This window comes from Pseudomonas sp. FP1762, assembly GCF_030687105.1.
In the GTDB taxonomy this organism is placed as follows: domain Bacteria; phylum Pseudomonadota; class Gammaproteobacteria; order Pseudomonadales; family Pseudomonadaceae; genus Aquipseudomonas; species Aquipseudomonas siliginis.
This window is the reverse complement of sequence record NZ_CP117458.1, coordinates 5,121,461-5,177,289: the sequence shown is the minus strand read 5'-3', so window position 1 is coordinate 5,177,289 and position 55,829 is coordinate 5,121,461. Positions and strand designations below refer to the sequence as shown.

At 61.1% G+C, this 55,829-nt stretch carries 55 protein-coding genes (1 of these 55 cut by a window edge); 28 read left to right on the top strand and 27 right to left on the bottom strand.

Annotation, left to right across the window (positions count from 1 at the left end):
* The 4 genes from PSH90_RS23115 to miaB form a co-directional block, all read right to left on the bottom strand.
* Positions 1-296, bottom strand: the 5' end (the start) of a protein-coding gene (locus tag PSH90_RS23115; RefSeq protein ID WP_024014438.1) for an HlyC/CorC family transporter. Its footprint begins 544 nt before the window's first position; only the first 296 of its 840 coding nucleotides appear in the window; its start codon is at positions 294-296; its stop codon lies beyond the left edge, outside the window.
* Between the two features lie 5 nt (positions 297-301).
* On the bottom strand, positions 302-796 hold the full coding sequence (ybeY, locus tag PSH90_RS23110) for an rRNA maturation RNase YbeY (RefSeq protein ID WP_016773042.1): 495 nt from the start codon (positions 794-796) through the stop codon (positions 302-304).
* Complete coding sequence (locus tag PSH90_RS23105) at positions 789-1,781, bottom strand: PhoH family protein (RefSeq protein ID WP_016773043.1); 993 nt, start codon at positions 1,779-1,781, stop codon at positions 789-791. Before PSH90_RS23105 ends, ybeY begins: the two co-directional genes overlap by 8 nt.
* Positions 1,782-2,064: 283 nt before the next feature.
* Positions 2,065-3,393, bottom strand: coding sequence for a tRNA (N6-isopentenyl adenosine(37)-C2)-methylthiotransferase MiaB (miaB, locus tag PSH90_RS23100; RefSeq protein WP_041477732.1), 1,329 nt, complete (start codon positions 3,391-3,393; stop codon positions 2,065-2,067).
* 132 nt (positions 3,394-3,525) lie between these two features.
* Here miaB and PSH90_RS23095 point away from each other — a divergent pair, with 132 nt between their 5' ends.
* Complete coding sequence (locus tag PSH90_RS23095; RefSeq protein ID WP_016773045.1) at positions 3,526-3,855, top strand: DUF1820 family protein; 330 nt, start codon at positions 3,526-3,528, stop codon at positions 3,853-3,855.
* A gap of 187 nt (positions 3,856-4,042) precedes the next feature.
* On the opposite strand, the gene PSH90_RS23090 is transcribed toward PSH90_RS23095, so the two are convergent.
* The 4 genes from PSH90_RS23090 to PSH90_RS23075 form a co-directional block, all read right to left on the bottom strand.
* Complete coding sequence (locus PSH90_RS23090) at positions 4,043-4,597, bottom strand: tetratricopeptide repeat protein (RefSeq protein WP_041477733.1); 555 nt, start codon at positions 4,595-4,597, stop codon at positions 4,043-4,045.
* Between the two features lie 224 nt (positions 4,598-4,821).
* Positions 4,822-6,105 (bottom strand): glutamate-1-semialdehyde 2,1-aminomutase, encoded by a 1,284-nt coding sequence (hemL, locus tag PSH90_RS23085; RefSeq protein ID WP_258603764.1) that lies wholly within the window; start codon positions 6,103-6,105, stop codon positions 4,822-4,824.
* Positions 6,106-6,120: 15 nt separating this feature from the next.
* Positions 6,121-6,744 (bottom strand): thiamine phosphate synthase, encoded by a 624-nt coding sequence (thiE, locus tag PSH90_RS23080; RefSeq protein WP_041477735.1) that lies wholly within the window; start codon positions 6,742-6,744, stop codon positions 6,121-6,123.
* A gap of 18 nt (positions 6,745-6,762) precedes the next feature.
* Positions 6,763-7,560, bottom strand: coding sequence for a hydroxymethylpyrimidine/phosphomethylpyrimidine kinase (locus PSH90_RS23075; RefSeq protein ID WP_256810293.1), 798 nt, complete (start codon positions 7,558-7,560; stop codon positions 6,763-6,765).
* 475 nt (positions 7,561-8,035) lie between these two features.
* Between PSH90_RS23075 and PSH90_RS23070 the strand changes: the two genes are divergently transcribed.
* The 4 genes from PSH90_RS23070 (at position 8,036) to PSH90_RS23050 (ending at position 14,522) form a co-directional block, all read left to right on the top strand.
* Complete coding sequence (locus PSH90_RS23070; RefSeq protein ID WP_305381590.1) at positions 8,036-10,387, top strand: hybrid sensor histidine kinase/response regulator; 2,352 nt, start codon at positions 8,036-8,038, stop codon at positions 10,385-10,387.
* A 95-nt stretch (positions 10,388-10,482) separates the two neighbouring features.
* Entirely contained in the window at positions 10,483-12,132 is a 1,650-nt protein-coding gene (locus PSH90_RS23065) for an acyl-CoA dehydrogenase family protein (protein ID WP_305381589.1), read from the top strand.
* A gap of 182 nt (positions 12,133-12,314) precedes the next feature.
* Entirely contained in the window at positions 12,315-13,814 is a 1,500-nt protein-coding gene (gene amn / locus PSH90_RS23055) for an AMP nucleosidase (RefSeq protein WP_016773051.1), read from the top strand.
* 72 nt (positions 13,815-13,886) lie between these two features.
* On the top strand, positions 13,887-14,522 hold the full coding sequence (locus tag PSH90_RS23050; protein ID WP_305381588.1) for a pseudouridine synthase: 636 nt from the start codon (positions 13,887-13,889) through the stop codon (positions 14,520-14,522).
* Here PSH90_RS23050 and PSH90_RS23045 read toward each other — a convergent pair.
* Together PSH90_RS23045 and PSH90_RS23040 are read right to left on the bottom strand one after the other, a co-directional pair.
* Positions 14,517-14,726 (bottom strand): DUF2788 domain-containing protein, encoded by a 210-nt coding sequence (locus tag PSH90_RS23045; protein ID WP_016773053.1) that lies wholly within the window; start codon positions 14,724-14,726, stop codon positions 14,517-14,519. The genes PSH90_RS23050 and PSH90_RS23045 overlap by 6 nt on opposite strands.
* A 170-nt stretch (positions 14,727-14,896) precedes the next feature.
* Positions 14,897-15,376, bottom strand: coding sequence for an Lrp/AsnC family transcriptional regulator (locus PSH90_RS23040; protein ID WP_007909658.1), 480 nt, complete (start codon positions 15,374-15,376; stop codon positions 14,897-14,899).
* A 450-nt stretch (positions 15,377-15,826) separates the two neighbouring features.
* Here PSH90_RS23040 and PSH90_RS23035 point away from each other — a divergent pair, with 450 nt between their 5' ends.
* Positions 15,827-16,765, top strand: coding sequence for a DUF6515 family protein (locus PSH90_RS23035; RefSeq protein ID WP_305381586.1), 939 nt, complete (start codon positions 15,827-15,829; stop codon positions 16,763-16,765).
* Here PSH90_RS23035 and PSH90_RS23030 read toward each other — a convergent pair.
* Both PSH90_RS23030 and PSH90_RS23025 read right to left on the bottom strand, forming a co-directional pair.
* Positions 16,759-17,655, bottom strand: a complete 897-nt coding sequence (locus PSH90_RS23030; protein ID WP_073475637.1) for a cation diffusion facilitator family transporter — start codon at positions 17,653-17,655, stop codon at positions 16,759-16,761. The two genes, PSH90_RS23035 and PSH90_RS23030, sit on opposite strands and share 7 nt — an antisense overlap.
* Before the next feature lie 13 nt (positions 17,656-17,668).
* On the bottom strand, positions 17,669-18,088 hold the full coding sequence (locus PSH90_RS23025; RefSeq protein ID WP_305381584.1) for a polyribonucleotide nucleotidyltransferase: 420 nt from the start codon (positions 18,086-18,088) through the stop codon (positions 17,669-17,671).
* 110 nt (positions 18,089-18,198) lie between these two features.
* Between PSH90_RS23025 and hrpB the strand changes: the two genes are divergently transcribed.
* From hrpB to PSH90_RS23010, 3 genes are all read left to right on the top strand, one after another.
* Positions 18,199-20,718, top strand: coding sequence for an ATP-dependent helicase HrpB (gene hrpB / locus PSH90_RS23020; RefSeq protein ID WP_305381582.1), 2,520 nt, complete (start codon positions 18,199-18,201; stop codon positions 20,716-20,718).
* A gap of 129 nt (positions 20,719-20,847) precedes the next feature.
* Entirely contained in the window at positions 20,848-21,420 is a 573-nt protein-coding gene (locus PSH90_RS23015) for a hypothetical protein (protein ID WP_256810310.1), read from the top strand.
* Positions 21,421-21,433: 13 nt separating this feature from the next.
* Complete coding sequence (locus PSH90_RS23010; RefSeq protein ID WP_052392144.1) at positions 21,434-21,859, top strand: hypothetical protein; 426 nt, start codon at positions 21,434-21,436, stop codon at positions 21,857-21,859.
* Between the two features lie 11 nt (positions 21,860-21,870).
* On the opposite strand, the gene PSH90_RS23005 is transcribed toward PSH90_RS23010, so the two are convergent.
* Both PSH90_RS23005 and PSH90_RS23000 read right to left on the bottom strand, forming a co-directional pair.
* Positions 21,871-22,950, bottom strand: a complete 1,080-nt coding sequence (locus PSH90_RS23005; protein WP_236168724.1) for an endonuclease/exonuclease/phosphatase family protein — start codon at positions 22,948-22,950, stop codon at positions 21,871-21,873.
* A 75-nt stretch (positions 22,951-23,025) separates the two neighbouring features.
* A complete protein-coding gene (locus PSH90_RS23000; RefSeq protein ID WP_016773061.1) occupies positions 23,026-23,700 on the bottom strand; it encodes a YciC family protein in 675 nt (224 codons plus the stop codon).
* Positions 23,701-23,877: 177 nt separating this feature from the next.
* On the opposite strand from PSH90_RS23000, the gene PSH90_RS22995 reads away from it, so the two are divergent.
* The 5 genes from PSH90_RS22995 to PSH90_RS22975 all read left to right on the top strand — a co-directional run bounded on the left by PSH90_RS22995 (position 23,878) and on the right by PSH90_RS22975 (position 28,698).
* Positions 23,878-24,639 (top strand): DUF2076 domain-containing protein, encoded by a 762-nt coding sequence (locus PSH90_RS22995; RefSeq protein WP_305381581.1) that lies wholly within the window; start codon positions 23,878-23,880, stop codon positions 24,637-24,639.
* A 285-nt stretch (positions 24,640-24,924) separates the two neighbouring features.
* Positions 24,925-25,404 carry an NYN domain-containing protein gene (locus tag PSH90_RS22990; protein WP_095181882.1) on the top strand — a complete coding sequence of 160 codons (480 nt, stop codon included), beginning with the start codon at positions 24,925-24,927 and terminating at the stop codon, positions 25,402-25,404.
* A gap of 35 nt (positions 25,405-25,439) precedes the next feature.
* Entirely contained in the window at positions 25,440-26,045 is a 606-nt protein-coding gene (locus tag PSH90_RS22985; RefSeq protein ID WP_095181881.1) for a PolC-type DNA polymerase III, read from the top strand.
* A gap of 324 nt (positions 26,046-26,369) precedes the next feature.
* Positions 26,370-27,305: a drug/metabolite exporter YedA gene (gene yedA, locus PSH90_RS22980; RefSeq protein ID WP_110602775.1), complete on the top strand. Its 936-nt coding sequence runs from the start codon at positions 26,370-26,372 to the stop codon at positions 27,303-27,305.
* Between the two features lie 52 nt (positions 27,306-27,357).
* Entirely contained in the window at positions 27,358-28,698 is a 1,341-nt protein-coding gene (locus PSH90_RS22975; RefSeq protein ID WP_024014423.1) for a DEAD/DEAH box helicase, read from the top strand.
* A gap of 34 nt (positions 28,699-28,732) precedes the next feature.
* Here PSH90_RS22975 and PSH90_RS22970 read toward each other — a convergent pair whose 3' ends face one another.
* Positions 28,733-30,013 carry a TIGR03862 family flavoprotein gene (locus PSH90_RS22970; protein ID WP_305381579.1) on the bottom strand — a complete coding sequence of 427 codons (1,281 nt, stop codon included), beginning with the start codon at positions 30,011-30,013 and terminating at the stop codon, positions 28,733-28,735.
* Between the two features lie 294 nt (positions 30,014-30,307).
* Positions 30,308-31,228 (bottom strand): histone deacetylase, encoded by a 921-nt coding sequence (locus PSH90_RS22965; RefSeq protein WP_073475620.1) that lies wholly within the window; start codon positions 31,226-31,228, stop codon positions 30,308-30,310.
* 82 nt (positions 31,229-31,310) lie between these two features.
* Between PSH90_RS22965 and PSH90_RS22960 the strand changes: the two genes are divergently transcribed.
* The 3 genes from PSH90_RS22960 to PSH90_RS22950 all read left to right on the top strand — a co-directional run bounded on the left by PSH90_RS22960 (position 31,311) and on the right by PSH90_RS22950 (position 33,451).
* On the top strand, positions 31,311-31,880 hold the full coding sequence (locus PSH90_RS22960) for a GNAT family N-acetyltransferase (RefSeq protein WP_024014420.1): 570 nt from the start codon (positions 31,311-31,313) through the stop codon (positions 31,878-31,880).
* A 111-nt stretch (positions 31,881-31,991) separates the two neighbouring features.
* Entirely contained in the window at positions 31,992-32,861 is an 870-nt protein-coding gene (tesB, locus tag PSH90_RS22955; protein WP_016773073.1) for an acyl-CoA thioesterase II, read from the top strand.
* Positions 32,858-33,451, top strand: a complete 594-nt coding sequence (locus tag PSH90_RS22950; protein WP_305381578.1) for an HAD family hydrolase — start codon at positions 32,858-32,860, stop codon at positions 33,449-33,451. Before tesB ends, PSH90_RS22950 begins: the two co-directional genes overlap by 4 nt.
* A 131-nt stretch (positions 33,452-33,582) precedes the next feature.
* Here the strand turns inward: PSH90_RS22950 and PSH90_RS22945 are convergent, their stop codons facing one another.
* Together PSH90_RS22945 and PSH90_RS22940 are read right to left on the bottom strand one after the other, a co-directional pair.
* On the bottom strand, positions 33,583-34,536 hold the full coding sequence (locus PSH90_RS22945; protein WP_305381576.1) for an alpha/beta fold hydrolase: 954 nt from the start codon (positions 34,534-34,536) through the stop codon (positions 33,583-33,585).
* A complete protein-coding gene (locus PSH90_RS22940) occupies positions 34,537-35,421 on the bottom strand; it encodes a neutral zinc metallopeptidase (RefSeq protein WP_305381574.1) in 885 nt (294 codons plus the stop codon).
* A gap of 391 nt (positions 35,422-35,812) precedes the next feature.
* On the opposite strand from PSH90_RS22940, the gene PSH90_RS22935 reads away from it, so the two are divergent.
* A complete protein-coding gene (locus PSH90_RS22935) occupies positions 35,813-36,691 on the top strand; it encodes a DMT family transporter (protein WP_282387121.1) in 879 nt (292 codons plus the stop codon).
* A 131-nt stretch (positions 36,692-36,822) separates the two neighbouring features.
* Here the strand turns inward: PSH90_RS22935 and PSH90_RS22930 are convergent, their stop codons facing one another.
* Entirely contained in the window at positions 36,823-38,160 is a 1,338-nt protein-coding gene (locus PSH90_RS22930) for an MFS transporter (RefSeq protein WP_024014417.1), read from the bottom strand.
* A gap of 361 nt (positions 38,161-38,521) precedes the next feature.
* Here PSH90_RS22930 and quiC point away from each other — a divergent pair, with 361 nt between their 5' ends.
* Together quiC and PSH90_RS22920 are read left to right on the top strand one after the other, a co-directional pair.
* Positions 38,522-40,423 (top strand): 3-dehydroshikimate dehydratase QuiC, encoded by a 1,902-nt coding sequence (quiC, locus tag PSH90_RS22925; protein WP_305381572.1) that lies wholly within the window; start codon positions 38,522-38,524, stop codon positions 40,421-40,423.
* 102 nt (positions 40,424-40,525) lie between these two features.
* Positions 40,526-41,203: a TetR/AcrR family transcriptional regulator gene (locus PSH90_RS22920; protein WP_305381571.1), complete on the top strand. Its 678-nt coding sequence runs from the start codon at positions 40,526-40,528 to the stop codon at positions 41,201-41,203.
* 118 nt (positions 41,204-41,321) lie between these two features.
* Here PSH90_RS22920 and PSH90_RS22915 read toward each other — a convergent pair whose 3' ends face one another.
* Both PSH90_RS22915 and aroQ read right to left on the bottom strand, forming a co-directional pair.
* Positions 41,322-42,176 carry a shikimate dehydrogenase gene (locus PSH90_RS22915; protein WP_305381570.1) on the bottom strand — a complete coding sequence of 285 codons (855 nt, stop codon included), beginning with the start codon at positions 42,174-42,176 and terminating at the stop codon, positions 41,322-41,324.
* A gap of 5 nt (positions 42,177-42,181) precedes the next feature.
* Positions 42,182-42,622: a type II 3-dehydroquinate dehydratase gene (aroQ, locus tag PSH90_RS22910; protein WP_076564187.1), complete on the bottom strand. Its 441-nt coding sequence runs from the start codon at positions 42,620-42,622 to the stop codon at positions 42,182-42,184.
* Positions 42,623-42,948: 326 nt separating this feature from the next.
* Here aroQ and PSH90_RS22905 point away from each other — a divergent pair, with 326 nt between their 5' ends.
* The gene (locus PSH90_RS22905; protein WP_236168713.1) at positions 42,949-43,377 is read left to right on the top strand and encodes a DUF4160 domain-containing protein; all 429 of its coding nucleotides are present in this window, start codon (positions 42,949-42,951) and stop codon (positions 43,375-43,377) included.
* Positions 43,374-43,820, top strand: coding sequence for a DUF2442 domain-containing protein (locus PSH90_RS22900; RefSeq protein ID WP_236168712.1), 447 nt, complete (start codon positions 43,374-43,376; stop codon positions 43,818-43,820). The genes PSH90_RS22905 and PSH90_RS22900 overlap by 4 nt, the downstream gene beginning before the upstream one ends.
* 54 nt (positions 43,821-43,874) lie before the next feature.
* On the opposite strand, the gene trmA is transcribed toward PSH90_RS22900, so the two are convergent.
* On the bottom strand, positions 43,875-44,954 hold the full coding sequence (gene trmA / locus PSH90_RS22895) for a tRNA (uridine(54)-C5)-methyltransferase TrmA (RefSeq protein ID WP_305381569.1): 1,080 nt from the start codon (positions 44,952-44,954) through the stop codon (positions 43,875-43,877).
* Complete coding sequence (locus PSH90_RS22890; RefSeq protein ID WP_016773083.1) at positions 44,951-46,246, bottom strand: NCS2 family permease; 1,296 nt, start codon at positions 46,244-46,246, stop codon at positions 44,951-44,953. Before PSH90_RS22890 ends, trmA begins: the two co-directional genes overlap by 4 nt.
* A gap of 220 nt (positions 46,247-46,466) precedes the next feature.
* Between PSH90_RS22890 and PSH90_RS22885 the strand changes: the two genes are divergently transcribed.
* A complete protein-coding gene (locus PSH90_RS22885; protein WP_305381568.1) occupies positions 46,467-46,913 on the top strand; it encodes a DUF4879 domain-containing protein in 447 nt (148 codons plus the stop codon).
* A gap of 67 nt (positions 46,914-46,980) precedes the next feature.
* A complete protein-coding gene (locus tag PSH90_RS22880) occupies positions 46,981-47,532 on the top strand; it encodes a DJ-1 family glyoxalase III (protein WP_041477765.1) in 552 nt (183 codons plus the stop codon).
* A gap of 5 nt (positions 47,533-47,537) precedes the next feature.
* On the opposite strand, the gene PSH90_RS22875 is transcribed toward PSH90_RS22880, so the two are convergent.
* Positions 47,538-48,773, bottom strand: coding sequence for an MFS transporter (locus PSH90_RS22875; protein ID WP_150638452.1), 1,236 nt, complete (start codon positions 48,771-48,773; stop codon positions 47,538-47,540).
* A gap of 469 nt (positions 48,774-49,242) precedes the next feature.
* Between PSH90_RS22875 and PSH90_RS22870 the strand changes: the two genes are divergently transcribed.
* The 3 genes from PSH90_RS22870 (at position 49,243) to PSH90_RS22860 (ending at position 51,952) form a co-directional block, all read left to right on the top strand.
* Positions 49,243-50,688 (top strand): cytochrome ubiquinol oxidase subunit I, encoded by a 1,446-nt coding sequence (locus PSH90_RS22870; RefSeq protein WP_024014409.1) that lies wholly within the window; start codon positions 49,243-49,245, stop codon positions 50,686-50,688.
* 3 nt (positions 50,689-50,691) lie between these two features.
* Complete coding sequence (cydB, locus tag PSH90_RS22865; RefSeq protein ID WP_016773089.1) at positions 50,692-51,699, top strand: cytochrome d ubiquinol oxidase subunit II; 1,008 nt, start codon at positions 50,692-50,694, stop codon at positions 51,697-51,699.
* Positions 51,700-51,784: 85 nt separating this feature from the next.
* The gene (locus PSH90_RS22860) at positions 51,785-51,952 is read left to right on the top strand and encodes a DUF2474 domain-containing protein (protein WP_016773090.1); all 168 of its coding nucleotides are present in this window, start codon (positions 51,785-51,787) and stop codon (positions 51,950-51,952) included.
* Positions 51,953-52,024: 72 nt separating this feature from the next.
* Here PSH90_RS22860 and PSH90_RS22855 read toward each other — a convergent pair whose 3' ends face one another.
* Entirely contained in the window at positions 52,025-53,149 is a 1,125-nt protein-coding gene (locus PSH90_RS22855) for a class I SAM-dependent methyltransferase (protein WP_236168709.1), read from the bottom strand.
* A 174-nt stretch (positions 53,150-53,323) separates the two neighbouring features.
* Positions 53,324-54,034: an autoinducer binding domain-containing protein gene (locus tag PSH90_RS22850; protein ID WP_041477771.1), complete on the bottom strand. Its 711-nt coding sequence runs from the start codon at positions 54,032-54,034 to the stop codon at positions 53,324-53,326.
* 313 nt (positions 54,035-54,347) lie between these two features.
* Here PSH90_RS22850 and PSH90_RS22845 point away from each other — a divergent pair, with 313 nt between their 5' ends.
* A complete protein-coding gene (locus PSH90_RS22845) occupies positions 54,348-55,124 on the top strand; it encodes a ferredoxin--NADP reductase (protein WP_252886827.1) in 777 nt (258 codons plus the stop codon).
* 45 nt (positions 55,125-55,169) lie between these two features.
* Here the strand turns inward: PSH90_RS22845 and mscL are convergent, their stop codons facing one another.
* A complete protein-coding gene (gene mscL, locus PSH90_RS22840; RefSeq protein WP_024014404.1) occupies positions 55,170-55,583 on the bottom strand; it encodes a large-conductance mechanosensitive channel protein MscL in 414 nt (137 codons plus the stop codon).
* Positions 55,584-55,829 lie beyond the last annotated feature (246 nt).

Here is a 55,829-nt window from a genome sequence, read left to right as displayed (position 1 = left end):
ACCGGATAGCGCGAGTGGGCCGAGTCGACTACGGCGGGGAGGAATTCGCGGGGTGTCTGGGTCGCCTTGATGCTGACCATCTGCGAGCGCGGCACCATGATGTCGCGCACTTGCAGGTCAGCCACCTGGATGGCGCCTTCGACGATGGCCAGCGCTTCGCTGTCCAGCAGTTTGTTCTGATGTGCATCACGCAGCAGCTCGAGGAGCTCCTGACGGTTCTTCGGCTCGTGGGCAAAAGCCTGGGTCAGTTTACCCAGCCATGACTTCTGCCCGTTGCTCGATCGATCTTCGCTCATAGCGATTACTCTGAATCCTTTGTTGTAACGATGGGGGAGTGTTCGGTTTCGTCGTCCGCGTACGGATCGGGATAGCCCAGTTCAGCAAGCAACTCGCGTTCCAGCGCTTCCATTTCTTCGGCTTCGTCGTCATCTATATGGTCGTAACCCAGCAGATGCAAGCAGCCGTGAATGACCAGATGTGCCCAGTGGGCCTTTAGTTCCTTGCCCTGCTCGGCGGCTTCGCGTTCGACCACGGCCACGCAGATCACCAGATCGCCGAGCAGCGGGATATCGAGAAACTCGTCAGGCACTTCCGCCGGGAACGACAACACGTTGGTCGCGTAGTCCTTGTGGCGCCAGGTGTGATTGAGCTCGCGGCCTTCTTCCTCGTCGACCAGACGAATGGTCATTTCCGAATCAGCGCTGCGCTGGCGCAGGGCCAGTTCGCACCACTGGCGGAACTCGGCTTCACTCGGCGCGCTGGCCTCGGTGGCGATTTGCAGATCCAGCTCAAGCATCGCGCGAGGCTTCCTTCGCGGCTTCGGCACGGGTTTCGAAGCGCTCGTAGGCCTCGACAATCCGCTGCACCAACGGGTGGCGCACGACGTCTTTGGGCTGGAAGTGGGTGAAGCTGATGCCCGGCACGTCTTTGAGCACTTCGATCACATGGTGCAAGCCGGACTTGGTGCCGCGCGGCAGGTCGACCTGGGTGATGTCGCCGGTGATCACGGCGGTGGAGCCGAAGCCGATCCGCGTGAGGAACATCTTCATCTGCTCGACGGTGGTGTTCTGGCTTTCGTCGAGAATGATGAAGCTGTTGTTCAGCGTACGACCGCGCATGTAGGCCAGCGGCGCGACTTCGATCACCTGTTTCTCGATCAGCTTGGCGACGTATTCGAAACCGAGCATTTCGTACAGCGCGTCGTAGAGCGGGCGCAGGTACGGGTCGATCTTCTGCGACAGGTCGCCGGGCAGGAAGCCGAGTTTTTCCCCTGCTTCTACCGCCGGACGCACCAGCAGGATGCGGCGGATCTGCTCGCGCTCCAGCGCATCTACCGCGCAGGCCACGGCCAGATAGGTCTTGCCGGTACCGGCCGGGCCGATGCCGAAGTTGATGTCGTTGCCGAGGATTTCCTTCACGTAGCGCTGCTGATTCAAGCCGCGCGGGCGAATCATGCCTTTCTTGGTGCGCAGGGCGACGGTCGCTTCGGCAGGGGCCGGGTTGTCGATATCTGCTGATTCCTGAATGAACAGGTGCACCAGGTCTGGCGACAGCTCGGTACCCTTGGTTTCCCGGTACAGGCGGCGCAGCAGGTTTTCCGCGGACGTGGTGAGTTTTGGATCGCCTATCAACTCGAACTGGTTTCCGCGATTGCGGATCTCGATGGCCAGGCGCTGTTCGATCAAGCGCAAATGCTCGTCGAATTGCCCGCACAGATTGGCGAAGCGGCGAGCCTCAAAAGGCTCGAGGAGAAAACGATGTGGTTCGATGGGTGCGTTCAAGGTCGTATTTAGCCGCCCTGGGGCAATTAGGATGAAATCAAGGATAACGCCAGTGGCCTGGGTGCGAAAGCTCTTAAATATCGACGCTGCTTTCGAACCCATTCTCTGTGGCTGGCGGGGTCATTTGTGGTGAGGGGATTTATCCCCGATGGGGCGCGAAGCGGCCCTGAAACCATTATCAGAGGTGTATCAGATCACCCGGATTGCAGGTTTTGGGTCGGCTGCGCCAACCATCGGGGATAAATCCCCTCACCACAGAAGCCCCATCCACAATGCGATGGTGTTATTGAACCAGCGAACCACGCAGCGAGTGCGGTTGCGCGGCGTCGATGTGCACATCGGCGAACTGGCCGATCAGGGTGGGATTGTCGCAGCGGAAGTTGACGATACGATTATTCTCGGTGCGGCCCTGGAGCTCGCCCGGGTCTTTCTTCGAATAATCGGTCACCAGAATGCGCTGGATCGAGCCGACCATTTGTCGGCTGATCTCGAAGCCCTGCTGATTCAGACGATGTTGCAGCGCGTTCAGACGTTCTTTCTTCAATTCTTCCGGCGTGTCATCGGCCAGATCGGCAGCGGGCGTGCCCGGGCGCTGGCTGTAGACGAACGAGTAGGAGAAATCGAAGCCGACATCGGCAATCAGCTTCATGGTCTGTTCGAAGTCTTTCTCGGTTTCACCGGGGAAGCCGACGATGAAGTCCGAACTGATGCAGATCCCCGGCACGGCAGCGCGCAGTTTGCGCAGTTTGGATTTGTACTCCAGCGCCGTGTGGTTGCGCTTCATTGCTGCGAGAATCCGGTCCGAGCCCGACTGCACTGGCAAGTGCAGGTGCTTGACCAGTTCCGGCACTTCGGCGTGGGCCTGGATCAGGCTGTCGGAGAACTCCAGCGGGTGCGACGTGGTGTAGCGGATGCGGTCGATGCCATCGACAGCGGCGACCACGCGGATCAGTTCGGCCAGGTCGGCCAGGCGACCGTCGTGGGTCTGGCCGCGATAGCCGTTGACGTTCTGCCCGAGCAAGGTCACTTCACGCACGCCGTGTTCGGCAAGGTGAATGATTTCCGCGATCACGTCGTCGAACGGCCGGCTGACTTCTTCACCACGGGTATACGGCACCACGCAGAAGGTGCAGTACTTGCTGCAACCTTCCATCACTGACACATAAGCGCTCGGGCCGTCGATACGCGGCTCGGGCAGGTGGTCGAATTTTTCGATTTCCGGAAACGAGACGTCGACCTGCGGCAGCTTGCTGCTGCGCGCGGCGTCGATCATTTCCGGCAGACGGTGCAGGGTCTGCGGGCCGAACACCACGTCAACGTAGGGAGCGCGATCGCGGATCGCCGCGCCTTCCTGACTGGCCACGCAACCGCCGACAGCGATGACCATATCCGGGTTGGCCAGCTTCAGTTCGCGCCAGCGGCCGAGCTGCGAGTACACCCGGTCCTGGGCGCGTTCGCGGATCGAGCAGGTGTTGAGCAGAATCACGTCGGCGTCTTCCGCGCGAGCCGTGACTTCCAGGGCCTGATGTTCGCCCAGCAGATCGACCATGCGCGAGCTGTCGTACTCGTTCATCTGGCAACCGTGGGTTTCGATGTAAAGCTTCTTGGCCATGGATTCGGGTCGTCACGTGATTCAAAGAACCGCGCATTATAGGGAACAAGCCGTCAGGTTCCTACCGCTGTGCGTCCGGTGGCTATGCTATAGTTCGCGCCCTCATTTTTACCCCGATGTTATCCGCCCGCCATGACCAAACGCGAAGCTCCAATCTACAAGGTGATTTTCCTCAACCAGGGCCAGGTGTTCGAAATGTACGCCAAGCAGATCTATCAAAGTGATCTGTGGGGTTTCCTGGAAGTTGAAGAATTCGTCTTTGGCGAGCGTACGCAAATGGTCGTCGATCCGAGCGAAGAAAAGCTCAAGGCGCAATTCGAAGGCGTGGTGCGCAGCTTTGTGCCGATGCATTCGATCGTGCGCATCGATGAAGTGGAACGTCTGGGCACGCCGAAAATCAGCGAGGCCCGGGGCGCGGTCGGCAATGTCATGCCGTTTCCGATGCCGATGCCTGAGAAGTAACAGCAGATTCTGGGAATGAGTTTGTGGTGAGGGGATTTAGCGAAACGTCGCACCGCCCCGTTGCGCTGCGAAGCAGTCGCAGCTCCATTCAGCAAGGTGTGTCAGACAGAATCGGGTTGCAGGTTTTGGGGCCGCTTCGCAGCCCAACGGGGATAAATCCCCTCGCCACAGGTAATCTCCACAGCCTTTAGGGCAGTGGTGAAAACGGCGTACGCCCATCGGCGTTCTGCAGTTCCATCAGGTATTTGCGGAAAATCTGCCCGAGCACCTGAGTGGCGGTTTCGAGATCTTCGCGGGACATCTTTTCCGAGACTTCGTCGGCCGTGTCCAGCGCCTCTTCGGCACCGTTGACCGCTGCCATCTTCAGCACGATGTAGGCCTGGATATTGTTGGCCTGCACACCTTCACCGTGGAAGAACATGCTGCCGAGCTTGTATTGCGCCTGGGCGTGGCCTTGCAGCGAGGCCTTTTCGAAATAGCTCAGGGCTTGATTGAGGTCGCGCGGCGCGTTCTTGCCGTCGTAGTAGAACTCACCCAACTCGTATTGCGCTTGCGCGTCCCCTTCGTCCGCCGCTTTCTGGCAGGCGGCCAGTGCCTGCGTGACGTCTTGCGGCTGAGTATTGAGGGTGCAACGACCCATCGCCGGGATCAACAACGAGTTGCCGCCTGCTTGTGCATGCGCGAGCAGGGGCTGAAGGAGCAACAGGCAGCCCAATGCAAGGGTGCGGCCGGTGCGGTTCATGGGAATCGACTTACCTCTGAAGGGCACGCGGACCCGTCGAGGGATCCAATAAGCGCGCATTATGAAATAAGCAGGGCCAACCTTACAAAGTCTTTACTCGTTTTTCTGCTGCGTGGGGAATATATCGCCCGATTCGGGCAGGATTTTCGCAGGCACGTCGGAAAAACCGAGCGGATGTAGGCGAAAGCTGACGCTGGCCATAGCCAACGTCAGCGGTACGGCGATTATTTCAATGCGGCGAAGGCGCGCTCGGCGGCGTCCAGTGTCAGTTGCAACTCGGCTTCGCCATGGGCGATCGAGGTGAAACCGGCTTCGAAAGCGCTCGGCGCCAGGTACACGCCACCTTCCAGCATCAGGTGGAAGAAGCGACCGAACATTGCTGCGTCGCTGGCCATCACGTCGTCGAAGGTGACGATGTCGTCGGCGCCGCTGAAGTACAGACCGAACATGCCGCCGGCCTGAGTGGTCACGAACGGGATGCCCGCAGCATCGGCACGCTGCTGCAGACCGTCGAGCATGCGCGCGGTGTAGTCGGTCAATTCGGCGTGGAAACCCGGGCGGCTGATCAGACGCAAGGTCGTCAGGCCGGCAGCCATCGCCAGCGGATTACCCGACAACGTACCTGCCTGATACACCGGACCGAGCGGGGCGATGCGCTGCATGATCTCGCGCTTGCCGCCGAAGCAGCCCACCGGCATGCCGCCGCCGATGATCTTGCCGAACGTGGTCAGGTCCGGCGTCACGCCGTAGTGCGCCTGGGCACCGCCGAGGGCGACGCGGAAACCGGTCATCACTTCGTCAAAAATCAACACCACGCCGTGCTTGTCGCACAGCGAACGCAGGCCTTCGAGGAAGCCCGGCGCTGGCGGCACGCAGTTCATGTTGCCGGCGACCGGCTCGACGATGATGCACGCCACCTCTTCGCCCACTTCGGCGAGCATCGCTTCAACCGCGTCGATGTCGTTGAACGGCAGGGTCAGGGTGTGTTTGGCGAACGCTGCAGGCACGCCGGCCGAGCTCGGTACGCCCTGGGTCAGAGCGCCGGAACCGGCCTTGACCAGCAGGCTGTCGGAGTGGCCGTGGTAGCAGCCTTCGAACTTGATGATGCTGTCGCGACCGGTGTAACCACGGGCCAGTCGGATCGCGCTCATGGTCGCTTCGGTGCCGGAGCTGACCATGCGCACCATCTCCATCGACGGCACCAGCGAGCAGACCAGATCGGCCATCTCGGTTTCCATCGACGTCGGTGCGCCGTAGGACAGGCCGTGTTGCAGCTGATTGCGCACCGCGTCGAGCACGTCCGGATGGCTGTGGCCAAGGATCATCGGCCCCCACGAACCCACGTAATCGACATAACGCTTGTCATCTTCGTCGGTGACGTAAGCGCCTTCGGCGTGTTTGAAGAACAGCGGGGTGCCGCCAACGCTCTTGAACGCGCGCACCGGCGAGTTAACGCCGCCAGGGATGTGTTTCTGAGCATTGGCAAACAGGGTTTCGGAACGAGACATGATCGGGCTCTCAAATCAGATTTTCAGAAGTTCGTTGAAGGCGCGGGCGCGGCGGGTCACTTCGGCGCTGCTCTCGGCGCCGAACAAACCGTGGATCACGGCGAGCAGATCGACACCGTGCTCGACCAGTGGCGCGGCGTTATCGAGGGTGATGCCGCCGATCGCGCAGACCGGCAAGTGCAGCGTGCGCTTGGCTTCGTCGAGCAAGTCGAGGCTGCAGCTTGGTGCACCGGGTTTGGTGGTGGAATTGAAGAAGCGGCCGAAGGCGACATAACTCGCACCTTCTTTAGCGGCTTGTTCGGCCAGAGCGATTTGCCCGTGGCAGGTCGAACCGATGATCGCTTTCGAACCGAGCAGGGCGCGGGTCGGCGACAGCGGGCCGTCGGTCTGGCCCAAGTGCACGCCAACGTTGAGGCGCGCGGCCAACTCGGCGTCGTCGTTGATGATCAACTGCGTTTTATAGCGCTCGCACAAGTTGCGCAGCGTTTCGGCCTCGCGCAGACGGCGGGCCTCGTCGCTGCTCTTGTCGCGGTATTGCAGCAGGGTGACGCCGCCGTCGAGCGCCGCCTCCACGTAAGACAGAAACTTGCCGGCCAGCAACTGGCTGTCGGTAATGGCATACAGGCCACGTAGTTTCATCGGGCAGACCTCACGACGTTACGAGCAGAAATCCAGCGGCAGGCGACGCGGCACGAACTGGCCTTTGCCCAGTTGTTCGGCATCGCGCAAAGTGCGCCAGGTGTAATCCAGCGCACTGCGCACGGCACTGGCCAGGTGTTCGCCCTGAGCCAGGCGACCGGCGAGGGCGCTGGCCAGCGTACAACCGGAGCCGTGATAGCTGCCCGGCAGGCGCTGGCAGATAAAGGTTTCGCGCAGGCCGTCGCGGCTGTACACGCGGTTGTGGATTTCAGTTTCGTCGCCATGGCCGCCGGTGATCAGCAGGTTTTTGACAAATGGCAGGAGTTTTTCTGCGCACTCGTCGGCCGTGCCTTCGGGCAGTTCGGCGAGGATGCGCGCTTCAGGAAGATTGGGGGTAGCAATGATCGACAGCGGCAGCAGACGCTCGCGCATCGCATAGCCGACCTCGTCCTTGCCCAGGCGTCCGCCGCCGCCGGCACGCAGCACCGGGTCGCAGACCACCGGCAGATGCGGGTGCGCCGAGAGCAGTTCGACGACCGTGTCGACCATCTCCAGCGAACCGAGCATGCCCAGTTTCACTGCGGCGACTTCGGAGTCGTTGAGCACGGCGTTGGCCTGGGCCAGTACCCATTCACGGTCGAGGACGCGGAAGTCACTGACGTTGACGGTGTCTTGCACGGTCAGGGCGGTGACGGCCGGAGCCGCATGGCAACCCTGCGCGAGCAAGGCTTCGATATCTGCCTGCAAGCCGGCGCCACCACTGGGGTCGTGGCCGGAGAGACAGAGGACAACGGGGCGGGAGCTGTAGATATTCATGGTGCGCGAGCTTACCACCAAAGCTGATTTTGGGGTTCAGTACTCACGGTGTTTGCGAGCAGATTGTCGGACAACCCCGCAGTCTTTATTTGGAGCACATTTGTGGCGAGGGGATTTATCCCCGTTGGGCTGCGAAGCGGCCCCAAACCCTGCAATCCGGTTCTTTCTGACACACCTCGCTGGATGGACTGGCGACTGCTTCGCAGCCGAACGGGGATAAATCCCCTCGCCACAATTGGTCATCTATCAAGGAGGCTGTCGTCGCGAGTTGACCAACCCAACAGCTCTATCTCGGTGCTTTGCCCTGGAACGCCCGTTCTAGAGCCGTTGTAGGAAAAATTTCCATGGTGCTCAATGGCCATCAACGGCTATGCTAGGCTGGATCCAAACAATCACAGGTAATACCGGTTTTACGTCTACTCAAAGGGAATGGGGGGCTTCCTGACACAACCGGACGAGCCACGCTGGGGCTTCAATGCGCTATTTGCTGATGTTGCTGTTCTGCTTGCCCCTCATGGCGAGCGCTGTCGAATTCGACGAATTCACCCAGAGCCTGCCACTGGGCCGATCGCTGCAAGTGTTCGAAGACCCGAGCGGTCAGGCGACGATTGCCGACGTCCGCGCGCAAGATGCCGCCGGCCAGTTCAAAGCTCACGACAAAGCCACGCTCAATGCCGGTTACTCGCGTTCGGCGTTCTGGCTGAAGATCGACCTGCATTACCGCCCGATCAACCCGGCCGCCCAGCGCACCTGGCTGCTGGAACTGGCGTATCCGCCGCTTGATCACCTCGATCTGTACTTGCCTGGCGCCAACGGCGAATACCGACTGGTGCGCCAGACCGGCGATGCCTTGCCCTTCGCCAGTCGCGAGATCCGCCAGAACAACTACCTGTTCGACCTTCCCTTCAAACCGGATCAACAGCAGACGCTGTACCTGCGACTGGCCAGCGAAGGCTCGATCCAGGCGCCGGTGACGTTGTGGTCGAGCAGCGCATACCTCGAAGACCAACCGGTGCGCCTGTATGTACTCGGCATCATTTATGGCGTGCTGCTGGGGATGCTGGTCTACAACCTGTTCATCTACTTGAGCGTGCGCGACACCAGTTACCTCTATTACATCTTCTATATCGGCTCGTTCGGCCTCTATCAATTGTCGGTCAATGGCGCGGCGGTCGAGTATTTCTGGCCGGACAACCCATGGTGGGCCAACGCCGCGACACCGTTCTTCATCGGTTGCGCCGGTCTGTTCGGCAGCCAGTTCGCCCGCAGTTTCCTGCAGACCAAGACCCACAGCCCCTGGCTGGATCGCTTGCTGATCGGCCTGATTGCCTTCAGTGCGCTGGTGATCGGCCTGTCGCTGATGACCAGTTACGCCCTGGCCCTGCGCCTGGCGACCACACTGGCGCTGACCTTCACCGTGGTGATCTTTGCCGCCGGGATTCTTGCCTGGTGGCGCGGCCTGCGGGTGGCGCGTTACTTCATCATCGCCTGGTCGGCATTCCTGCTCGGCGGCATCGTCAATACGCTGATGGTGCTGGGCCTGCTGCCCAACGTGTTCCTGACCATGTACGCCAGCCAGATCGGCTCGGCCATCGAGGTGGCGCTGCTGTCGCTGGCGCTGGCCGACCGCATCAACGCGATGCGCGAACAACAGGCGCAGACCTTGTTCGACGCCGGGCAGAAACTCGAAGTGCTCAACCAGCAACTGGCTCACAGCAACAAGCTCAAGGATGAATTCCTCGCGACGTTGACCCACGAACTGCGCACGCCGATGAACGGCGTGATCGGTTCGCTGGAGCTGATGCAGACCGTCGACCTCAATCCCGAGCTTGAGCAATATCAACAAACCGCCGCCGGTTCTGCTCGCGACATGATGCGCATGGTCAATGGCATCCTCACGCTCACTGAATTGCAGGCCGGCAAACTCAAGGCGACGCCGGGCAGTTTCAGCCTGCGCGCAGTGGTCGAGGCGTTGCGCGTGCAGTTCGAAGGTAATGCAGCGAGCAAGTCGCTGGACTTCAAGGTCGAGGTGCTGCCGACCCTGCCGGATCGCTTGCTCGGCGACAGCGCGAAACTGGCGCAGTGCCTGGAATGCCTGCTGGACAATGCGATCAAGTTCACCCGCGTCGGCGGGCTGGCGTTGCGCGTTACCGGGCGGCCGTCGGCGGATGAGCGCATGGCGCTATCGTTCGCGGTGATCGACACCGGTATCGGTTTCACTGATCTGGGCGAGGCGACCCTGTATCAGCGTTTCTTCCAGCTCGACGGCTCGATGACTCGCGAATACGGCGGCCTGGGGGTGGGTCTGGCGATCTGTCGGCAACTGGTCGAATTGCTCGGCGGCAAACTCACCCATCGTTCCGAGCCGGGACGCGGCAGCCGCTTCCAGCTCGATGTCGAATTCGAACTGCCGGTGATCGAAGCGCCTGCGGATCAGCCGACCCGCGATTGCATTCGTGCGCCGCAGGACTGCACGGTGCTGCTGGTGGATGACAACAGCGTCAATCAACTGGTCATGCGGGGCATGTTGCTCAAGCTCGGTTTTCGCGTGCGCAGCGCTGACAACGGCGCCGCCGCGCTGGACTGCCTGCAACGGGAAAGCTTCGATGCAGTGCTGATCGATTGCCAGTTGCCCCGCCACGAAGGCGCATCGCTGTGCTGCCGGATCCATGCATTGCCGGGCTGTGCGCACTTGCCGGTATTCATGCTGGCGCTGGGTGCGGATCGCGAGCAATGCGCCCCGGGCGCGCCTATCGACTATCTGCACAAACCGGTCAAATTCGAGGATCTGCAGGCTGCATTACAGCGCCGCGTGCTCAGTTGCTGATGGGGTAAAAGCGCCGCAAAAACGGCGTCTATGACACTTTGTTCAAAAAAGCACCAGTGCTTAACTGGTGCCATTGCTGAACACGGAGCGCCGTCATGAACCTGCATCAGTTCGCCGAAACCCACGAAGTCACCAATCAGCCGCCGTCGCTGGACGGCACCAACCTGTACCGCATCGATCTGCCGTTACAGGAGTGGTCGCGGCGTTTTGGCGCCGGTTGGGCCGAGTCGCGCATCGATGCCTATGGCGCACTCGCGGGTGGGCCTTTGATGGAAGCGGGGTTTCTCGCCAACCAGAACAAACCGGTGTTTGCCAGCCATGATCGCTACGGCCATCGCATCGATCTGGTCGAGTTTCACCCGGCCTACCACGAGCTGATGCGCACCGCGATCGAACATGGCCTGACCTCGCTGCCTTGGGCACACCCACAGGACGGCGCACATGTCGCCCGCGCGTCGATGACCTACCTGCACAGCCAGGCCGAGGCCGGCAGTGGTTGCCCGCTGACTATGACCTTCGCCAGCGTGCCGGCCCTGCGCTTGCAGCCGGACCTGGTCGAACAGTGGCTGCCGAAAGTCCTCGCCACCGACTACGACCCGCGCAACGTCGGCATGGCGCACAAGGCTGGCGTGACCATCGGTATGGCGATGACCGAGAAGCAGGGCGGCACCGATGTCCGCGCCAACACCACCAAGGCTTATCCGGTCGGCGCCAGTGGTCCGGGTCAGGCTTATGAACTGGTCGGGCACAAGTGGTTCTGCTCGGCGCCGATGTGCGACGCCTTCCTGACATTGGCGCAAACCGACAAGGGCTTGAGTTGCTTCCTGCTGCCGCGCCATCGCCCGGACGACACGCGCAATCAGTTCTACATCCAGCGTCTGAAAAACAAACTCGGCAACCAGTCCAACGCCTCCAGCGAAGTGGAGTTTCGTGGGGCGCTGGCGTGGATGATCGGCGAAGAAGGGCGCGGCGTGCCGACCATTATCGAAATGGTGGCGATGACCCGCTTCGATTGCATGGTCGGCTCCAGCTCGCTGATGCGTCAGGCGCTGACCCAGGCCAGTCATCACTGCGCGCACCGCAAGGTCGGCGGCAAACTGCTCAGCGAGCAGCCGCTGATGCAAAACGTGCTGGCCGATCTGGCGCTGGAGAGCGAAGCCGCGCTGGCCCTGAGTCTGCGCATGGGCAAGGCGCTCGATCATCTGGATGATCGCCACGAAGCGCAATTCGCGCGGCTGGTGACGGCGGTGGGCAAATACTGGATATGCAAACGTGCGCCAGGAATGATCAACGAGGCCGCCGAATGCATGGGCGGTGCTGGATACGTCGAGGACAGCATCCTGCCGCGCCTGTACCGCGAAGCGCCGGTGAATTCGACGTGGGAAGGGTCGGGGAATGTGCAATGTCTCGACGTGCTGCGCGCATTGTCAAAAGAACCGGGCGTGCTCGATGTGCTGTTCAGCGAACTGGGCGACGGCCATGGCGACAAGCGTCTGGCCGCACATATCCAGCAGTTGCAGGCGCAATTCAAGGACACCAGTGAAATTCAGTATCGAGCGCGGCAACTGACTGAAGACATTGCGCTTGGGTTGCAGGCCAAGCTTCTGTTGGAGGCGGGGAATTCGGCGGTCAGTGATGCTTTCATTGCCAGCCGCCTGAGCGGTGGCGGTCGCGTCTACGGCGGGTTGCCGCGTGGGCTGGACGTCGAAGCCATCGTCGCACGCTCGACCCCTCAGCTTTTCTGACCCACGTCATATCCCCCCTGTGGGAGCGAGCCTGCTCGCGAAAGCGGTGTGTCAGTCGACATCTTTATTGGATGATCCACCGCATTCGCGAGCAGGCTCGCTCCCACAGAGGACATCATTGGTCTGCAGATTTAAGTGTCGCCACAACGCCACTGTTCCCGTGCGTCCACGATGCAGGCAAGATGAAGCTCTGCAAGTCAGAACACAGGAAGCTGATCGTGACCGAAGCGTTTATTGTCGTTCAAACCGCCGAACAAGCCGTGGATCGTCTGGCCGAGCTGCATGAGCGGGCCACCACTGCGCTGAATTCTGCCCTCAAGCGTTACCTCAAGGACCGCGTCGAACCCGACGCCGAACAGCGTGCCCTGTTTCGTTATCCCGAACTGCGTCTGACCTACCACTGCCAGGGCGAAGTGCCGCAGACCACCCGCGCTTACGCCAAGGTGCAGTTGCCGGGCACTTACAGCGTCACCGTCACCCACCCGGCGGCGTTTCGCAAATACCTGCTCGAACAACTGACGCCGTTGATGCACGACTTCACCGTGACCGTCGAAGTCGGCGTCAGCCAGCAGAACATTCCTTATCCGTACGTGGTCGAACAGGGCGATGAACTGGCCGGTTCCGGCGTCACTGCGGCGGTGCTGGCGCGGGTATTCCCGAGTACCGATCTGTCCGCCGCTACCGATGGCATTGCCGACGGTCTCTACGACTGGGAAAACACCGATCCGCTGCCACTGGCACTGTTCGACGCCGCGCGCGTGGACTTCTCGCTGCGCCGTCTGGTGCATTACACCGGCAGTGACTGGCGCCATGTGCAGCCGTGGATTCTGCTGACCAACTATCACCGCTACGTCGACCAGTTCATCGTTCATGGTCTGGAGCAGTTGCGCCGCGACCCGCGTTTCGTGCGCATGGTCCTGCCCGGCAACGTGATCATCGAGAAGAGCATGGACCACGGCGAAGCCTCGGCGATTGCCGCCGGTGTGGTCTGGCACCGTTACCAGATGCCGGCCTATCACCTGATCGCCAGCGATGGCCACGGCGTGACGCTGGTGAATATCGGTGTCGGCCCGTCCAACGCCAAGAACATCACCGATCACCTGGCCGTGCTGCGCCCGCATTGCTGGCTGATGATCGGCCACTGCGGCGGCCTGCGTCAGTCGCAGACCATCGGCGATTACGTGCTGGCCCACGCCTACATGCGTCGCGACGGCATTCTTGATCGTGTGGTGCCGCCGAATATTCCCATCCCGGCACTGGCCGAAGTGCAGCTTGCTCTGCAGCAGGCGGCGGCGAATGTCACCGGCGAGAAGGGCGACGACCTGAAAAAACGCCTGCGCACCGGCACGGTCCTGACCTACGACGACCGCAACTGGGAACTGCGCTGGGCTCAGGAGCGGCCGCTGATCAACCTGTCCCGCGCGGTTGCGGTGGACATGGAAAGCGGCACGATTGCAGCGCAGGGTTATCGCTTGCGGGTGCCGTACGGCACGTTGCTCTGCGTTTCGGACAAGCCGCTGCACAGCGAAATCAAACTGCCGGGCTCGGCCAACGCCTTCTATGAACGCGCGGTCAGCCAGCATTTGAAAATCGGCATCGAAGCGGTGGATCTGCTGCGTACCGAACTCAACTCGCTGCACTCGCGCAAGTTGCGCAGCTTCGACGAGCCGCCATTCCGTTAACGGTTAGTCGTGGTCATTTGGCGGTCGGGGCACTAGCATTGTCAGCCCTGATCGCTAAATGTTCTGTCTCTTATGTCCCGTCCCCCGCGTCCACCTTCGCGCCGTCCCGGTGTGAAGCCGCAATCGTCCTCGCCACGCCGTGTCGCAAAAGCGCCGCCGGCCGAGCCGAAGCTGATCCTGTTCAACAAACCCTTCGATGTGCTGACGCAGTTCAGCGACGGTGAAGGGCGGGCGACGCTCAAGGATTACATCGATGTGCCGGGGATTTATCCGGCCGGACGTCTGGATCGTGACAGCGAAGGTTTGTTGCTGCTGACCAACGACGGCCAGTTGCAGGCGCGCATCGCCGATCCGAAACACAAACTGGCGAAGACCTATTGGGTGCAGGTGGAGGGCGAGCCGACGGCTGAGCAGTTGCAGCGCCTGCGCGATGGCGTCGAGCTGAATGACGGCATGACCCTGCCCGCCCAAGCGCGGCAACTGGCTGAGCCGCAGTTGTGGCCGCGCAATCCGCCGGTACGCTTTCGCGCGACCATACCGACTTCGTGGCTGGAACTGGTGATTCGCGAAGGGCGCAACCGTCAGGTGCGGCGCATGACGGCGGCGGTCGGGCTGCCGACGTTGCGTCTGGTGCGAGTCAGGATTGGCGACTGGACCCTTGAAGGGCTGGATCAGGGCGAGTGGCGGGAAGTGCCGGCGCGCTTATAAGGCGCCGGATTCGATCAGGCCGATCACCACACTCTTGATGATGAACGCGGCCACGCCCAGGCCCAGCACGAAAAACAGAATGAACGAGCCGAACCGCCCGGCCTTGGACTTCTTCGCCAGATCCCAGACGATGAAACCCATGAAAATGATCAGGATGCTGACCAGACCGGTCATCATCCACTCTTCGAACAGTGCTGGATCCATTGGCGATCTCCGGCGCGGACAGGGCTGAAAGGGCGGCGGCGAGTATACGCCAAGGGCGGATGGCGAGGCATTGATCTGGGTCGCTTGTGCCGGCTCCTTCGCGAGCAGGCGCGCTCCCACAGGTTGAAATGCATTCCCCTGTGGGAGCGAGCCTGCTCGCGAAAGCGATATCAGCTACGCAAATGAGTCAGCGGCAGTTCGGTGCTGTTGAGCACCTGGTTCAGCACAAAACTCGACCGCACGCTGGTGACCCCCTCGATCCGCGTCAGATGCCCCAACAGCAACTTTTGATAGTGATCCATATCCGGCACCACCACTTTCAACTGGTAGTCGGCATCCACTCCGGTCACCAGACTGCATTCCAGCACTTGCGGCAACGTGCGGATTGCCGCCTCGAAATTCTCGAAGCGCTCGGGGGTGTGCCGATCCATGCCGATCAGCACATACGCCGTCAGGCTCAAGCCGAGCATCTTGCGATCGAGCAGCGCAACCTGGCGCGAAATATAGCCATCGTCTTCCAGTTGCTTGACCCGGCGCGAGCAAGGCGAGGGCGACAGACCGATGCGCTCGGCCAGTTCCTGGTTGGAGATACGGGCGTCGCGCTGCAATTCCGCCAAAATACTCAGGTCATACCGGTCAAGTTTGCTCATCAATCTGTCCTTGGTCGTAACTATTGCGGCAGATTATCTATCCAGGGTTAAAAATTGCGCAAGCGGTGTTTAATTGAGCAATTTTCGCAATCCTCTGTCGCAGCCTCAGGCTTATTCTTAACACCAGAATCACTGCTCGGTAACACAGTCCACGCGGCCCGCCCAATCAGGCCCGCCGCGGCCGCCACCCCCACCGGGGATGTGCCGGCCCCCGAGCTGCACACTGTCCAGAAGACGGCGTGAGGTGAGCCGACGTCAAAAGCGTCGAGCCAGGACGAAGTTCTCCAGAAGGGAGGCCGACGGGTCTCCCTTTTTTCTTGCCTGCGATTTCATGTTGGCGCCTCAATAAATAAGTCGCGCGACTGATAACCTGTTGCAGAACCCGATGGGGCTGTTTCGAGTCTCAGCAACAAGCCCTGCCAACGACAGGCTCCCACAGTGAGGAAAAGCATGAATTCGCGCATCTGGCGTCTGGCCGGTGTTGGTTTGCTGTGTGTGGGGGGCAGTGCGCAAGCGCTGGCCGATGAGCCGCAGAATCGCGGGCCGGGCAACGGGCCGCAGAACGACGGGATCATCCGTGGCGACAACAGCCGTCAGTTCGAGCACAACGGCCACCCGCACAACAATGACGGTCAATGGCAGAACCGCAACCGTGTCGATGATCGTCCAGAACCGCCTCGCCAGCCGGGCAACAACCTGCCGATCCAGCCGCGACCCGACGCCGTGCACCAGACTCAGGAGCCGCGTCAGGGTTACTACCGCGACGAGCGCCCGCAGAACGGTTACCACAATCAGCAATGGCAGACGCGGCCACGTCCCGATGACAACCGCTGGCCGGGACGGCCGAACGGTCATGGCAATGGCTGGGGGCCTGGCCCGCAATATCGTCCGGGCCATGTGATCGATCGTTTCCCGGATCGTGATTACCGCGTGCCGTATCGCGGTCAGGATTACTTCTATTCCGGCGGCTACTGGTATCGCCCGCAAGGCCCGCGCTACATCGTCGTGCAGCCGCCGCGCGGGATCCGCATCCAGTATTTGCCGGATTACGCCCGTGAAGTGTGGATCGGCGGCTCGCTGCTGTTCCTCGCCGCCGGCTCGTATTACGCCTATCAAGAGGCGACGCAGGATTACGTGGTCGTCGAGCCGCCGCTGCAGCAACCGCCGCAACCGCAATCTCAAGGCTATGACGTCGAAGCCTACCCGGCCAACGGCCAGTCACCGCAGCAGGTGCAGCAGGACGGTTACCAGTGCTCGCAGTACGCTGTGCAGCAAAGCGGTTTCGACCCGCGCACCGCGACCTACCAACCGGCGCCCGAGGTGGTTCAGGCTTATCGCCAGGCGCAGGGCAACTGCTTGAGCAGTCGCGGTTACCAAGTCAATTATTGAGTGCGGGCGGCGAGCACCACTTCCTGTGGGTCGGCGTGCACCAGCACTTCGGCCTTCGGATATTCCTTGTGGATCGCCGCCGCCGCTTGATCGCTGATGCCATGGGCGACTGACAGGGTCAGTTCGCCCGGCAATTCCAGGTGCAATTGCACGAACCAGTGGTTGCCCGAGATCCGCGTGCGCAAGTCATGCGCACCGAGCACCCCCGGCACGCTGCACGCCAGTTCGAGCATGTGCTGGCTGACATCGGTCGGCAACTCCTCGTCCATCAACACCGAAAAACTTTCCCGGGCGATCTGAATCGCACTCCAGAAAATGTACACGGCGATCCCCAGCCCGAACCACGCGTCCAGTTGCGCAAAACCCATCCCGGCCAACACCAGCGCGATGAGGATGCTGCCGTTGAGCAGCAGGTCCGAACGGTAATGCAGGGAGTCGGCGCGCACGGCGTTGGAGCCGGTCTGCTTGATCACCCGGTGCTGCAACATCAGCAGCGCCGCCGTCAGCAGCAGGGAAAACACGATCACACCGATGCTCAGCCACGGTGCGCCAAGCGGTTCCGGCGTCTGCAAGCGTTGGTAGGCCTGAAACGCGATCAACACCGCGCTGCCACCGATGAACAACGCCTGCGCCATGCCCGCCAGCGATTCGGCTTTGCCGTGGCCATAACGGTGATCGTCATCCGCCGGGCGCAAGGCGTAATGCACTGCCAGCAGATTGAGCATTGAAGTGACGCCATCCAGCGCCGAGTCGGTGAGGCCGGCGAGCATGCTCACCGATCCGCTGAGCCACCAGGCAATCGCCTTGGCGACGATCAGCGTGCACGCGACCGCCACCGAGGCGCGGGTCGCCAGCCGCAGCAGGCGGGCGTGTTCGGGGCTGGAGGTCATTGAACGTCCTTATTCAAGCGGCCGGTTGCAGGCTGAACATCGCCAGTTGCTGAGTGCTGCCCTTGTGCTGGATCAGGCGCGGATCATCCAGAGGAAAATCTCGGCCCAGCTCGCTCTCAAGAATCGCCTGCAACTTGTGATTGTCGACCTGTCCATCCGGGCCGATGGCTTGCTTGAGCTTGACCGGATCGATCTGCGCGGTGTGGCCCGGTTCGAAATAGATCGCCCCGGTGGCGAAGTCGACGGCAAACGCGATCAGCCCGGGAATGATATAGAACAGCAGGCCGACGGCATCGAGCACGGCAATCGCCGGGTCGATCTTGCCGTCGATCTGGCCACGGCGGTCCGGGTAGAAGATCGAACCGCACGCTGACATTTGCGTGAGCAGAGTGGCAACCAGAACACCGCCGATCAGGCGAGAGGGTAAGCGCATGGAAATGTCTCCTGAGTCATCAAATAACGAAGCTTCGTCTTGTGAAGTTAAGACCCTGACGAACGTCAGACAGTTCGTCGTTATACTCGCCGCTCTGTTTGGGAGCCAGCATGATTTCTTTGCCGATCGACGATGTTTTACCCGCCCTGCGTGAAGCCCTTGCGTCACGCAACGAAGCCGTGCTCGAAGCACCGCCCGGCGCCGGTAAGACCACCCGCGTGCCCTTGGCCTTGCTCAACGAAGCCTGGCTGGCCGGGCAGACCATCGTCATGCTCGAACCACGGCGTCTGGCCGCGCGCGCAGCGGCGGAACGTTTGGCCAGCGAGCTCGGCGAGCAGGTCGGTGAAACCGTCGGCTATCGCATCCGCCTCGACAGCAAAGTCGGCCCGAAGACGCGTATCGAAGTGGTCACCGAAGGCATTCTCACCCGGCGCTTGCAGGACGACCCGGCGCTGGAGGGTGTGGGCTTACTGATCTTCGACGAATTTCATGAACGCAGTCTCGACGCCGATCTGGCGCTGGCCCTCAGTCTGAACGGTCGCGAGCTGTTTCGCGCTGAACAGCCGCTGAAGATTCTGCTGATGTCGGCCACCCTCGAAGGCGAGCGCCTGGCGGGCTTGCTCGATGACGCGCCGATCCTGCGCAGCGAAGGCCGCATGTATCCGGTGACGATGCGCTGGGGCCGGCCGTTTCAGCCGGGCGAATATATCGACCAGCGGGTTACCCAAACCGTGCTCGAAGCGCTGCACGACGAGACCGGCAGCCTGTTGGTGTTCCTGCCCGGGCAAGCGGAGATCCGTCGCGTACATCAGCAACTGGTCGACGCAATCGGCGAGCGCAAAGACATCTTGCTGTGCCCGTTGCACGGTGAACTCGACCTCAATGCGCAACGCGCGGCGATCGATCCGGCGCCGCCCGGTCAGCGCAAAGTGGTGCTGGCAACCAACATCGCCGAGACCAGCCTGACCATCAACGGCGTGCGCGTGGTCATCGATGCCGGGCTGGCGCGGGTGCCGCGTTTCGACCCGGGCAGCGGCATGACCCGCCTCGACACTCAACGCATCTCCAAGGCCAGCGCCACCCAGCGTGCCGGCCGCGCCGGGCGATTGGAGCCGGGCGTGTGTTATCGCCTGTGGTCACAGGATCAGCACGAACAACTGGCGGCCTATGGCAGCGCGGAAATTCTCTCGGCGGATCTGGCCAGCCTCGCCTTGCAACTCGGGCGCTGGGGCGTGACCCCGGGCGAACTGGTCTGGCTGGATGTGCCGCCAGCGGCCGCGTATGCGCAAGCGCAGGATCTGCTGCAACGGCTCGGCGCCTTGCACGGCGACACGCTGACGGCCCACGGCCAGGCGATGGCTGAATTGCCGGCGCATCCGCGCATTGCGCATTTGCTGTTGCGCGGTCAGGCATTGGGGCTGGCGGCGATGGCCTGCGATGTGGCGGCGCTGCTCGGCGAGCGCGATATCCTGCGCGGCGCTGGCGCGGATCTGCACAGCCGATTGGTCCTGCTTTCCGGCCAAGAACGTGCCGGTCGTGGGGCGCAGGGCGGGGTGCAACGTGCCCGGCAATTGGCTCGGCAATATCGCGGCTATCTGCGCGGCAAGCCGAGCGAGCCGGTCAGCGATGCCGAGCATCCACGCTGGCTCGGCGCGCTATTGGCGCTGGCCTACCCGGATCGCGTCGCCCAGCAACGGCGTGCCGGGGGGGCCGAATACCGGTTGGCCAACGGTCGCGCCGCGCTGTTCGCTGAGGCCGATAGCCTGATGAAGCACGAGTGGATCGTTATCGCCGACCTTGGCAGCCGTCAGGGCCAGCGCGAAGAACGCATCTATCTGGCGGCGGATTTCGACCCGGCGCTGTTCGATTCGGTGCTCGCCGAGCAAGTGCGCAGCGTCGACCAACTCGATTGGGATGAACGCGAAGGCGTGCTGCGTGCCGAGCGCCAGCGCAAGGTCGGCGAGCTGATTCTCAGTCGCGAACCGTTGACCGGTCTGGATGAAAACACGCGCAGTCAGGCACTGGTCAATCTGGTACGACGCAAGGGTCTGGAGCTGCTGCCATGGACGCCGGAACTGCGCCAGTGGCAAGCGCGGGTGGCGCTGTTGCGTCAGCTCGATCTGCGCACTCAGGACGACAGCCAATGGCCGGATGTCAGCGATACAGCGCTGCTCAATACCCTGGAAGACTGGCTGATGCCGTATCTGGGCAAGGTCTCGCGGCTGAGCCATTTCGCCAACCTCGACCTGTCGAGCATCGTGCGCAATCTGCTGCCGTGGCCGCTGCCGCAGAAGCTCGACGAACTGGCGCCGCATCATTTGAGCGTGCCGTCGGGTTCATCGATTCGCCTGGATTACAGCGACCATCCACCGATTCTCGCGGTGCGCTTGCAGGAGCTGTTTGGTCTGGCCGATACGCCTCGGATTGCCGGCGGGAGGCAAGTGGTCAAGCTGCATCTGCTCTCGCCAGCGCGGCGGCCGGTGCAGGTCACGCAGGATCTGGCCAACTTCTGGCGCAGTACCTATGCCGAGGTGAAGAAGGATCTGAAGGGGCGTTATCCGAAGCATTATTGGCCGGACGATCCCTTGGTCGCCGAAGCCACCGCGCGGGCAAAGCCACGCGGTACCTGAACACAATGGCAGCGCGCCATTAGCCCATCCGTGCTAATTGCCCTTGTTTGTTCAGGCTCCCAAAATCGCGGCCTGAACAATAACAAGCCTTGTTGCCTGGCAACTTGTGCCCAAGGAACGGAACTGCCCATGAGCTCTTTCTTCAAGTTCAAGAAGTTGATCTTCTTGTCGGCTGCGCTGCTGGCCGCCTCTAATCCGACAATGGCCGAAGAGTCCAACCCGATTGGCGACTGGTGGATTATCTACGGCAACGGCGTGCCCCAGAAAAACATCATGTACGTCGCCGATGCCACCTCGGTCGTGCCTTCGCAGAAAACCAAAGGCGCAACCATGGTCGCAGTGACCCTGGTGTATGAAGAGCCGGGCAAACCGATGATCGACGTCTACAACCTCGAAGCCCAATGCTCTACGGGCAAGGTGCGTTTTATCAATGGCCAGTCCATCGAGCGTCTTGCCTACACCATGCGTCATCTGAAAGTTGCCAATCAATGGCAGACCCCCAAAGAGTTCTGGGTCCAGCAAGCGCTGAAGTTTGCCTGCGCCCCTGGCAGTCGCGCGAAAAACGACATGGCCGCCGTGGGCAAGATGGAATACCTGCAGATGATCGAGATGCTGCAGCAGATGTTCTTCAAGCTCGCGCCGATCCAGCAAAAGAGCCAGATGATGGACAACATCGACAGCCTGCTCGAACTCAAGAAATAGGCCGGGGCGACCAATGACTTACACACGTTTGTGGCTGGCAACCCTAGTGGCAGGATTGCTCTTGAGCGGTTGTGGCACTATCGCGCAGAGCCGCTGGGAAGGCCGCGATCTCCAGGAAGCACTGGACCTGTTCGGCACGCCTGATTCGATGAAAAAAGAAATCGGCCCAAATGGCGAACCCTTGGCCGTGCTGACCTGGTACAAGTCCGCGAGCTGGACCACCACCGAAGCGGCTGGCACTTCGATGACCCATACCGGCAACGGCATGGTGTACACCGAGCATTATCAGCAAGTTGGGCACAGTTCCGATTGCAAATTGCAGGCGAAGATCGATCAACAGAAGAAGATTGCACAGTTCCTGATCGAGGACGGGCGAATCCTGCATGGCAAGTGCCTGGGCGTCCGGTTTGTCCCCGGTTACATTCCGCCCGGCTTCTAAGGGCATAGCGCTTATGGCGCAGCGGGTAGCAAGAAGCGCGCAATCACCGGCAAGTGGTCGGAGATGCGCAAGGTATCGTCCTGTCGCACCTGGGCTTGCAGGCGTTTGAGCTTCGGGCTGTAGAACAGATAATCCACCGTGCGATCCGGGCCGTTGAGGCCGGGGTCGTTGGGGTAATGGGTCAGCCATTTGGCCCGGTCGATGCCGCCAGCCTCGTTGTTGGTCGGGATCATCGGGTATTTGTCCCACAGCAAGTGCAGTTCGCTGTCGGCAGAGTAGGGCGTGCGGCGCTCCACGGGCAGGCGCCGGTACTGGCCCAGCGGCAGCAGATTGAAATCGCCACCGATCAGCCAGGGCAGGCCTTGGCTTTCATACTTGTCGAGCACCTTGGCCACGGCGGCGACTTGCGCCTGCAAGTGGCCGTCCGGCTCGCTGGCGCGCTGCAGATGGGTGTTGAATACGGTCAGTTGTCCGCCATCGCTGAGCGGCAGTTTGACTGCCAGCAAAGCGTCTTTGGGCTGGAACTGGCGGCTGATGAAGTTGCTCGGGGCCACGGGCAGTTGCAGGCGTTCGGCGTGTTCGATGCGATAGCGACTCAAGGTGGCCAACTGGCGGCCGACGCTGCCGTAGATATGTGGCTCGGGAACAAAATCCGCCTTCCAGTCGAAGGCGCTGGTGCTGCACGGGTACAGATCGGCGACGCGTTCCTGCAACAGCTTTAGCTGATTCTGGTAATCGCTGGCCTTGGCGCCGTCGTCGAGCTCCTGCAACAGCACCACATCGGGTTGTTCGTCGCGGATCACCCGCGCCACTTCGTCGAGGCTGAAGGCCATGTCTTCGGCGGTCGGCGCTTCGTCGTCGCCCTGAGCCAGGTCATTCCAGAATACGTAGCGCTTGCCGGCGAGGAACTGCACGTTCCAGGTCATGACTTTCAGTGCTTGCCCGGGCACCAGCGTCGGCGCCGTGGTGCTGCAACTGACCGGGAGAGTTTCGCGGGCATCGGGGCGCCAGGTCAGGCTGAACAGCAGTACGCCGAACAGGACGACGGCAAGGATGACGAGAAGCAGGGTGTAGCGCAGCAGACGGGTCATGGCTCGGCTTATAGCGTTACAGGAAGTGGCCCCGAGCATACCTGACGGCAGCCGCGAAGCCCAAGCACGGCGCGGTCAGACCGCTCCGTTACGTTTGTCAGGCAATTCGCTGATCAGCATGAACAGGCGGAACAGCACCACACTGGTGAACAGTTGCAGAAAGCTGTGAGCGCTGTCGATCAGCCCGGCAATCAGCGGATTCTGCGGTTCGGGGTACACCGCCAGCGTCGCGCCCTTGAGCAACCACAACGGAGTCATCACGCAGAGAATGCACAGCAGGATGCGCCAGAAGTGCCCGCGCGTCAGGCGCAGGCTTTCCTTCATCGCCTGCAACGGCCCGAGGCCGCGCAGCACCAGCAGGTATTCAGCGAAGGCGAGCATGACCATCAGCATCAGGCCCGGCAGGAAGTATAGCGACAGGCCCAGCAGAATCAGCAAGGTATTGAGCGCGGTCAGCACGGCGAAGCGTGGCCACAGGGTTGCGGCCATCGCCAGCAGGTCGCGGTTGCGCGGCGACTCGCCACGGCTGCGCGCATCGAGAAACAGGATCAGCGCGGCGGTGTACAGCGGATACACCAGCAGGCCGACGATGATGCTGACTCCGGCGAAGGTGTCCGGCCCGGTGGCGTGATCGACCGCCTGCTGCAAGAAAGCTTCGACGATCACCAGTGGCAGGCACAACTGCACGATGCTGCCCAGATGGCGTTTGAAAAAATACAAAGAGTCGCGCAGTACTTCGAGGGCATTCATCAGTCGGTATCGCAGGTCGAAAACAGTGGCTCACTTTAACCGATGCAACGCGGGGCGACACAAACGTAAACATTCGGTAAAGGTCATTGAAACGTTTTGACACTGTCTCCATTACAGGAGAGCACCACGCCCAGAGTGGGGGCGGGCACGTTATTACCGGCAATCTACGAGGTCGCCATGAACAGCGAAGAGCAAACCCTGATCGATGGACTGTTTTCCCGGCTGCAACAGGCCGAAACGGAGGCAGCCCCGCGCGACGCCCAGGCCGAGACGCGGATCAAGGAACACCTGACGCGCCAACCGGCGGCAGGCTATTTCATGACCCAGGCGATTCTGGTGCAAGAGGCCGCGCTGAAAAGCCTCGACGAGCAGAACAAGCAACTGACCCAGCAAGTCCAGCGCCTGCAGGCCGAGCTGCAATCGGCCAAGGCCCAGAGCGGCGCGCCATCGGCGAGCGGCGGCGGTGGCTTCCTGTCGAGCATTTTTGGCGGCGGCAGTTCGCGTCCGGCGCCGAGCCAGAGCGCAGCGCCGTCGTCCTCCGGCGGCTGGCGTGAACCGGCACCGCAGCAGAGCTACCAGGCACCGGCGCCACAACAGAGCTTCGGCGCCGCGCCGCCCAACTATGCGCAGCAGGCAGCCCCGGCGGCGGGCAACAGCTTCCTCGGCGGCGCGCTGAAAACCGCCGCTGGCGTGGCCGGCGGTGTGATGCTGGCGCAGGGCATCAGCAGCCTGTTCCACCACAATCAGCAACCGGAAGAAATCGTCGAGGTCATCAAGGAAGAACCGGCGCAAGTCGCCGACCAGAGCAACAACGGCTGGGGCGATGATCAGCGCGTGGCGGACAACGGCTTCTCGGGCAATGACCAGGGCGGTTTCAGCGACGCCGATTACAGCAGCGACAATTCGTCGTTCTTCGATGACGACGACTCCTTTGTCTGACATAGCCTCTGAAGGCTGACATGCACCCTGTGGCGAGGGGATTTATCCCCGTTGGCTGCGCAGCAGCCCCGCTTTTCCTGGTTAAAGCGAGGACTGCTGCGCAGCCCAGCGGGGCGGTGCGACGTTTCGCTAAATCCCCTCACCACAACACCGTTTGTCAGGGACATCTCGGCGCCAGCCGGTGATTATTCGCTGAATCTTTCTCCTGGCTGGCATACTGAGCGCCTTTTTCAGGCCTGATCGCCTGACCCCGCTTCGTGCGCTTGTGCGCCCACAGGAACTCCGGTGAAAAAAATCGCAGTGTTCGCCGATGTGCAGAACCTCTACTACACCGTGCGTCAGGCCTATGGTTGCCACTTCAACTACGCCGCATTGTGGGCGGACATCAGCAAGAACGGGCAGATCGTCGAGGCCTACGCCTACGCGATCGACCGTGGCGACAGCAAGCAGCAGCAGTTTCAGCAGATCCTGCGCAACCTCGGCTTCATCGTGAAGCTCAAGCCCTACATCCAGCGCAGCGACGGCTCGGCCAAGGGTGACTGGGACGTGGGCATTACCCTGGACATCATGGACGCCGCCGACCATGTCGACGAAGTGGTACTGGCTTCCGGTGACGGCGATTTCGACATGCTGCTCGAGCGCATCATCAACAAGCACGGCGTGCAAGCGGTGGCCTACGGCGTCCCTGGCCTTACCGCCAACTCGCTGATCCGCGCCGCCAGCCGCTACGTGCCGATCGAAGGCGCACTGTTGCTCAAGAGCTGAGCTGAACAATAGATTTGAACGGAGTACACCCCGGTTTGGAACGCATTGCAGTCATCGACTTTGAAACCACCGGCCTGTCGCCGAACAGCAGCTGCCGCGCCACGGAAATCGCCGTGGTCATGCTGGAAAACGGCCGCATCGTCGAGCGTTACCAGAGCCTGATGAACGCCGGCGTGCGCGTCCCCGCGTTCATCGAGCAACTGACCGGCATCAGCAACGCCATGCTGCGCACCGCGCCGCCGGCCGAGCGGGTGATGGAAGAGGTCAACGAATTCGTCGGCTGCACGCCGTTGCTGGCGCACAACGCCTCGTTCGACCAGAAGTTCTGGGATTTCGAACTGGGGCGGATCAAACGCACACGCCTGCAGAATTTCGCCTGTTCACTGCTGCTGGCGCGGCGCCTGATGCCGGCGGCGCCGAATCACAAGCTCGGTACGCTCACCACGTTCGCGCAGTTGCCGCACACCGGCCAGGCTCACCGGGCCATGGCCGACGCCGAGATGGCCGCCAATCTGATGGCGCATTTGGCGGAAGAGTTGCGGGGCAAGCACGGGGTGCGCGAGTTGAATCACGACCTGCTGTGCAAATTGCAGAAAGTCCCTGCGGCGAAAGTCGGCGAGCATCTGCAGCGTTATCGCTGATCCCGGGTACTCCGACTGATCGTTCCCACGCCCAGCGTGGGAATGAAGCCCGGGACGCTCCGCGTCCCTTTCAAAGCCGAACGCAGAGCGTCCGTTGAGGCATTCCCACGCGGAGCGTGGGGACGATCCATGCGGTGTGTCATTCAACGCAACTGTGACTGATACACCGCTTTCGCGAGCAGGCTCGCTCCCACAAGGACCTTAGCGGTCTCAGTTGCTTTCATGCAAAAGTGTACCGGCGCGAAAAACAGGTTTTGTAACTTATTTTTGCGCGGCGGCCTTTCTAGAATAAACCGTTCACCGAATCTGACTGTCGAGCTGCCCATGCCTGCCTTGCGCCGTTTTTCCCTGCCGTTGATCGCTGCGTTTTTTGCGTTGTACGTGATTTGGGGATCGACCTATCTGGTGATTCGCATTGGCGTCGAATACTGGCCGCCGCTGTTGCTGGCCGGGGTGCGCTTCGTCATTGCCGGCAGCTTGATGTACGCCTGGCTGCGCTGGCGCGGTGCTCCTGCGCCGACCTGGGCGCAGTGGAAAGCGGCGGGGCTGGTCGGCATTCTGCTGCTCAGTTTTGGTAATGGCGCGGTCAGCGTGGCCGAGCACACTGGTGTGGCTTCCGGCGTTGCCGCGCTGGCGGTGGCAACGGTGCCACTGTTCACCTTGTTGTTCGGTTACTTCTGGGGCGCGCGCAATACGCGGCTGGAGTGGGCCGGTGTCGCGTTGGGGATTATTGGCATCGCCATGCTCAATATGGGTTCCAACCTGCAATCGAGCCCGCTCGGTGCGATGTTGCTGATCTTCGCGGCGGCGAGCTGGGCGTTCGGCTCGGTGTGGAGCAAATACCTGCCATTGCCGGCGGGGGCGATGGCCAGCGCGGTGGAAATGCTCGTCGGCGGCGTGGTCTTGCTGATCGGCAGTGCGCTGAGTGGCGAGCACCTGCAAGCCATGCCGCCGCTCGAAGGGTGGCTGGCGCTGGCCTATCTGATTTTCTTTGGCTCGATCATCGCTTTCAATTCCTACATGTATCTGCTCAAACACGTGCGCCCGGCGGCAGCGACCAGTTATGCCTACGTCAACCCGGCGGTGGCGGTGTTGCTCGGCGTGGTGTTTGTCGGCGAGACCATCGGCATCGAAGAAGCGCTGGCGATGCTGGTGATCATCAGCGCTGTGCTGCTGATCAGCCTGCCGCAGTGGCGTCGACCTGCGCAGCCACCCGTGGAAGAGGCGAAAGCCGTTCCGACGGAAGCGCGGACGAATTAGGGTAAACTGCGCGGCATTGCATCCCCGCGTCACTTTTTCCTACGGTACTCCCATGACTTTCGCCTCCCTTGGCCTGATCGAACCCTTGCTGCGCTCCCTCGAGACGCTCGGCTACCAGACCCCGACGCCGGTGCAGGCGCAAGCCATTCCGGCGGTGCTGGCCGGTCGCGACCTGATGGCAGCGGCCCAGACCGGCACCGGTAAAACTGCCGGTTTCGCCTTGCCGCTGTTGCAGTTGCTGGCCATGGAAGGGCCGAAAGTCACCGCCAACTCGGCGCGTGCGCTGATTCTGGTGCCGACCCGCGAGCTGGCGGAGCAGGTCCATGAAGCCGTGCGCCAATACGCCGAGAACCTGCCGCTGCGCACATATGCGGTGTACGGCGGTGTCAGCATCAACCCGCAGATGATGAAGCTGCGCGGCGGCGTCGATGTGCTGGTCGCCACGCCCGGTCGCTTGATCGACCTGTTCCGCCAGAACGCGCTGAAGCTCAATCAGCTGCAAACGCTGGTGCTGGATGAAGCCGACCGTATGCTCGACTTGGGCTTCTCGGAAGAACTGGCGAACATTTACCGCATGCTGCCGAAAAAGCGCCAGACCCTGCTGTTCTCCGCGACCTTCTCCGATGACATCCGCCTGCTCGCCGGGCAGATGCTCAACGATCCTTTGAGCGTCGAAGTCAGCCCGCGCAACGTCGCTGCCAACACGGTCAAGCAGTGGATCGTCACCGTGGACAAGAAGCGCAAGGCTGAACTGTTCGTGCACCTGATGCGCAAGAACAAGTGGAAGCAGGTGCTGGTGTTCGCCAAGACCCGCAACGGCGTCGATGCGCTGGTGGAAAAACTTCAGGGCCTCGGTGTGAATGCTGACGGCATCCATGGCGACAAACCGCAGGCCACGCGCCAGCGCGCGCTGGACCGTTTCAAGCTTAGCGAAGTGCAGATTCTGGTGGCGACCGACGTTGCCGCCCGTGGTCTGGACATCGAAGACTTGCCGCTGGTGGTCAACTTCGATCTGCCGATCGTCGCCGAGGATTACATTCACCGCATCGGCCGCACTGGCCGCGCGGGTGCCACCGGTGAGGCGATTTCGCTGGTGTGTGCCGATGAAGTGAACATGCTCTCGGCGATCGAAATGCTGACGCGGCAGAACCTGAAGCGCCAGAACGAACCGGATTTCGAACCCGAGCACCGCGTGCCGGACACCGACGCCAGCGGTCAGGTGATCAAGAAGCCGAAAAAACCGAAGAAGCCGAAAGCGTCGGGCGGTGGCGGTGGTAAACGCAATCTGGGCAAGTGGGTCGACAGCGGCGAGACCTCGGCACCGGAGCCATCGATCAAGCCAGTGCGCAAAGTGCCGGTGTTCAATACTGGACCGCGCAAGCGCAAACCCTGAAAGCAGCTTCGAGCGTTCAGGTGCAAGCTGCAAGTTAGAAGCGCTTTGCTTCGGCTTGCAGCTTGCAGCTCAGAACTTGCTGCTGCTTGACCCACTGCACAATACCCAACCCAGCCGCCCGCCCACTGGCGAAACACCCGGTCAGCAAGTAGCCGCCCGTCGGCGCTTCCCAGTCGAGCATCTCGCCCGCACAAAACACCCCCGGCAGCGCCTTGAGCATCAAGCGCTCATCCATCGCTTCGAACCTTACGCCACCGGCACTGCTGATCGCTTCGTCCAGCGGACGGGTTTTCACCAGAGTCAGCGGCAACGCTTTGATCGCTCGCGCCAGAAGCGCGGGATCGGCGAATGTTTCGGCATCGGTCAGCTCGCGCAACAACGCCGCTTTCACGCCATCAATCCCCACCTGACTATGCAGATGCTTGGCCATTGAGCGCGCGCCGCGTGGTTTGCTCAGCGCCGCCTGCAATTTATCCACAGGCCGGCCGGGCAGCAGGTCGATGTGGATAACCGCTGCGCCGTAGCGATTGATTTCCTCGCGTATCGGCGCCGACAGCGCATAGATCAGGCTGCCTTCGATCCCGGTCGCGGTGATCACGCATTCGCCCAGACGCGGGATATCGTCGTTTAACCCGATGGCGATGTTTTTCAGCGGCGCGCCGGCGAATTTGCTCACCATCAGCTCGCTCCAGGCTTGCACCTCGAAGCCGCAATTGCTTGGCTGCAACGGCGCCAGATCCACGCCGCGCTGCTCCAGCGGCAACATCCACGCGCCATCCGAGCCCAGGCGCGACCAACTGCCGCCGCCGAGGGCGAGCAGGGTGGCGTCGGGGTTTACGCTGATTTCGCCTTCTGGGCTGGCGATGCGCAGTGCACCGCTTGCGTCCCAGCCGAGCCAGCGATGGCGGGTGTGGATAACCACGCCGCTGTCGCGCAGGCGCTTGAGCCAGGCGCGCAACAGCGGGGCGGCCTTCATGTCGGTGGGGAACACGCGGCCGGAGCTGCCGATGAAGGTTTCGATGCCCAGTTCATTAATCCACTGGCACAGCGCATCGGCATCGAATGCGCGCAGTAGCGGGGCGATTTGCGGTGCGCGCTCAGCGTAGCGGGAGAGGAATGCCGGGTAGGCTTCGGAATGGGTGATGTTCATGCCGCCGACCCCGGCCAGCAGGAACTTGCGCCCCACCGAGGGCATGCCGTCGAAAACGTCGACGCGGATTCCGGCTTGGCTCAGCACTTCGGCGGCCATCAGGCCGGCGGGGCCACCGCCAATGATGGCGACGTGGGTGTTGGCGGGGGCGGAATTCTGGGTCATGGGCGTGCGCTGCGGTATGGCGGAACAAGGCGCGCATTCTAACAGCGCTGAACCCTGTGGGAGACCCCATGTGGGAGCGAGCCTGCTCGCGAACGCGGTCTGTCAGTCAATTAGATGCTGTAGGTGCAAAAGCTTTCGCGAGCAGGCTCGCTCCCACCGGGGGCTGCGGTGTATTTCGAGGCTGGTTAAAAAATAAACAGTGCGCTGGGCGCCTTGGCCAGCATGGCCTGCAGTCCCTTTCGCTCAGGTTATCCACAGCCAGTTCCACAGCGATTGTGGGTAACGCAGCACGTTTCAGTGACAGCCGTGTGAATCCCAGACCCGTTGCGCGCTGTGATGGAGGATGCCGTGGCGGCGGGCGAGGGCGTGGCGATCCTTGCTGTAGCCGCCGCCGATCACCCCGACCACCGGGATGTCGCGGCCCAGGCAGTGGCGCATCACCCGTTCATCGCGCTTGGCCACCCCGGCGTCGGTCAGTTGCAGATAACCAAGGGCATCGTCCTTGTGCACATCGACGCCGGCGTCGTAGAGCACCAGATCCGGTTGATACAGCGGCAGCAGGTAATTGAGCGTGTCATCGACCACCTGCAGATAGTCGGCATCGCCCATGCCCTTGGGCAGCGGAATGTCCCAGTCACTTTCGGCTTTGCGTGCGGGAAAATTCTTTTCGCAGTGCAGGGAAACGGTAATCGCCTCCGGCGTGTCGTGCAGAATCCGCGCGGTGCCGTCGCCCTGATGCACGTCGCAATCAAAGATCAGCACGCGATTGACCCGGCCGCTCTGCAACAGGTACTGGCTGATGATCGCCAGGTCATTGAAGATGCAGAAGCCGGCAGGGTAATCGTAATGAGCGTGATGGGTGCCGCCGGCCAGATGACAGGCCAGGCCATGTTCCAGCGCTTGCTCTGCGGCGAGGATCGAGCCGCCCACCGCGCGCACCGTGCGTCGCGCCAGCGCTTCGTTCCACGGCAGGCCGAGGCGCCGTTGGTCTTCGCGAGACAACTCGCCGCTCATGTAGCGTTCGATATAGCTGCGGTCATGGGCGAGGGCGAGGATGTCGTTGGGACAGATCTGCGGGCGCAGCAGGTCGGCGTCGCGGGTCAGGCCGCTGTCGACCAGGTGATCGCGCAGCAGACGAAACTTGTCCATGGGAAAGCGGTGATCCGCGGGAAACTCGGGGCTGTAGTCTTCGTGATAGATCAACGGCAAGGGCATGGCTTGTTTCGCGCAGAACCAGGGAAAGAATGAACGATCCTACCAGCGATGTAGACTCAACGGCATGGAAATGGAGGGGACGATGGAGCCGATACTGGAGCTGCAAAGCGCGCGGTTGTTGATGCGTCAGTGGCAGGACGAGGATTTGCCGGCATTCGCCGCGATGTGCGCCGATCCACAGGTCATGCGCTACTTTCCGGCGCCGTTGACCCGGCTCGAAAGTGCCGCATTGATCGGCCGCGTGCGCGGGCATTTTGCCGAGCACGGCTTTGGCCTGTGGGCGCTGGAGCGCAAGGACACGGGCGAGTTCATCGGTTTCACCGGGTTGGGCGTGGTCGGCTTCGATGCGCCGTTTACCCCGGCGGTGGAGATCGGCTGGCGGCTGGCCAAGGAACACTGGGGCCTGGGTTACGCCAGCGAAGCGGCGTGGACCGCACTGCGCGCCGGTTTCGACCAGTTGAAACTGGAGGAAATCGTCTCGTTTACCGCCGGGCAGAATGCGCAGTCGGAGAAGGTCATGCAGGCGATCGGCATGCATCACGATCCACAGGATGATTTCGATCACCCCAAGCTTGCGCTCGATCACCCGTTGCGCCGTCATGTTCTGTATCGCATCAGCCGCGAACAATGGCTGCAAACCTTGCATGAATAAGCCGACACGGACGTTTACAATGGCCGCCATCGTATTTGGCCCGTGCCAGAACCTGAATCGTCCGCCGCAGCCAAGACTGCGCGGCCATTGCTTTGTGTGAGGAGAGTCTGAATGAGCCAAGTGCTGGAAGATCTGGTCGATCTGCTGACCCTGGAACCGATCGAAGAAAACCTGTTCCGTGGTCGTAGTCAGGATCTGGGGTTCCGCCAGTTGTTCGGTGGTCAGGTGCTCGGCCAGTCGCTGTCGGCGGCCAGTCAGACGGTGGAAGAGGCGCGCCATGTGCACTCGCTGCACGGTTATTTCCTGCGCCCGGGCGATGCCAAGTTGCCGGTGGTCTATTCGGTTGATCGCGTGCGTGATGGCGGCAGCTTCAGCACCCGCCGCGTGACGGCGATCCAGAAGGGCCACCCGATCTTCACGTGCAGCGCTTCATTCCAGTACGACGAAAAAGGCTTCGAGCATCAGGGCCAGATGCCGGCGGTGGTCGGCCCGGAAAACCTGCCCTCGGAGCTGGAACTGATCCAGCAGCGTGCGCACCTGATTCCCGAGCACATGCGTGAAAAACTGCTGTGCCCGAAACCGATCGAAGTACGCCCGGTCACCGAAAAGGATCCGTACAACCCGCAACCGGCCGATCCGATCAAATATGTGTGGTTTCGCGCCGACGGCGCCCTGGCCGACATTCCTGCGCTGCACAAATACCTGCTGGCGTACGCCTCGGATTTCGGTCTGCTGACCACTTCGATGCTGCCCCACGGCAAGTCGGTCTGGCAGAAGGACATGCAGGTCGCCAGCCTCGATCACGCGCTGTGGTTCCACAACGACCTGCGCGCCGACGACTGGTTGCTCTACGCGATGGACAGCCCGTGGGCCGGCAACTCCCGTGGTTTTTCCCGTGGCAGCGTGTTCAACCGTGCCGGGCAACTGGTCGCTTCGGTGACTCAGGAAGGCCTGATCCGCCATCGCAAGGACTGGGCATGAGCCTGACCGCGGTTCGTCATTGGGTGTTCGATATGGACGGCACGCTGACTGTCGCCGTGCATGATTTCGCCGCGATTCGCGTGGCGCTGGCGATTCCGCCAGAGGACGACATCCTCACCCATCTCGCTGCATTGCCAGCGGATGAAGCAGCGGCCAAGCATGCCTGGTTGCTCGAGCACGAACGCGATCTGGCGCTGGGCTCGACCCCGGCCACCGGCGCGGTTGAGCTGGTGCGTGACCTGCATGCGCGCGGTTATCGCCTCGGCATTCTCACGCGTAATGCGCGGGAGCTGGCGCATGTCACGCTGGAGGCCATCGGCCTGGCTGACTGCTTCGCGGTCGAGAATGTGCTGGGTCGCGACGAAGCACCACCGAAACCACATCCCGGCGGTTTGCTGAAACTGGCCGAGGCCTGGCAAGTGCCGGCCAGTGACATGGTGATGGTTGGCGATTACCGCTTTGATCTGGATTGCGGCCGAGCAGCGGGGGCGCGGACGGTGCTGGTGAATCTGCCGGATAACCCGTGGCCGGAGTTGACCGATTGGCATGCGAAGGATTGTGTTGAGTTGCGGCGGATGCTGCAGGCCTGAGATCGTTGTTGTCTGATCGGACGCCTTCGCGAGCAGGCTCGCTCCCACAGGGGAATGCATTCCAACTGTGGCATTTATTCCAAATGTGGGAGCGAGCCTGCTCGAAGGGGCCGGTGAATTCAGCAAAAAACTCACTGATCAAACAGCGCCTTCTGCCCCTCCGCCGACGTCAGCATGCCATCCCCGTCATGCCCGACCCCAGGCACCTCCACCAGCCGCTGATTGACCCCCTCAGGATGGCGACGCAGCAAATAACCGAAATACAGCTTCCCGCGCATCAAGCGGTAAGCCCCTTGCGCCTCGGCCGCGCAGCTCTTGTCCAGCGCCGGGTGTTCCGGGTCGACGTCCTGCTGCCCGAGCAGATAAATCACCTCGCGTTTGACGTAAGCGCTCTCGACCTGCAACGGCGTTTGCCCTCCGGCATACACCGGCATGTCCGCCAGGCCGTACTTCCAGCGATTGAAACCCGGGCATTGTGCGTGGTCGAACGCCACTGGCCGCTGCTCGTTGAAGTACGCATAAGAAGAAGGATTGGCCACTACATAGCGCAAGCGAATACCGTTGGCCTTGAGCGCCGGCTGATCCTTGGCCAGCAGGGCGTAACGCTGCACCACCTGACCACCGCCGGAGTGGCCGAAGATCACGATCTGCTTCACGTCCGGAAACTGTTTGCGGTCGCTGAGCCGCGCGACGATTTCGTCCAGCGCCGCATAGGAACTCAGCGGATTCGGCCCGGTGGACAAGCCGCCGCCCATCCACTCGTCGCCCTGCCAGCGCAGCACCGTCGGCGGCAAGGAATACAGGGTGACGTCGCTTTCATTGAGAAACTGCGGAGCGATCACCAGCGTGTGCGCGGTCTGCCCGGCGAGTTCGGCGGCGCTTTCCGCGCTTTTGCGGTAGGTCTCGGCGTTGCGCAGGCGACCGTGAATGACGACCAGCACCCGCTCGATCTTCTCAGGTGCCGGGCCGATGCCCACTGCCATTTCCCCGGCCTTGAGTTGCAGGCGACCGGGGCTGATCGCGTCGACGCCGGCCGCTTGCGCGGTGCCGGCGATGAACAGTAACGCCACAAGCCATTTATGCATTTACAGGGTTTTCGCCGCGAAGGTGTCGCACTGGCTTACCTGGCCTTGCGCGAATCCGGTTTTGAACCAGCGCACCCTTTGCGCTGACGTACCGTGGGTAAACGAGTCCGGGACCACACGGCCCTGGCCCTGTTGCTGCAAGCGATCATCGCCGATGGCGTTGGCGGCGTTCAAGGCTTCTTCGATGTCGCCGGGCTCCAGCCAGTTCAGGCGTTTTTGCGCGTTGTATGCCCAGACGCCGGCGAGACAGTCGGCCTGCAATTCCTGACGAACCAGCAAGCCGCCGTCGCCTTCCATTTGCCGGCCTTGCTGACGCGCCGTCTGCATCTTCGCTGAGACGCCCAGCAGCGTCTGCACATGGTGGCCGACTTCGTGCGCAATCACGTAAGCCTGAGCGAAATCGCCGGCGGCTTTGAAGCGCTGCGACATTTCCTGAAAGAACGCCATGTCCAGATAGACCTTCTGGTCTGCCGGGCAATAGAACGGGCCGGTGGCAGAAGTGGCCATGCCGCACGCGGAGTTCACTCGATTGCTGAACAGCACCAGTGTCGGGTCTTTGTATTGGCGTCCGGCCTGCTGGAAGATTGGACCCCAGGTGTCTTCGGTGTCGCCAAGGATCGAACGGACGAATTCGGCCTGTTCATCATTGGCCGGTGGCGCCTGACGGGTTTGCGAGGAGGGCGCCGGTTGGTCCATCTGGCCGGTCAACTGGCCGAGGATCTGCATCGGGTCCTGGCCGGTGAGCCAGCCGATGCCGACGATCAGCACAATAGCGGTCAGGCTCAGGCCCTTGCCGCCACCGAAGCGCATGCCGCCACCACCGCCGGCATCATCACCCCGGGCGTCGACGACGTTGTCACTGCGTCGGCCTTTTTTCCATAGCATGTGGGAATCCTCTTTTATTGCCGGTGATGAATCTGCTGGTGATGAGTGTTGCCGCTGTGTGAGTGTGGCGCCAGTCCGGTCGTCCGTCCATGCACACGCGCCCACATGGTGCGGGCCTGGTATTGACGGTCGAGCGGGCCGTGAATTCAATCCCGAGTGGAATTTCTTCCGTTGAATTCATGAACCCGCTGTTTCGACGGCAGTCTGTGATGTTGCACACTGGCCGGACGCCGAAGTGGCGGGAATCTTGCCTCAAGGTTTTGCCTGGCGGCGGTTTCCCGGCGAAGAAGAGTGCAACCTGTGCGGTTGCTGAAAGCTCAGCCGACTATGATTGCCACAACGATTGCCGCCAGCGCGCACGCTCGCCCGGATTTTTTTTCAGAGATTGCCAATGACCGTCAGCACCCCGCTCTCCGGTGTCAACCAGCCCTTCAAGGGGATTCTGCTGATTGTCGTGGCGACGTTCCTGTTTTCCAGTCACGACGCGTTGTCGAAATACCTCTCCGGTTTTTATCCGATCGTGATGGTGGTGTGGGCGCGCTATGTGGTGCACACCTTGTTGATGGCAGGGATTTTCCTGCCGCAGTCCGGTTTGCGCGTGCTGCGCACCAAGAAGCCGTTATGGCAGCTCGCCCGTGCCCTGTGCCTGCTCGGCACCAGCCTGTTTTTCACCACGGCGCTGCTGTACATCCCGCTGGCGGAAGCCACGGCGGTCAACTTTCTCGCACCGGTATTGGTCACGGCATTGTCGGTGCCGTTGCTCAAGGAACGGGTGACGCGCGGGCAGTGGATCGCGGTGATCTGCGGCTTCATCGGCGTGCTGATCATCGTCCACCCGGGCGGCGACCTGTTCACCCCGGCGATCCTGCTGCCGTTCTGCTCGGCGCTGTTTTTCTGCTTCTACCAACTGCTGACGCGCAAGCTTGCCGAAGTGGACAGCCCGACCACCAGCAACTTCTTTGCCGGCCTGTGCAATACCCTGGTGATGAGCGCGCTGGTGCCGTTCTTCTGGCAAGTGCCGACGTTGACTCACGCCGCGCTGATGCTGGCGCTGGGCAGTTGCGGGATGACGGCGCATCTGTTCCTGACCCAGGCCTTCCGCCACGCCGCCCCAGCCTTGCTGGCGCCGTTCGGCTATTGCCAGATCGTCTTTGCCGGGTTGTTGGGCTGGCTGCTGTTCAATCACACCCCGAGCGGGTTGACGGTGATTGGTATTGCGGTGATCTGTTGCAGCGGATTGGCGGCAGCGTGGCAGCAGAGCCGGCGCTGAAGAGCGGATCCCGGTACAACTTGTGGGAGCGAGCCTGCTCGCGAAAGCGGTGTATCAGTCGCCATATTCAGCGGCTGACGTGACGCCTTCGCGAGCAGGCTCGCTCTCACAATGGGATATATGCAGGCAGGTTATTCGGTAACGGTCGGAATCTTGCGCGGTGCCATGAAGTACATCCACGTCAGTGCGAGGAAGTACATCGCCGGGATCAGCGTGAACAGCACCGTGTAGTTGTTGTTGGTGACGGTGAGGATGTGGCCGACGATCTGGGTCATGAACATCCCGCCGATCGCTGCGCACATGCCGCCGAAGCCGAACACCGTGCTCATCATGTGCTTGGGCGTGTAGTCCATCACCAGGCTCCAGATGTTCGCAGTCCAGGCCTGATGCGCGCCGATCGCCAGCGAGATCGCCGCCACCGCCACCCACAGATTCGCCGAGCCGGCGGCCATGACCACGCCGATGATGCAGCAGGCAAACAGCAACATCGACAGCAGCCGCGCCTTGATCGAGTTCATCCCGCGACCGATCAGGAACGAGGACAGAATCCCGCCGCCGACACTGCCGAAGTCAGCCGTGACGTAGATGATGATCAGCGGAATACCCATCTGCGTGACGTTGATGCCGAGGTTGTATTGCTGATTGAGAAACGGCGGCAGCCAGTACAGATAGAACCAGAACACCGGCGCGGTCAGCGAGTAAGCGAGGGCGAAGGCCCAGGTGCCGCGCATGCGCAGGATCTTGCTGAACGGCACGCGGGCCTGTTCCGGTTCGACTTGCTGCTGGATGTAATCGAGTTCCGACTGTTTAACCGTCGGGTGATCTTCCGGATTGAAATACTTCAAGCCCCAGAACAGCAGCCAGATGCCGCCGAGTGCCGCCATGCACAGGAACGCCGCTTGCCAGCCCCACACGTGCAGGACCAGTGGCAGCAGCATCGGCGTGAACATCGCGCCGACGTTGGTGCCGGCGTTGAAGATGCCGGTAGCGACAGCGCGTTCACCGGCCGGGAACCACAGGCGCGTGGTTTTCACACAGGCCGGGTAGTTGGCCGCTTCCGTCAGGCCGAGGATGAAGCGGCAGACCATGAAGCCGACTGCCGAGGTCGCCAGGCCATGGGCGCCAGTGGCCAGGCTCCAGAGCAGTACGGCGCAGAAGAACACGCGCTTGACGCCGACCCGGTCGATCAGGCGTCCCTGCAGGACAAAACCGATCGCGTAGCCGACCTGAAACCAGAAGTTGATGTTGGCGTAGTCCATCGCCGTCCAGCTCATTTCCTTGGCGAGGATCGGCTGCATGACGCCGAGGGCGGCGCGGTCGATGTAGTTGAGGGTGGTGGCAAAAAACACCAGCGCCAGCATGCCCCAGCGGGTCTTGCCGACAGCCATGGCGCCGCGGATCTTGTCGCCTATGCCACCCGTGGCAGTGCTCATGGCCGGAGCCATGCGGGAAGTCTGTGAAGGAATCATGTGTTCCACCCGTTTTTGGATTTGTTATTTGGTGTTCTTTTCTGTCGAACACCTTGCCCGGTGGTTAGTGGCCGGACTCGATGTGCGACCGATGTTGGGCAGTGAACAAAAAATCGTCAATTCGCCAAATCGCCTTAGTGTTCGATAATCGCACGCAAAACTAACCGGGTAGTACACTTTAAATTGCTGCGCGCAGGGATGCAGCCAATAATTTCCCTCACTATAAAAACCCATTCCCCGGTAGGAGCTGCCGAAGGCTGCGATCTTTTGATTTTGCTGTTTTGGTAATCAAGATCAAACGATCGCAGCCTTCGGCAGCTCCTACAGTAAAGATAAAGCGGCGCAGTCCGGGAGTTGAAACATGCAGCGTTCCATTGCCACCGTTTCCTTGAGCGGCACCCTGCCGGAAAAACTCGAAGCCATTGCCGCCGCCGGGTTCGACGGCGTGGAGATTTTCGAAAACGACCTCCTGTACTACGACGGCAGTCCCCGGGAAATTAAACAGATGTGCGCCGATCTGGGGATCGCCATCACCCTGTTTCAGCCGTTCCGTGACTTCGAAGGTTGCCGCCGCGATCGCCTGGCGCGCAACCTTGAGCGTGCCGAGCGCAAGTTCGATCTGATGCAGGAACTTGGCACCGACCTGGTGCTGGTCTGCAGCAACGCCTCGCCGGACAGTGTCGGCGATCAACAAATCCTCGTCGATGATTTGCGCCTGCTGGCCGAACGCGCCGGCGCCCGTGGCTTGCGCATCGGTTACGAAGCGCTGGCGTGGGGCCGTCACGTCAATACTTATCAACAGGTCTGGGACATCGTTCGTCAGGCTGATCACCCCAACCTCGGCGTGCTGCTCGACAGCTTTCACACCCTGTCGCTGAAGGGCGATCCCAGCGCGATCGCCGACATTCCCGGCGACAAGATCTTCTTCGTGCAAATGGCCGACGCGCCGATCCTGGCCATGGATGTGCTGGAGTGGAGCCGGCATTTCCGTTGTTTCCCGGGGCAGGGCGAGTTCGATCTGCCGGGTTTCCTCGCACCGATCATCAAGAGTGGCTATAACGGGCCGTTGTCGCTGGAAATCTTCAACGACGGCTTCCGCGCCGCGCCCCCGCGAGCCAACGCCGCCGACGGATTGCGCTCGCTGCTGTATCTGGAAGAGAAGACCCGTCAGCGTCTCGAGCAGGAAGCGCCGCCGGTGGCCAACCGTGAAATTCTTTTCGAAACGCCGTCCGCCAGCGAATACAACGGTGTGGAATTTCTCGAGTTTGCCGTCGACGAAGCGCTGGGCGCGAAGCTCAGTCACTGGCTGCAACGCCTCGGTTTTGCCAAGGCCGGGCAGCATCGCTCCAAGAGTGTCAGCCTGCTGCGTCAGGGCGATATCAACCTGATCCTCAACTCCGAGCCGTATTCGTTCGCCCACAGCTTTTTCGAAGCCCACGGTCCGTCGCTGTGCGCCACGGCGGTGCGGGTCAAGGACAGCGCCAGTGCACTGGCCCGCGCGGTCGCTTACAAGGGGCAGCCCTATCGCGGCCTGGTCGGGCCGAATGAACTGGAACTAGCGGCGGTGCGCGCACCGGACGGCAGCCTGATTTATCTGGTCGATGAGGACGCCGACGTGTACGGCACCGATTTCAATCTGTTGCCGGACGCGCAGAGCGGCGGCGGCCTCAAGCGTATCGATCACATGGCCATGGCACTGCCGGCGGACAGCCTCGACAGTTGGGTGCTGTTTTACAAAAGCCTGCTGGATTTCGAAGCCGACGACGAAGTGGTGCTGCCCGATCCGTACGGTCTGGTGAAGAGCCGCGCACTGCGTAGCCGCGACAGTTCGATCCGGCTGCCGCTGAACATTTCCGAGAACCGCAACACTGCCATTTCGCATGCGCTGTCGAGTTATCGCGGCTCCGGTGTGCATCACATCGCTTTCGATTGTGACGACATCTTTGCCCAGGTCAGTCGCGCCAAAGAGGCCGGCGTGCCGCTGCTGGACATCCCGTTGAATTACTACGACGACCTCGCGGCGCGTTTCGATTTCGACGATGAATTCCTCAGCGAACTGGCCTATTACAACGTGCTCTACGACCGTGACGCCCAGGGCGGCGAGTTGTTTCATGTCTACACCGAGCCGTTCGAGGGGCGTTTCTTCTTCGAGATCATCCAGCGCAAGAATGGCTATGCCGGCTACGGCGCGGCCAACGTTGCGGTGCGGCTGGCGGCGATGGCCAAATCCCGCAGCGGTGCGGTGCGTCAGGCGAAGTTGTAGGGAATTCGTAAACGCGGGATTAAACACCGGCTGCGCGGCTTCCTTCACTGTCCCGCGCGGCCCATAATCGCCAGCTTGTGCAGTGATGGCCGTGAGCCCGCGATGACCATGAATTCAGAACTTTCCGCCGCTGCTGTCGAGTCCGACGCAGTGCCGCGCAAGAGTCGCAAGAACAACCCGGAAAAGACCCGCGAAAACATTCTCCAGGAGGCGATCGTCGAGTTCGTCCAGCAGGGCTTGTCCGGCGCCCGCGTCGACGCGATCGCCGAGCGCATCCACACCTCCAAGCGCATGATCTATTACTACTTCGGCAGCAAGGAGCAGTTGTACGTCGAGGTGCTGGAGAAGCTTTACGGCGATATTCGCAGCACGGAAAACCGCCTGCACCTGGACGAGCTGCCGCCCGAGCTGGCGATCCGTCGGTTGGTGGAATTCACCTTCGATCACCATGACCACAACGTCGATTTCGTGCGCATCGTCAGCATCGAAAACATCCACAACGCCGAGTACGTAAAGCGTTCCGATGCGATCAAGGCGCTGAACAACACGATCCTCGGCACCTTGGGCGGGATTCTGCAACGAGGCGTGGACGAAGGTTTGTTCCGGCGTGGCATCGATGCGCTGGACGTGCACCTGCTGATCAGTTCGTTCTGCTTCTATCGCGTGTCGAACCGCCACACGCTGGGAGAAATCTTCCAGATCGACCTGCCGGACGAAACCATCAAGCAGCGCCACCGCGAGATGATCTGCGAATCGGTGTTGCGCTACCTGAAGGCCTGACTCGATCCCCCCTGTGGGAGCGAGCCTGCTCGCGAAAGCGGTGTGTCAGTCGCCCTGTTCGTTGACTGAATCGACGCCTTCGCGAGCAGGCTCGCTCCCACAAGAGTTACCCTGTTGTTCAGCCATTCATGCTCTGAAAATGCTCGAGCATGCGCTGCGCATCCGGCACCACGCCGCTGAACAATTCAAACGCCTTCACCGCCTGAAACACCGCCATGTTGCCGCCATCCAGGGTGCGGCAGCCCAAGGCGCGGGCGTCGCGCAGCAGTTCGGTTTCCAGCGGGAAATACACAATCTCCGCGACCCACATTGCCTTGCGTAGCAACCCGGCCGGCACCGGTGAACCCGGCAGCTTGGCCATGCCCATCGGCGTGGTGTTGACCAGACCATCGGTCTGCGCCAGCGCCCCGGGCAAATCCCGTCCCGCCTGCGCGCGACCGGCGCCAAAATGTTGATTCAGATTGTTCGCCAGGCTCTCGGCACGCTCGCGGTCGACATCAAAAATCGTCAATTGCCGTACGCCTTCACTGAGCAGCGCGTGGGCCACCGCCGCGCCAGCGCCACCGGCGCCCATCTGGACGACACGTTCTCGGGCAGCGTCCGGCAGACCTCGGCGAAAACCCTCGGCGAAACCGAGGCAATCGGTGTTGTGGCCGACACGCTTGCCGTCCTTCAGCACCACGGTGTTGACCGCGCCGATACCCCGGGCTTCCGGCGACAACTCGTCGAGCAGCGGGATGACCGCCTGTTTGCACGGGAAAGTGATGTTCAACCCGGTGTAATTCATCCGCTCCGCCGCTTGCAGCAAGTCGGGCAGAGCCGTGCTGTCGAGGTGCAATTGATCGAGGTCGATGAGCTGGTACAGATAACGCAGGCCCTGCGCATCACCTTCGTGCTCATGCAGTGCCGGCGTACGTGAAGCCTGAATCCCGGCGCCGATCAGCCCGGCGAGTATCACCTTGGAACGCGACATGGTTCTTACCTCTGCAACCGCTGACCGAAATGCTCCAGCGCCAGGCGGTAGCCATGGCTGCCGAACCCGCACATCACCGCCGTGGCGATGCCGGAAACAAACGAATGATGACGAAACGGCTCACGGGCGTGGACGTTGGACAGATGCACCTCAATCACCGGCAATTCACTGGCGACCAGTGCATCGCGAATCGCCACGGACGTATGCGTCCACGCCGCCGGATTGATCACGATCCCGGCACAACGACCACGCGCGGCGTGAATCCAGTCGAGCAGCTCGCCTTCATGATTGGTCTGGCGAAATTCCACGGTCAGGCCGAACTCGTCAGCCGCGCGACCACACAGTGCAGAAATATCGGCCAGGGTTTCATGACCATAAGTCGCCGGCTCGCGGGTGCCGAGCAGGTTCAGGTTCGGGCCGTTAAGCACCAGAACGATAGGGGGCATGGGGTAACTCCACTTATTGTTTTTGGCATTGGCCGAGAGGGTTCAGCCTGTGGAGATAAAATGTACTAGATGGTTACATCGGTCAATTGGACAACTTTAAGAGCTGTAATTTTCGTTCGGTGATCGCACAGGGGGGATCATGCCAAGCGTAATTTCAAAACGTAACGACAGCTTTTCTTACGTTTTTCTCGGCTCATTTCTCGAGCACCAACCCCACGCCCGCTAGTCTTCAGTGACCTCCGGCACATCGCTTTGTGTTAACCGGTCGTCGGACTCGAAAGGAAATTCGAGCTCTGGAAATCAATTAACCTAACGGATGGGTTAGCATGAAGATATGCAGCTACAAAGGAATGTCGATTCGCATCATGTTGAGAGACGAACACTGCCCACCGCACGCCCATGTAGATGCGGGTGCCTGGAATGCCCGCTTCCGGTTCAGCTTCTGGCACAACGAAGTTGATCTGTGGGATGTCGTGCCGCTGTCCCGACGACCACCGCTCGCTGTGCTGAACGGCTTGTGTCTGTCACTTGGACAACCGGCGCACCTGCGTCGAGCACGAGGGATCTGGTGGTCGGGCTTGAAGACCGTTTGTCTCGATAATCAGATATGGGACTGCCAAGCAAACGAAGTGCCCGTGATGAAGCCAGTCACCGACGAGACCTACAGGATCGGATCGGCGCGCTATGAACCCGATGAAGACAAGGTGCTGCTGTCCTTGATCGGCAAGTTGGAAGGAGTTGAGATCGAATTATGAAAGTCATCAAGGCAAAACCGTCGGTGCATCGCCCCCTGACGGAAGAAATGCTCGATGCCGCCATCACACTTGGCGAAGTACGACAGGCCAATGGTTTGCAGGCCGTGTCAGTGAGCTTCGAAGAATCCTCTTTGGTCATTCGTTTCGAGGACGGCAGCGGTGTTTTGCTTCCGGTGAAGCTGTATCCCGAATTCGCGGGGTTTGAAGCGGGCGATTATGCAAGCCTGACGATCGGCTTCGCCGGCACTGCGCTGTGCCATGAGGGTAAGGATCTGGATATTTCCATTGCCGGAATGATTTCAGCGAGCCCGCCACTTATGCGCATGGCCGCGTCGATCGTCGCCTCGCGCAACGGGCGTCAAAGCAGCGCTGCGAAATCTGCGGCAGCGCGAGCCAATGGCAAAAAAGGCGGGCGTCCACGCAAAACTGATATCGCGCCATAGCACCCACAAAAAAGCCGTCAATCACGACGGCTTTCTCGTACCAACTACCCGCGATTAGCGCCGGGTCAGCAGCACACCGGATTCCATGTGATGGGTCCACGGGAACTGGTCGAACAATGCGCACTTGGTAATGCGGTGGGTGTCATGCAGCTGGGCGATGTTGGCCGCCAGGGTGTCCGGGTTGCAGGAGATGTAGAGGATATTGTCGAAGCGCCGGGTCAGTTCGCAGGTGTCCGGGTCCATGCCGGCGCGCGGTGGGTCGACGAAGACGCTGCCGAATTCGTAACTCTTCAGATCGATGCCGTGCAGGCGGCGGAACGGGCGCACTTCGTTGAGCGCTTCGGTCAGCTCCTCGGCGGACAAACGCACCAGCGTAACGTTATCCACAGTGTTTTCGCTGAGGTTGCTCAGGGCCGCGTTGACCGAAGTCTTGCTGATTTCGGTAGCGAGCACTTTGCGCACGCGCGTCGCCAGCGGCAGGGTGAAGTTGCCGTTGCCGCAGTACAACTCGAGCAGATCGTCGCTGCGATCGCCCAGCGCGTCGTATGCCCAATTGAGCATCTTCTGGTTCACCGTGCCGTTGGGCTGGGTGAATGCGCCCTCGGGCTGGCGATAGCTGAAGGTGCGGCCGCCGACTTCGAGTTTCTCGACGACATAGTCCTGACCGAGCACTTCGCGCTTGCCCTTGGAGCGGCCGATGATGCTCACGCCGAGATCGGCCGACAGCTTCGTTGCTGCCGCATGCCAGTGCTCGTCCAGCGGACGGTGATAGCACAGGGTGATCATCGCGTCGCCGGCCAGCGTGGTCAGAAATTCGACTTGGAACAGCTTGTGGCTCAGCGCCGAACTGGCTTGCCACGCGGCCTTCAACTGCGGCATCAACTGGTTGATGCGCAGGCTGGCAATCGGGAATTCTTCGATAAGGATCGGCGTGCGTTTGTCGTCCTGAGAGAACATCGCGTAATGCCGTTCGCCGCCCTCGCGCCAGAGGCGGAATTCGGCGCGCAGGCGGAAGTTCTGCAGAGGCGAGTCAAACACCGTCGGCGCAGGTGCATCGAACGGTGCCAGCAGATCACGCAAGCGCGTGACCTTGGCTTCGAGTTGTTCGGCGTAGGCTTGGGAATCGAAACTCATGCGTTGAACCAACCCAACTTGATCACAAACAGAATCGACAGAATCACCAGTGCCGGGTTCAGCTCACGGGCGCGGCCGGACAACAGTTTGATGGCGGTCCAGGCGATGAAGCCGAAAGCGATGCCGTTGGCGATCGAATAGGTGAACGGCATGGCCAGCGCGGTAACCACAACCGGCGCAGCCACGGTGATGTCGTCCCAGTCTATTTCCGCCAGGCCGGAAGTCATCAGCACGGCGACGAACAGCAGCGCTGGCGCAGTGGCGAACGCCGGAACGCTGGCCGCCAGGGGCGAGAAGAACAGCGCCAGCAGGAACAGGATTGCCACGACGATGGCGGTCAGGCCTGTGCGGCCACCGGCACTGACGCCGGCAGCGGATTCGATGTAACTGGTCGTGGTCGACGTACCCAGCAGCGAGCCGGCCATGGCCGCCGTGCTGTCGGCGATCAGCGCGCGGCCCATTTTCGGCATGTGGCCGTCCTTGCCCATCAGGCCGGCGCGCTTGGCGACGCCGATCAGGGTCCCGGAGTTGTCGAACAGGTCGACGAACAGGAAGGCGAAAATCACGCTGACCAGACCGATGTCCAGTGCGCCTTTGATGTCCAGTTGCAGGAAGGTTGGCGCCAGCGACGGCGGCATTGACATGATGCCGCCGAACTCGGTGACGTTCAGTACGATCGAGGCGATGGTCACTGCCAGAATGCCGATCAGCACCGCGCCGCGCACTTTCAGCGCTTCGAGGGCGACGATCACGGCAAAGCCGACGGTGGCCAGAATCGGTGCCGGTTTGGTCAGATCGCCGAGGCCGACCATGGTCGCCGGGTTGCTGACCACGATGCCGGCATTGTGCAGGGCGATCAGTGCCAGGAACAGGCCGATACCGGCGGCAATCGCCGAGCGCAGTGGCAGCGGAATGGCGTTGATGATCCATTCACGGATGCGGAAGATCGACAGCAGAAAGAACAGCACGGCGGAAATGAACACCGCACCCAGCGCCACCTGCCAGGTGTGGCCCATGTGCAGCACCACGGTGTAGGTAAAGAAGGCGTTCAGGCCCATGCCCGGAGCGAGAGCGATCGGGTAGTTGGCGATCAGGCCCATAACGGTCGAGCCGATGGCAGCCGCCAGACAGGTGGCGACGAAGATCGCGCCCTTGTCCATGCCGGTCTCGCCGAGGATGCTCGGGTTGACGAACAGAATGTAAGCCATGGCCAGGAAAGTCGTGACGCCCGCAAGAATTTCGGTGCGCACGTTGGTGTTGTGTGCCTTGAGTTGAAACAGCCTTTCCAGCATGTCTGCTCCCCGTGGCGCGCGTGGCGCCGTGAATGTATCGACCTCAACAGCAAAGCACAGACCGTCGCAAGCGCCTGGAAAATTGTCGTGGGCCGGAAAAAGCCGCGCATCATACCAGCCGCGTGAGGAATTTGGCGGATGTTGGTGTCGATCGTCGGCGAAGTTTTGCGCAGCCGACAACTGCGCCATACTGCGCGCTGATTTTTCGGAGTGGGCAGGCATGCGCAACAGCGGGATCAGGATTTTCGGATGGATTGCAGCACTGCTGCTGACAGCTCCGGCGTTCGCGGCATCGGCGCCGCCACTCTCCGAGGTGAAGGTGATCAAAGTTCAGTCACCGTCCTGCGGCCTGGAAGATATTGCCGATAACCAGCCGCAAACCCAATGCAATCACAGCGGGCCGAATATCAAAGTCTTCGTGCTGGAAGTCGGCTATGGCCAGAACCAGCCACACGTGACTCTGGATGGCTTCGAGGTCAACGGCACCCGAGGCCCGGTGTGCGCCTTCGATAATGGCAATCTCACCGAGTGCACGCCCGGCAGCAAAACCGTCGGATCTCTTTATACCTTCGATCTGGCCGGCAAACAGGAAGGCACCTTCAACTTCAGCAACACCTCGATCAACGCCCCGCGCAACACGCTTTCGACCCAGCTTTACATCAAGTAACGGCTGTCTGCGAACAGGGTGGGACAAAGCTGACTACGCTTGACTGACTATCCAGCGGAAAGCGCCCATGACTTCCAGAGCCCTGATTGCCCTCGCCGAGGGCATCGACGATTTGCAAAGCGTGACCCTGATCGACGTGCTGCGCCGCGCCGGCATCGAAGTGGTCGCCGCCAGCATCGAAGGCCGACGCATGCTGACCTGTGCGCGCGGCACCCGGCTGACTGCCGACGGCATGCTGGTCGATGTACTGGCACAGACTTTTGACCTGATCGTCCTGCCAGGCGGTGCCGTCGGTTCCCGGCATCTGGCGGCGCATCAGCCCTTGCAGCAATTGCTCAAGGACCAAGCCAGCGCCGGCCGCCTGTTCGCCGCCATCGGCGAAGCTCCGGCTGTCGCCCTGCAAGCATCAGGCGTGCTGCGCCAGCGACGCATGACCTGCCTGCCCGGCGCCAGCCATCAACTATCAGGCTGTACGTTTGTTGATCAACCGGTGGTAGTCGACGGCAACTGCATCACCGCCCAAGGCTCGGGACCGGCGCTGGAGTTTGCCTTGACCTTGGTCGAGCAACTTGGTGGCAAGGCGTTGCGGGCGAGGGTGGCGGGGGAGTTGATGGCCTGACGGATTCAGGCCTTCTCTTCCACCGGTACATGCATCCGATCCCGATTCGCCAACGTCGGAAACAGTTTGATCCACGTCCCCGTCACCACCAGCGTGCCGATCCCGCCCATGACCACGGCCGGCACGGTGCCGAACCAGTGGGCGGTGAGGCCGGATTCGAATTCGCCCAACTGGTTGGATGCGCCGATGAACAGGCCGTTGACCGCACTGACCCGGCCGCGCATTTCGTCGGGGGTTTCCAGTTGTACGAATGAGGCACGGATGACCATGCTGATCATGTCCGCTGCGCCGAGCACCACCAGCACCGCCAGCGAGAACCAGAACGAGGTCGACAAACCAAACGCGATAGTGGCGACGCCGAAGATGCCGACGGCGGTGAACATCACCCGGCCAACATTGCGCTCCACGGCAAATCGCGCCAGGAACAGTGACATCAGCAACGCACCCACCGCCGGCGCCGAGCGCAACAGGCCAAGGCCCCACGGGCCGGTCAGCAGAATGTCCTTGGCGAACACCGGCAGCAACGCCGTGGCGCCGCCGAGCAACACGGCGAACAGGTCCAGCGAGATCGCACCGAGGATGTCCGGGCGGCTGCGGATGAAGCGAATCCCTGCCAACAGCGAGTCCAGCGTGGCTTTGCCTTTATTCAATGGCGTCTGGCGTGCCGGCAGGTTGAGCATCAGCGCGCAGGCGATCACGTACAGCAGCACGGTCGGGCCGTAGACCCAGACGCTGCCGAACGCATAGAGCAAACCGCCAAGAGCCGGAGCGACGATAGTGGCCGACTGCTGCGCCGATTGCGCGGCGGCAACTGCACGGGGGAAAAGCGCACTGGGGACGATGCTCGGCAGCAGCGCCTGAGTCGTCGGCATCTCGAACGAACGGGCGGCGCCGAGCAGGAAGGCGAGGATGAAAATCATCTCGCGGGTGACGTGATCGGTGGCGCTGCCGATGGCCAGCGCCAAGGCAATCAGTGCCTGCAACGACTGGCAAAGCGCGGCGACCTTGCGCCGATCATAGCGATCGGCAACGTGCCCGGTGTGCAGCATGAACAGCACGCGCGGGGCGAATTCGACCAGCCCGACCAGGCCCAGATCCAGCACGTTGCCGGTCAGTTGATACAGATTCCAGCCGATCGCCACGGTGAGCATCTGGAAACCGCTGGCGGTGAAAATCCGCGCCAGCCAAAAGGCCATGAATGGACGATGGTGACGTAGCAGCAGGGGCTCTTGAATGGGCATCTGAAGGCAGTCTTGGGCGAGTGAACGGCGAGATTATCACCAGTCTGTAACAGGAAGTTGCTACGAGAAACAATTCAGTTAGCCAGACATCGATCTTTCATGCTGACAATCAACCCTGTGGTGAGGGGATTTATCCCCGTTGGGTCGCGCAGCGGCCCCAAAAGCTGGAAGCGACGACTGCTGCGCAGCCCAACGGGGATAAATCCCCTCGCCACAGGAGAGTGAGGCAACTTGTCACGCGGCAAACCACCACGCAGTTCATTGGTAAAAATGGGACTACTCTTTCAACGTTGCTTGATCCAGATCAAGATCCCGACCGGAACTGATCTGGCGGCCATTTGGCCAGACTCCCTGCGTTGCGATGGTTGCAAAAAAAGAACGAATCCGAATTCGCCGCACTCCATATCCGTGGGGGCAGTGGTGCAGGCCTCCGGGCCAGCTACCCGTATTACCTGACAGAGGAAGCCATATGTTCGGTTTAGAGGCTCTCGATCTCGCCCGAATTCAGTTCGCGTTCACCATCTCGTTCCACATTCTGTTCCCGGCCATCACGATTGGCCTGGCGAGTTACCTGGCGGTGCTCGAAGGCTTGTGGCTGAAGACCCGCAACGACACCTACCGCGATCTCTACCATTTCTGGTCGAAGATTTTTGCCGTCAACTTCGGCATGGGCGTGGTTTCCGGGCTGGTCATGGCTTATCAGTTCGGCACCAACTGGAGTCGTTTTTCCGACTTCGCCGGTGCCGTCACCGGGCCGTTGCTGACCTATGAAGTGCTTACGGCGTTCTTCCTTGAGGCCGGTTTCCTTGGCGTGATGCTGTTCGGCTGGAACAAGGTCGGGCGCGGCCTGCACTTCTTCTCGACGGTGATGGTAGCGATCGGCACGCTGATTTCGACCTTCTGGATTCTCGCCTCCAACAGCTGGATGCAGACCCCGCAAGGCTTTGAAATCGTCAACGGTCAGGTCATCCCCACCGACTGGCTGGCAATCATCTTCAACCCGTCATTCCCTTACCGGCTGATGCACATGGCCACGGCGGCGTTCGTCGCCACGGCGTTCTTCGTCGGCTCGTCGGCGGCCTGGCACCTGCTGCGCGGCAGGGACAACCCGGCGATCCGCACCATGCTGTCGATGGCCATGTGGATGGCATTGATCGTCGCGCCGATTCAAGCGGTGATCGGCGACTTCCACGGCCTCAATACGCTCAAGCATCAGCCGGCAAAAATCGCTGCGATCGAAGGCCACTGGGAAAACCATGGCGACGAAGCGACGCCGCTGATCCTGTTCGGCTGGCCGGACATGAAAGAGGAACGCACCAAGTTCGCCGTAGAGATTCCATACCTCGGCAGCCTGATTCTGACCCACTCGCTGGATAAACAAGTACCGGCGCTGAAGGAATTTCCACCGGAAGACCGGCCGAATTCGACCATCGTGTTCTGGTCCTTCCGGATCATGGTCGGTCTCGGTTTCCTGATGATCTTCACCGGTTTGTGGAGTCTGTGGCTGCGCAAACGCGATTCGCTGTATACCTCGCGGCCGTTCCTGCATCTGGCGTTGTGGATGGGGCCGTCCGGCCTGATCGCAATTCTTGCCGGCTGGTTCACCACGGAAATCGGCCGTCAACCGTGGGTGGTCTATGGCCTGATGCGCACCGCAGATGCTTCGTCCAACCACAGCTTCATGCAGATGAGCATCACCCTGATCATGTTCGTAGTGGTGTATTTCGCCCTGTTCGGCGCGGGGCTCGGCTACATGATGCGCCTGGTGCGCAAAGGGCCGAAGATCAGCGAAGGCAGTGAAACGCCGGACGGTGGTCCAGGCAAGAAACGCACCCCGGCGCGTCCGTTGTCCGCAGCCGACGATCCGGCCGAGGGCGAGCACGAAGACAACACTCGCTTGACCAAGGAGATTTGACTCATGGGTATCGATCTTCCGCTGATCTGGGCCGTGATCATCATCTTCGGCATCATGATGTACGTGGTCATGGACGGCTTCGACCTGGGCATCGGCATTCTCTTCCCGTTCGTGCCCGGCAAGACCGATCGCGACGTGATGATGAACACCGTCGCCCCTGTGTGGGACGGCAACGAAACCTGGCTGGTGCTGGGTGGCGCGGCGTTGTTCGGCGCCTTCCCGCTGGCCTATTCGGTGGTGTTGTCGGCGCTGTACCTGCCGCTGATCTTCATGCTCATGGGCCTGATCTTTCGCGGTGTGGCCTTCGAGTTCCGCTTCAAGGCCAAGGATGAAAAACGTCACCTGTGGGACAAGGCATTCATCGGTGGTTCGATCGCGGCGACGTTCTTTCAGGGCGTGGCGCTGGGAGCGTTCATCGATGGTCTGCCGGTGGTCAATCGCCAGTTCGCTGGAGGTTCACTGGACTGGCTGACACCGTTCACGCTGTTTTGCGGCGCGGCGCTGGTAGTGGCTTATGCCTTGCTCGGTTGCACCTGGCTGATCATGAAAACCGAAGGCAAATTGCAGGAGCAGATGCATGACCTGGCGCGGCCGTTGGCGTTCGTCCTGCTGGCAGTGATCGGTATCGTCAGCCTGTGGACACCCCTGTCGCATCCGGAAATCGCCTCACGCTGGTTCAGCATGCCGAATCTGTTCTGGTTCATGCCGGTGCCGATTCTGGTGCTGGTCACCTTGTACGGCCTGATCCGCGCGGTGGCACGTAACGCCAACTACACGCCGTTCCTGCTGACCCTGGTGCTGATCTTCCTCGGCTACAGTGGCTTGGGCATCAGCCTGTGGCCGAACATCGTGCCGCCGTCGATCTCGATCTGGGACGCCGCCGCGCCGCCGCAAAGTCAGGGCTTCATGCTGGTCGGCACGCTGTTCATCATTCCGTTCATCCTGGGTTATACCTTCTGGAGCTACTACGTGTTCCGCGGCAAGGTCACCCACGAAGATGGTTATCACTAATCCAATTGCAGGGCTTGCCCTGTGGGAGCGAGCCTGCTCGCGAAGGCGTCCGCAGTGACGCCTTGGCTTAACGGAGATCGATGCAATGACCGGCAAACATTCCCTGCACGACATTGAAGAAGCCGAAAAAAAGCCGCTGTGGCAGCGGCTCGGCTGGTTGGCCCTGATCTGGGTTGGCAGTGTCGGCGTGTTGTTCATCGCCGCCAGCCTGATGCGCATGTTCATGAATGCCGCGGGTTTGACCACCCACTGAAATATCCCGTCCCGGCGCCTTCGGGTATGGACTTGCGACCCTCCTCACGGAGGGTTTTTTTATGCCGCAGATTTATTTGCGCGCTTTGAGGATGACGAATTTCGGCGTGGCCGCCACTTGCTCGACGCCACGAAACAAGCGCGCCAGTTTGCTGTGATAGCCCAGATGCCGATTGCCGACAATGTACAGCGCACCGCCGACCACCAGCGCCTCGCGCGCCTGCTGGAACATGCGCCAGGCGAGGAAATCGCCGACCACCTGTTGCTGATGGAACGGTGGGTTGCACAGCACCACGTCCAGCGACTGCGGCGCCTGCCCGGCCAGACCATCGCCAGCGCGCACGATCACTTCGCGATCGCCCAATGCCGCGCGCCAGTTCTCGGCAGCCGATTGCACCGCCATGAACGATTCGTCGACCAGCGTGTAATGCGCATCCGGGTTCTGCAAGGCGCTGGCAATTGCCAGAACACCGTTGCCGCAACCGAGATCGGCGACTCGCGCGTGGCCAAGGTTCTTCGGCAGATGCGGCAGAAACGCGCGAGTACCGATGTCGAGGCCTTCGCGGCAGAACACATTGGCGTGGTTGAGCAGTTCGATTGCCGGTTCGTCGAGGCGATAACGAGTCGGGTAGGGCGATGTGGCGGGCGCTTTGCTTTCAGGCGTGGCGATCAGCAGTCGGGCTTTCTTCACGGCCAGCGACGCCTGCACCGGGCCAATGTAGCGCTCGAGCAGATCGCCGGCAGCGCGCGGCAGATGCTTGACCATGGCGGCGGCGATCACTTGCGCGCCCGGAGCGAGTTGCCCTTGCAGGCGGATCAACTGCTCCTCCAACAGCGCCAGGGTTTTAGGGACGCGGATCAGCACCCGGTCAAACGGCCCGACCAAGGGCTCACTGGCCGGAATCGGACGAATCGCATCGAACGCCTGGCCATTGCGTAGCAGATTCTTTTCCAGCCCGACGAAACCGAGGAACGAGTCGCCGCTGCTGCTCACCTCGACCTTGCCCTGCAGGCTGATCGCCAAGGCGCCAAAGCTGTCATTGAGCACCAGCACGCGGGTGCTGCTCTGAGGTTGTTCGCTGGCGAGATGATTGAGCAGGTATTCGTCCGCCGCATCGAAGGCTTGCAGCGGTTCATTCTGCTGTTCAGGCTGGCGGATCAGGTCGAGCTGGGCGAAAGGCGTTTCGAGCAAGGGCATGGGGCGGGGACTCAGGATATTCGGCAGATATCCCGTTGCCGGCAGATGGTGCGACGGGATCCGACCGAGTGGACTGCGATGCAAGCAGGTTGCGTCATCACTCGGAAAGGCCTGAATGGTACGTTTTTTTGCGCGTAAATACTCGCAGGATTACCGTGCGATATCGCTCGTCAGTCAGATAATCCCGGCACGAGCGGCGGCAATCACTGCGGAAATCTTGTTGCAGACGTTGAATTTTTCGATGACGTTTTGTACGTGATAGTTAACGGTGCGTTCGCTCAGGCTGAGGATTCTCGAAATATCGTGAGCGGTCTTGCCCATGGCGGACAATTTCATGATCTCCAGTTCCCGGGACGATAGCCTCGGTTTGCTGGGTTTGGCCGGTGTGGGAACGGTGCGGGCATACAGGTCACTGAAGTGTCGGTTGGCAAAAAACAGATAACCGTAATGCTCATACAGTTCGAGCGGGCTGATCGGGCAGTGGGTTCGAGCCAGACTGATGATGCTGCACAAACCGCTGGTTTCGTCATGAAAGGCCTGCGACCAGCCATGCTGCAGCCCATTCTGTTTCAACGCCTGCCACAACTCGGGTGCATCGTTGAAGACTCTTTCTTCCCAAACGATGGGTAATATTGAGTGATTGCAATGCGCTATTACCGGATCAATATTGCGAAAGTTCTCTTTGTTGTACTGAATGTTCCATTCTTTAGGGTAGTTATTGATCTGCAAGGCATTCAGGTGGACATCACGATGAGGGGACGTCACTGCTATTGCACAGTAGTTAAAGCCCAGATTCTCGGCAAATCTCAGCAGTATCGGGTACGCCGCTTCAATGCCTTTGGCAAATGTCAGTTGTTTCAATTGTGATTCCTTCCACGTTTCCATGAACTTTGCCTCTGTATCTTGATATCGGGGTGCGGAATGGATCCAAAAGATCCGGCACGAATCGAAGTGTAGGATCTTTCCTGCGAAACGCCTTACATTTTTTCGAGATTGAAACTTTGATGTTTTTTATAAAGTGTTCCTAGCAATACGCGCTGTTATATTTTAACTGCCATCTTAAAGTTATTACTCTAGATCTAAAATTGACATCACATCGAATGTGCAGCGCTGATTCTGTCAATATCATTACCGTTGGCAGGTGTTTGGCAGCGCGGTTTTGCGGGACACTGTAGGCAATCGTTTCAAGGAGCGCCTCATGACTGCCAGTACCGAGAAGTACACCACCCAGACCTTGCTCGATGTGCAACCGTTGACGCCGAACCTGTTCACGCTGCGCACCAGCCGCGACCCAGGCTTTCGCTTCCGTGCCGGCCAGTTCGCCCGGCTGGGCGTCACCAAGGCCGATGGCAGCACGGTCTGGCGCGCCTATTCGATGGTGTCGTCGCCGTTCGACGAGTTTCTCGAGTTCTTTTCCATCGTCGTGCCGGGCGGCGAATTCACCAGTGAGCTGAGCCGGCTCCAGGTCGGCGACAGCTTGATGGTAGAACGCCAGGCGTTTGGCTACCTGACGCTGGATCGCTTTGTCGATGGCCGAGACCTGTGGTTACTGTCCACCGGCACCGGGGTGGCACCGTTTCTGTCGATCCTGCAGGACTTCGAGGTCTGGGAGAAATTCGAGCGGATCATTCTGGTTTACAGCGTACGGGAGGCGCGGGAACTGGGTTATCAGGAGTTGATCGCCGGGTTGGCGCAACGGGAGTATCTGAGCGAATACGCCCACAAGCTGCAATTCATCCCCACTGTGACCCGCGAAGCGCATCCAGGCGCGCTGCGGGGCCGGATTACTACGCTGATTGAAAACGGCGAGCTGGAACGCGCGGCGGGCGTTAAGCTCTCGCCAGAGCATTCGCGTGTGATGTTGTGCGGCAACCCGCAGATGATCGACGACACCCGCGCCTTGCTCAAGCAGCGCGACATGCGCCTGAGCCTGACGCGCAAGCCGGGGCAGGTTGCGGTGGAAAATTACTGGTAACGAAAACGGCACCCGCGGTTGCCGTTTTGATGACTACCGAATGCCTCAGGGCCGCTCGTTCTGCGCCTTGAGCAGGTCGCGAATTTCGCCCAGCAGTTGCTCTTCCTTGCTCGGGATCGGCGGCGCGGTCGGTGCTACAGCTTCTTCGCGCTTGAGGCGGTTGATGGCTTTGACACCCATGAAAATCGCGAATGCGACAATCACGAAATCCAGCACCGTCTGCAGGAATTTGCCGTAAGCCAGCACCACTGCGGGCGCATCGCCCTGGGCTGCTTTGAGCGTGACAGCCAGATCACTGAAGTCCACTCCACCGATCAACAGGCCAATCGGCGGCATGATCACGTCGCCGACAAACGACGAAACGATTTTGCCAAACGCCGCGCCGATGATGATACCGACGGCCATGTCGACCACATTGCCTTTGACCGCGAAGGCCTTGAACTCGCTAAGCACGCCCATAGTTATTTCCTTGTTACAGATGAGTTTGGTGTTGGCAGTGTAAATCAGCGAAACGCCTCCTGCGCGAAACACCTTCTTACAATGCCCGTTTTTATCGACACATCGATTGACGATTAGTTTGCAAATTGCCAGCAATCGCGCGCGGAATACGCGCTAACCCGCTGACGGGAAAGCCAATTTCTTCAATCATGGTGTTACGTTCTTTCTATTTATGTTCTGCGGCACAGGCCTCTAGCCTTGGTGTGG

Excerpts from the sequence above, each read along its gene's own strand:
- ybeY (WP_016773042.1), bottom strand. The coding sequence starts at position 796 with ATGCTTGAGCTGGATCTGCAAATCGCCACCGAGGCCAGCGCGCCGAGT.
- miaB (WP_041477732.1), bottom strand. The coding sequence starts at position 3,393 with ATGGCCAAGAAGCTTTACATCGAAACCCACGGTTGCCAGATGAACGAG.
- PSH90_RS23095 (WP_016773045.1), top strand. The coding sequence starts at position 3,526 with ATGACCAAACGCGAAGCTCCAATCTACAAGGTGATTTTCCTCAACCAG.
- PSH90_RS23090 (WP_041477733.1), bottom strand. The coding sequence starts at position 4,597 with ATGAACCGCACCGGCCGCACCCTTGCATTGGGCTGCCTGTTGCTCCTT.
- hemL (WP_258603764.1), bottom strand. The coding sequence starts at position 6,105 with ATGTCTCGTTCCGAAACCCTGTTTGCCAATGCTCAGAAACACATCCCT.
- thiE (WP_041477735.1), bottom strand. The coding sequence starts at position 6,744 with ATGAAACTACGTGGCCTGTATGCCATTACCGACAGCCAGTTGCTGGCC.
- PSH90_RS23075 (WP_256810293.1), bottom strand. The coding sequence starts at position 7,560 with ATGAATATCTACAGCTCCCGCCCCGTTGTCCTCTGTCTCTCCGGCCAC.
- PSH90_RS23070 (WP_305381590.1), top strand. The coding sequence starts at position 8,036 with ATGCGCTATTTGCTGATGTTGCTGTTCTGCTTGCCCCTCATGGCGAGC.
- PSH90_RS23065 (WP_305381589.1), top strand. The coding sequence starts at position 10,483 with ATGAACCTGCATCAGTTCGCCGAAACCCACGAAGTCACCAATCAGCCG.
- amn (WP_016773051.1), top strand. The coding sequence starts at position 12,315 with ATGAAGCTCTGCAAGTCAGAACACAGGAAGCTGATCGTGACCGAAGCG.
- PSH90_RS23050 (WP_305381588.1), top strand. The coding sequence starts at position 13,887 with ATGTCCCGTCCCCCGCGTCCACCTTCGCGCCGTCCCGGTGTGAAGCCG.
- PSH90_RS23045 (WP_016773053.1), bottom strand. The coding sequence starts at position 14,726 with ATGGATCCAGCACTGTTCGAAGAGTGGATGATGACCGGTCTGGTCAGC.
- PSH90_RS23040 (WP_007909658.1), bottom strand. The coding sequence starts at position 15,376 with ATGAGCAAACTTGACCGGTATGACCTGAGTATTTTGGCGGAATTGCAG.
- PSH90_RS23035 (WP_305381586.1), top strand. The coding sequence starts at position 15,827 with ATGAATTCGCGCATCTGGCGTCTGGCCGGTGTTGGTTTGCTGTGTGTG.
- PSH90_RS23030 (WP_073475637.1), bottom strand. The coding sequence starts at position 17,655 with ATGACCTCCAGCCCCGAACACGCCCGCCTGCTGCGGCTGGCGACCCGC.
- PSH90_RS23025 (WP_305381584.1), bottom strand. The coding sequence starts at position 18,088 with ATGCGCTTACCCTCTCGCCTGATCGGCGGTGTTCTGGTTGCCACTCTG.
- hrpB (WP_305381582.1), top strand. The coding sequence starts at position 18,199 with ATGATTTCTTTGCCGATCGACGATGTTTTACCCGCCCTGCGTGAAGCC.
- PSH90_RS23015 (WP_256810310.1), top strand. The coding sequence starts at position 20,848 with ATGAGCTCTTTCTTCAAGTTCAAGAAGTTGATCTTCTTGTCGGCTGCG.
- PSH90_RS23010 (WP_052392144.1), top strand. The coding sequence starts at position 21,434 with ATGACTTACACACGTTTGTGGCTGGCAACCCTAGTGGCAGGATTGCTC.
- PSH90_RS23005 (WP_236168724.1), bottom strand. The coding sequence starts at position 22,950 with ATGACCCGTCTGCTGCGCTACACCCTGCTTCTCGTCATCCTTGCCGTC.
- PSH90_RS23000 (WP_016773061.1), bottom strand. The coding sequence starts at position 23,700 with ATGAATGCCCTCGAAGTACTGCGCGACTCTTTGTATTTTTTCAAACGC.
- PSH90_RS22995 (WP_305381581.1), top strand. The coding sequence starts at position 23,878 with ATGAACAGCGAAGAGCAAACCCTGATCGATGGACTGTTTTCCCGGCTG.
- yedA (WP_110602775.1), top strand. The coding sequence starts at position 26,370 with ATGCCTGCCTTGCGCCGTTTTTCCCTGCCGTTGATCGCTGCGTTTTTT.
- PSH90_RS22975 (WP_024014423.1), top strand. The coding sequence starts at position 27,358 with ATGACTTTCGCCTCCCTTGGCCTGATCGAACCCTTGCTGCGCTCCCTC.
- PSH90_RS22970 (WP_305381579.1), bottom strand. The coding sequence starts at position 30,013 with ATGACCCAGAATTCCGCCCCCGCCAACACCCACGTCGCCATCATTGGC.
- PSH90_RS22965 (WP_073475620.1), bottom strand. The coding sequence starts at position 31,228 with ATGCCCTTGCCGTTGATCTATCACGAAGACTACAGCCCCGAGTTTCCC.
- PSH90_RS22960 (WP_024014420.1), top strand. The coding sequence starts at position 31,311 with ATGGAGCCGATACTGGAGCTGCAAAGCGCGCGGTTGTTGATGCGTCAG.
- tesB (WP_016773073.1), top strand. The coding sequence starts at position 31,992 with ATGAGCCAAGTGCTGGAAGATCTGGTCGATCTGCTGACCCTGGAACCG.
- PSH90_RS22950 (WP_305381578.1), top strand. The coding sequence starts at position 32,858 with ATGAGCCTGACCGCGGTTCGTCATTGGGTGTTCGATATGGACGGCACG.
- PSH90_RS22945 (WP_305381576.1), bottom strand. The coding sequence starts at position 34,536 with ATGCATAAATGGCTTGTGGCGTTACTGTTCATCGCCGGCACCGCGCAA.
- PSH90_RS22940 (WP_305381574.1), bottom strand. The coding sequence starts at position 35,421 with ATGCTATGGAAAAAAGGCCGACGCAGTGACAACGTCGTCGACGCCCGG.
- PSH90_RS22935 (WP_282387121.1), top strand. The coding sequence starts at position 35,813 with ATGACCGTCAGCACCCCGCTCTCCGGTGTCAACCAGCCCTTCAAGGGG.
- PSH90_RS22930 (WP_024014417.1), bottom strand. The coding sequence starts at position 38,160 with ATGATTCCTTCACAGACTTCCCGCATGGCTCCGGCCATGAGCACTGCC.
- quiC (WP_305381572.1), top strand. The coding sequence starts at position 38,522 with ATGCAGCGTTCCATTGCCACCGTTTCCTTGAGCGGCACCCTGCCGGAA.
- PSH90_RS22920 (WP_305381571.1), top strand. The coding sequence starts at position 40,526 with ATGACCATGAATTCAGAACTTTCCGCCGCTGCTGTCGAGTCCGACGCA.
- PSH90_RS22915 (WP_305381570.1), bottom strand. The coding sequence starts at position 42,176 with ATGTCGCGTTCCAAGGTGATACTCGCCGGGCTGATCGGCGCCGGGATT.
- aroQ (WP_076564187.1), bottom strand. The coding sequence starts at position 42,622 with ATGCCCCCTATCGTTCTGGTGCTTAACGGCCCGAACCTGAACCTGCTC.
- PSH90_RS22905 (WP_236168713.1), top strand. The coding sequence starts at position 42,949 with ATGAAGATATGCAGCTACAAAGGAATGTCGATTCGCATCATGTTGAGA.
- PSH90_RS22900 (WP_236168712.1), top strand. The coding sequence starts at position 43,374 with ATGAAAGTCATCAAGGCAAAACCGTCGGTGCATCGCCCCCTGACGGAA.
- trmA (WP_305381569.1), bottom strand. The coding sequence starts at position 44,954 with ATGAGTTTCGATTCCCAAGCCTACGCCGAACAACTCGAAGCCAAGGTC.
- PSH90_RS22890 (WP_016773083.1), bottom strand. The coding sequence starts at position 46,246 with ATGCTGGAAAGGCTGTTTCAACTCAAGGCACACAACACCAACGTGCGC.
- PSH90_RS22885 (WP_305381568.1), top strand. The coding sequence starts at position 46,467 with ATGCGCAACAGCGGGATCAGGATTTTCGGATGGATTGCAGCACTGCTG.
- PSH90_RS22880 (WP_041477765.1), top strand. The coding sequence starts at position 46,981 with ATGACTTCCAGAGCCCTGATTGCCCTCGCCGAGGGCATCGACGATTTG.
- PSH90_RS22875 (WP_150638452.1), bottom strand. The coding sequence starts at position 48,773 with ATGCCCATTCAAGAGCCCCTGCTGCTACGTCACCATCGTCCATTCATG.
- PSH90_RS22870 (WP_024014409.1), top strand. The coding sequence starts at position 49,243 with ATGTTCGGTTTAGAGGCTCTCGATCTCGCCCGAATTCAGTTCGCGTTC.
- cydB (WP_016773089.1), top strand. The coding sequence starts at position 50,692 with ATGGGTATCGATCTTCCGCTGATCTGGGCCGTGATCATCATCTTCGGC.
- PSH90_RS22860 (WP_016773090.1), top strand. The coding sequence starts at position 51,785 with ATGACCGGCAAACATTCCCTGCACGACATTGAAGAAGCCGAAAAAAAG.
- PSH90_RS22855 (WP_236168709.1), bottom strand. The coding sequence starts at position 53,149 with ATGCCCTTGCTCGAAACGCCTTTCGCCCAGCTCGACCTGATCCGCCAG.
- PSH90_RS22850 (WP_041477771.1), bottom strand. The coding sequence starts at position 54,034 with ATGGAAACGTGGAAGGAATCACAATTGAAACAACTGACATTTGCCAAA.
- PSH90_RS22845 (WP_252886827.1), top strand. The coding sequence starts at position 54,348 with ATGACTGCCAGTACCGAGAAGTACACCACCCAGACCTTGCTCGATGTG.
- mscL (WP_024014404.1), bottom strand. The coding sequence starts at position 55,583 with ATGGGCGTGCTTAGCGAGTTCAAGGCCTTCGCGGTCAAAGGCAATGTG.